Source organism: Rhodococcus sp. IEGM 1408 (assembly GCF_033142235.1).
Taxonomy (GTDB): domain Bacteria; phylum Actinomycetota; class Actinomycetes; order Mycobacteriales; family Mycobacteriaceae; genus Dietzia.
In genome coordinates, this window is sequence record NZ_JAWLRW010000014.1 from 1 (window position 1) to 56,651 (window position 56,651).

Genomic DNA, 56,651 nt, shown 5'->3' on the forward strand with positions numbered 1-56,651 from the left:
GGGGGGGGGGGGGGGGGGGGGGGGGGGGGGGGGGGGGGGGGGGGGGGGGGGGGGGGGGGGGGGGGGGGGGGGGGGGGGCGGGGGGGGGGGGGGGGGGGGGGGGGGGGGGGGGGGGGGGGGGGGGGGGGGGGGGGGGGGCGGGCGCCCCCCCCCCCCCCCCCCCCCCCGCTCCGCCGGCCTAGCCGGTGGCCTCCTCGTCCTGGTCTTCGTCGGTGAGGGCGTCGGCGATGAGGTGGACGGCTTCCTGGACTCGGACGGCGGTGGCCTTGACCGTGTCGGCCTGTCCCCCGCTCCAGCTGGCGACGTAGCCGACGCTGTAGTCGCTCGTGTCGAGGTCGTGCAGCCCGGCCACGACGTAGGCGACGGATTCGGCCTCGAGTTCGCGGGTGGCCTGGTCGGGCTCGGTGGTGAGCTTGCCGTCGTCGTCGGTGTGCAAGATCGCGTGCGCGGCCTCGTGGATGGCGGTTTTTGCGGCGTGGGCGTCGGACAGGTCGGCGTCGACGACGATGCGGCGGGTTCCGTCGACGGTGCAGTAGCCGTTGGACTCGCCGGGGATCTGCTCGCGGGTGACGGTCCAGCCCTGGCCGGTCATCCACTGGCTGATGCGCTCGTAGAGGGCGGCGTGGTCGTCGCCCTGGAGCTGGGCGACGGGGGCGGTGGGCTGTTCGACTCCCTCGATGGGGTCGGTCTGGGAGATGTCGAACACGCTGACCACGGGCGGTGGGCACTTGATGGCCTTGCGGGTGGTCTCTCCGGTGGCCTCGTCGGTCTCGGAGACGAGGCGGAACGGCTTGCCGAAGATCCGGATCCCCTTCTCACCTTTGCGGACCTGGCGGCCCTTGGCCTGCCACGCCTTGAATCCGGCGACCTGGGTGGCGTGCGGGCACTGCACCTGGATCAGCATCGTGTTGTTGAAGCTGTAGCGGTGGAACGATCCGAGGAAGTCCAGCCACATGAGCCACTGGCCGGACTGCATGAGGGCGTCGACGGCGGCGGACAGCTCGTCGTGCATCTGCTCGACCTTCTCGGCGCGGGCCGCGCGGGCGGCCTCTTTCTGCTGCGGGGTGTAGGTCTTGCGGGCCATGGCTGGCTCCTTTCGGGTGCGAGGTGAGCGGGTGGTCCCGGCTCTGCCTTCTATTGTACACGCATCATGCGTGCATGGTACGTCTATGGTGCGTTAATGTGCTCTCACCTGCTGCGGGTCCGCCGGGCCCGGCCCGCCGATTGGCGGGCCGGGGACTATGGCTAGAGGTGCAGCTGGTCGGTGCACCCGGTGCAGCGGCTGCCGCTCTGGCCGGAGGTGATGACCTCGGCGCAGTTGGTGCAGCGGCGGGCGGGGTGGACGAACGCGGCGCGGCCGTTCTCGTAGTGCCACAGCACTTCGGTGCCGTCGGGATTGGTCACGAGCCGGATTTCGGCCGCGATAGTGCGGCCCTCGTCCGGGACCTCGAGATCGAAGGTCTCGAGCAGGGTGCCTGGCTTGGTCATGGTGGTCCTTTCGGGTGCGGGGTGAGCGGGTGTTCCCGGCTCTGTCTTCTATTGTACACGCGTCATGCGTGTATGGTACGTCTATGGTGCGTTAATGTGCTCTCACCTGCGGGTTGTTCGCGCCACCGCCTCGGCTGTGCCATTCGCGCAGTGTCCCCCTTTCCCTGACACCTGCCGATTTTCGTGCGCAGCGAACGGGGTCAAGAGAGGGCACCCGGACTGCTGCGACGAATCCGCCCCGAAATAAGCGCAGCGCGGGGCGGATTGGTCGTGGCCGGCCGGGCGACGGCGAAGCCGGCGCCGACCTTGACCCCGGAAGTGGAGCACGCACAATCGCGGTGGCAGGGAAAGAGGGCCGCCCACCAGTGCCCACCCAGAGGCCGGGCCACCGTCGCTTGGACGGTAGCCCGGCATCGGGAGGGGTCTTACAGCTCGTCGGTGTCGACGTGGTCGCCGCAGGCGCGGCGCTCGACGGGGGACAGGGCGTAGCCCTGGTCCTCGATGAACCGGAGGTAGGCCACAGTGCGGCGGTCGATGTGTCGCCAGGAGCCCTTGTGGGTGTTGACCTCGTGGGCGATCAGGCACATGGCCAGGCTGGTCATGGTGGCTTTAGCGGTGGTCATCGCCTCGGTGTCCGGGACCGTCAGGTAGGTCTCGCGCTCGCCTCGCAGTCGGTCCGCGGAGAGCAGGTGCGGGCTGGTGGTAATGGTGGCGGCGACGAACGCGGCGCTGTTCTTCGGCGCGGCCTTGCGGGCGCAGAAGGTCTTGAGCCAGTCGCGGCGGACCTGCTCGGCGGCAAGCCACGCCTTGTTTGCGGCGATGACGTCGCGTCGTTCGGCCCGCTTCTGCTCGCGCTCTTCCTCAGTCGGTTCGCCCTGGGACGCGGTGCTCCACGGGGTTTTCCACCCTCGGGCGGCGAGGTCGTCGCAGTACCAGCGGGCCTGGACTACCAGCGCTTCGTGGACCTGGCTCCGGATGATCGCGTCCTCGGGCCGGTCCTCCTCGTCGTCCTCGTAGATCTCGTACGGGTCGACCGGCTCCCCGGTGGCCGTGAGGACGGTGGTGAAGTCGGCATCAAGCCGGACGGCGAGGTGGTCGCCAGGGTTGTCGGGGTCGATGGTGACCTTCTCACCGGTCTCGACGTCGACCAGCCTGTCGACCCACTCGCCCTTGGAGTCGTAGGCGGGCCAGCCCTCGAGGACGGGCACACCCTTGGCCTCCCACTGGGCGCGGGCCTCGGCCAGGGCGGCGGCGATCTGCCGCTGCTGACGCAGGCGAGCGGCCTGGTGCTCGAACTGGCCGGTGGCGGCGGCACGGACGAGGCTGTCGACGGCGCGGTCATCGTCGGCGAACTCGGCAACGACGGCGGCTTGGGTGATGGTCAGGTCGTAGCGGTCGAGAGTGTCGGTGTCGGGCATGGTGGTGGCCGCGTCGACGGTGGAGCGGTCGACGCGCAGGCGCTTGCTGATCTGGGCGGGGGAGATGCCAAAGGCGGCGAGCTGGGCGATGGTCTCGGCCTGCTCGCGGGTGGTGAGGTTCTGTCGCTGCTGGTTCTCGTCCCACTGGGCCGCGATCAGGTCAGTCTTGCCGTCGAGGTCGTCTGCCGGGGCAGAGGTGACGATGACGGGGACCTGGTCGAGTTCGGCAGCCACGGCGGCGAGGGTGCGGCGGTGGCCGTGCTTGACGACCAGGTCGTTGTTGTCGTCGCGGTAGGCGTTGATCGGCTCAAGGAGGCCGTGTTCGCGGACGCTGGCGACCAGGTCGTCGGAGGCTTTGGCGTCGCGGATGTTCGAGACGAGGGTCAGCTCGGAGGGGCTGACGTGGATGAGGTTCATCGTGGTGTCCACGGTGGTCCTTTCGGGTACGGGGTGAGTGGCCTTGTGGCTGCTCTGCTTCTAGCATACACGCGCCATGCGCGTATGGTACGTCTATGGTGCGTTAATGTGCTTTCACCTGCGGTTATGGCGCTGGGGCGTAGACGATGTGGGGGACTCCTTGGTGGGTGTAGTAGCCCTCGGTGTAGGTGCCGGTGTCGGAGGGTTCGTCGTGTCCGATCGCCCACACTTGGGCGGCGAGGTCTGCGGCGTCGAGCTCGCCGTCGGGTGAGTGGTGGGGGGTGACGATTCCGCTTCGGGGGCCGATGGTGACGCGGCGGGCGCGGTGGTCTCCGGCACGGGCGAGGTTGACGGTGTCGCGCATGAGTTCGCGCAGGTTGGTCGAGCGCAGTGGTTCGGCGGTGGTCATGCGGCCAGAGTGGCACGGTTCGTGGGCGTCGGCGGCTTCGGTGGACACCTGGGCGCGGGTGTTGCGGGGGAGGGGTGGGGTGTGAAATGCGCTGGAGGGGGTCGCCAGGCGGGCGACCCCCTCCAGCGGCCGGTTAGGGCATCAGGACGTCGAAGTGGGTGAGGCGGACGCCGTTCTTGCCGTTGCTGGTGAACCGTGCGGAGATCGCGCGGGCGCGGGGGCCGATGGTGAGGACTGCGGCGACGTAGTGCACGGCCATATGCGGCGTGACCTGAACGGTATCGACCCGGGGTTCGATGAGGGTTGCGCGGTCGGTGTCGTTGGTGCGGGCCTGGCGGGCGACTGCGGCGCGGTTGATCGCTGCGGCTCCTGCCTCGGTGGCGATCTGGTCGAGGTTGGTTACGCGGCTGCGCTGGCGGTTGTAGACGGCGACGGCGACGTTGATGGCGCGGTCGATCTCGCGGCGGACGCGAGCGTCGACGGTGACGGGGCGCTCGGCGGGTGCGCCGTGGTTGCGCTCGACCTGCTGGGCGATGTCCTGGTGGGCGGTGGCCTCGATCTGCTCGGTGAGCCAGTCACTGGCCACGAGCGGGGTGACGCCGTAGTGGCGCATCTCGGCGTAGGCGGCGGCGATCCCCTCGGCGCCGGGGACGGTGAACGTGGGCGACGTGAGCATGGTCGCTCCTTTCGGGTGCGGGGTGAGCGGGTGTTCCCGGCTCTGCCTTCTATTGTACACGCATCATGCGTGTATGGTACGTCTATGGCGCGTTAGTGTGCTTTCACCTGCGGGTTTTTCGCGCCACCGCCTCGGCTGTGCCGTTCGCGCAGTGTCCCCCTTTCCCTGACACCTGCCGATTTTCGTGTGTAGCGAACGGGGTCAAGAGAGGGCACCCGGACTGCTGCGACGAATCCGCCCCGAAATAAGCGCAGCGCGGGGCGGATTGGTCGTGGCCGGCCGGGCGACGGCGAAGCCGGCGCCGACCTTGACGCCGGCAGTGGAGCACGAAGAATCGCGGTGGCAGGGAAAGAGGGCCGCCCACCGGTTCGCCCCACCGCCGGGCAGTGCCGGCGTCCACGGCCAGGGATCTACGCCCCGGGAGTCACCGGGCGGTGTTGCACGCGGGAGCTGGCCCCAGTCGACCCGCGGCGGCCGGGCAGATAGTGCTCTTAGGTGGTGACGGGCAGTGCTTCGGATCGGATGCTGATGCCGATGTTGCGGGCTTTGGCGCCGCTGAGTTGGGGGTGGTTCCGGCCGTGGCTGTCGGTGTAGATGGTGGCGGCCAGGTCGTGTTCGTCGGCGTCGATGATGACGTCGTCGCCGATGGTGAGGCTGGTGTGGGCGTTCTCGGCGAGTTGTTTGCGTAGCTCGACGTCGTAGACGACCTCGCCGGTGAAGGTGCGGGCGGTGGGGTTGTAGGCGCGGTGTCGCACTTTGATGGTGAGCACGCTGCTGCCGGATTTGAGCTGGTTGAGGGTGCCGATTTCGATGACGTTGCCGTCGATGACCATGGCTGGTCCTTTCGAGTGTGGGGTGACTGTTCGTCTGCGACTCAGCTTAGCTGGGCCCGTACCTGGTGGTGATTGTCCTGATGTGTTCAGGCCGGTAGCCGCACCACTGGAGTTCTGGGGTGATGATGACTGGCAGGGCGGTCACCCAGTCCTGCTCGGTGAGTCCCTCGAGTGCGTCCGGGTCTTCGTCGATGTCCACGTACAAGAACGCAACACCGGCTTGATCCAGGAGCTTTTTGGTCCTTATGCACGGCGGACAGGACTCGCGTCCGTAGAGCGTGACGAGCAAGCCGGTCATGGCTGGGACAGCACCCCCGACGTAGTCGTAGTGCGGCACTCGGACAGTTCAGGAGAGGCCGTGTGCATGGGGCAAGAGTACGACCGCTCGGAGTCAGTGGACGCTGGTGACATCACAGTGGGGGAGCAGACCGAGGGGCGTGGCTAGGCCGGCGCTCTCGCGCTGGCGTCGCGGCGGTCGGGCCCACCGGAGGGGAGTGGCGACCGCGGGGGGCTGCTCGACGAGGAGGACGAGGATGGGTGCGGTGCCGCGGAGCAGGGTGTGGGCGAGGGCGCTGCCCGCGAGCCTCAGCGTGAGTGAGACGTGCGCGAAGAACGTGGAGCCCGCGGAGAGTCCGCGCTGTCTCTGCGTGGCTCTCGGCGTGCCAGCAGGCGCGCTCACCGCAGATGCGGGCGGCCAGCTCCTGGGCCCTCGTCAGCGCACCTGTACGACGGGACGCGGCGTCCAGGTCCAGAGTGGAGGCGGCGGACCAGAGCGTTCCGCGGCCGGTGCCCGCCCGGGTAGCGAGCCCGGCGTCCTCGAGCTGCCGGAGGAGGTGGAGGACCCCGTGGGTGGCGTCCCCGGGAGGGAGGCCCAGGAGAGCAGCGAGTTGGCGGGTGGGGGAGGCGGGGTGGCGTAGCAGGGTGAGGAGGGTTCGCCGGCTGGTGTGGCGGAGGAGTCCCCAGAGGGGGTGCTGCAAGGGCACCGCAGGGCTTGTGACGTCATGGTCGGTTTCCCCCCGGTAAGTGGTCGCGGGGACCGCGAGGTCATACCGGGCGGCTTCCCGCGGGGTGGTGGAGCTCCACGGGTGGCTCACGACAAGCAGCCCTCGCTTAACCAGGGCCGCGAGCCTGTCGGACGCTGCGCCGTCGGACAGGTGGAGTGCGAGCTGCAGATCTCGGCGAGCGATCGGCCGGCTCGCCAGTCCGTACCCGTCGCTGAACCGGTCGATGACCACGGCGGCAGCTGCCTGGAGGTCGGCATCACCCCACCAGCGGATCTCCTCGCGTGCTGCGTCGAGGGTGCGGCGGTCTGACTCGGGGATCTCAGGGCGGAATGCTCGCGCACGCCGAGCGATCGAAGCCCAGTGCTGCCGACAGGCGGACCAGTCAGAAGTCCGGTCGTCCCGGCGGGACACCTCGTCACGTTGACGAAACTTCCCGAAAGCAGCAGTGCGCTGGTACCACCACAGCGCGGCGGTCGCCGAGCGGATGCCGTGACGCCAAAGAACCCACGCGGCGTCCGTGGCGGCCGCTGACCGGTCGCGGCGGGTGTCGTCGTTGAGGATCGCCCAATCCTCGGGCGTGAACTGTGCGCGCCGGCGCCACGCTCGAGGTGCTTCGGTCACCAGGCGCGTGCCGTCGTCAACCGGCAACGGCAGGGGAATGGCTGAGGGAGCCGGCTGTCGACGACGCAGCCGCTGTGGCGCGGATCCCCGCGCGTCGCGAGGAAGCGATGCCTGGACAGCTCGGATTACCGTGCGAACGTCAGTCGCTTTCCCGGTCTCGAGGTCGACGAGCTGCGCGGGACGCCCCTCGGGTTTGAGGCTTACGCTGCCCGGCAGTCGAATGGCCTTGCCCTCACGGTGGTCGATCGCCGCGGCCGGCAGCCGATGGTGCTCACGGATGAGAGCGACACGTCGCAGGAGCTCGTCGCGGCCGTGCCTGGTCGCCGGAATACACCAGAGGTGGAGACAGTCGTCGCGCCCGGAGGCGACCGCGGCGACGACCACGGTCGCAGTATCCGCAGCCGCCTGACGAATCTCGGGGACTACTAGTTCGGCGCACTCGTCGATGTCGAGGGCGACCAGCTCTGGACGTGGCTGGGCGACGATGGCCCATGTTGCGGCTTCAGTGCCGAGGCGAGCGCGGCGCACGAGCTGGTCGGCGTTGCCGCTACCGACCTGGATCGCTTGGTTGTCGCCCTGGGTCGGAGCGAGAGCCCATGCGCGGACGGTTGAGTCCGCCAGGAGAGCTGCGAGCTCCGCGAGGGCCGCAGTATCGACGACGGTAATGGTGGTTGGAGGGTCTGGCTCAGTCGAGACGAGTTCCGGCGCGGCGGTGCTGGACACGTCCACAGGGTGTGAGCTACCCTCAGAACAGCTTCGCACGCAGTTCTGCCTTTCAGGTGGGGCACCAAAAACCGGTTCGAGCTGGTAACTCTTTCCGGTCACACTCTCAAGATCGCCCTTCGGTTGCCTCCGGGGGGCGATCGCTTTTGTGTGGGTGCGCTATGCAGTTGATCGTGTGCGCGTGTTCTGTGCGCTAAGCGATGTCTGCGAGCGGCGGCTCCTCTAATTGGTGGCGTGGGAACAGGGCATCAGCGGGGGTCTCTCGGATCTCGTCAGTCCGGCCGACGTGCGCGGCCAGGACATCTGCGACGTACTGGGATACCGATGTGCCAGCGTCGGCAGCCCGACGCTGAACCTCATCGTGGACGTCGCGCGCGAGACGCGTACCGACGAGTCGTCGATCACCCTTGTGTGGCTGTGCCATGACCGCATTCCTACCGGTATCTGTAACTGTTATGGCGGACGACACGCCGCTGATGGCCATGGCGACACTATAAACCGGTGTCGGCGTTTCTCGCATACCCTGCTTGGGTGCGAATCTTCATTGACACTGACTGCGGCGTTGACGACGCCCTGGCCCTGGCCGTGCTGGTGAGCCGTCCCGAGGTCGAGATCATCGGCGTGACCACGACTTCGGGGAACACCTCAGCCGTGCAAGCGGCGAGGAATGTTGCCGACGTGCTCGCGGTGATGCGACACCATATACCGGTGATTGCCGGTCCTGTGCCGGGTCCCACCTTCACGCCCCGCCTGGTGCACGGCCCTGATGGGCTGGGCGGCCACGGTTCGAGGCCGGATCGACCGGGCGATCCGCACGCCGCGTCCAAGGCGATCCTCGAGTTCTGCGAATCGGCGGGGTCGGAGGATGTCCTGCTCTGTCTAGGTCCGATGACCAATCTAGCTGCGGCAAAGCCGCAGTCGAGCCCGCGCATTGTTGCTGTCGGTGGCGCCGGCATCGTCGGAGAGTCGGACCCGGGACGAGATCCCAACTCGGAGGTAGACATTGCCGCGAGTACATGGGTCGTCGAGAATCTCGGCGTGGATTGGGTGACGATCAACGCTGGGGAGCACATATGGCTCAGAGAGTCGGAGTTCGGTTCGACCACGGCCAGCGGGCGCTTTCAGCGGTCGATTCACGAGGCCTACGGGTGGCATTGTGCGCAGAGGGCAGGGCGGCAAGTGTGGTCTCCGTCGGCTTACGACACGATTGCCGCTCTTGCTGCGGTGGGATCTGAGTTGGGGAAATGGGAGTGGGTGACCCCCACCTTCGTCGGCTCCTCAATGTGGGGAACGCCAGGGGGCGATCACCGGATGCTGACGGTTCCAGCCGATGAGTCCTGTGCTGGGGTCGTTCGGTCCGCCGTATCGAAAGCGCTGGCATGAACAGACGTGAGCTGTTCATGGCTCGTCGTCGAGCGCGGCGGGCACTGCGCGGCATTCGCTGCGCGCGGCCGTGGACTCGAGAGTCCTTGCTGGGGGAGATCTCTCGACAGCGGGGGAGACCCGTGACAGTCGAGCAGATGGAGGGAGCGCTGAGTACGGAGGCGTGCGGCCTGCTGGTCCAGTTCGACTCTGCGGACCACATCATTCTGGGTGCCGGCACACCGCAGTGGCACCAAGATGCCGTGACGGCCCACGAGATCGCCCACCTGCTCCTGGGACATCGGGGAGACCTCGCCACGCCGGACGCGGCCCACGGAATGGACGCGTACTTTCCGGATCTGGACTTGAGCGAGGTTCACCGCCTGCTTAAACGCGAGAACCACTCTTCGCTAGAGGAGTACGAAGCGGAGTTCCTCGGCACACTCATCCTTGCGCGTATGACCACCGGGATCGAGGTCGAGAGGCAGTTGCGCCAAGCCCAGGAAACGTCTGGTGGGCGGGAGCTATGGCGCGCCTTTGGGGTGGATAACCATGCGTAATTTGCTGCCAGCCTGGCTCGATTTCACGCTACTTGCGATCACCTGGGCGGCGATCTTGTGGCGGGTGTACGCGGCACGCAGCGGTGGAGCTCCCCGGCGGCTAACCGAATCACTGGCCGCGGGGGCTGTGGCCCTGACATTGAAGGTGGGCCCGATCTACGACGTCGTTGAGCCGCTCCTTGGGGCAGCGATCCTGCGCGCACTAATTCATGGAGCGTGCCTCGTGGCGGTGGCTGGCGTGATCTTGCTCTGGTTTGCCACGCAGGGCGACGTCAAACACCCACGGCTGGTGCCTGTCCTCTACGCCATTAGCGGCGGGCTGACGGTGCTACTGGTCATCACTGCCGCTGTAGCCCCACGCGCCGGTGACCAAATGGAGTCTGCTCCAAGCGGCTGGGCGTTGTGGTACTTCGCCATCTTCTGTCTTCCCACGTTGGTCGGATTGGTTCTGCTGGTCAAACAGCTCATCGGCTCCTGGGGACTAAGCCGGTCGCGGCTAGTCGGCGCGGTGGTGACGCTGGTCTACGCCTTCCTGGTCATCGACAACTTCACCGTGTTTGTGGCCGTGGGGTTCAGCGCTCTTCGAGATGATCACAGTCTCCTAGACGGCCGCGGTGTACCAAACGGGGTCGTCTTCGCAGTTCTTCTGACAATTGGTGCCGTCATTTCGGCACTGGTGGCCAACCGTGGAGCGGAAGATAGCTGGGCCGATCCGATGACGGCTATGTGGCTGGACCTGAGAACGGCGTGCCCTGAGGTGGCTCTCAGTGATCCGTGGAGTCTGCGCGGCAAGGAGCAGCGCCTCCGAGCCATCGTGGAGAGCGTCGACGCTCTTGCTCATCTGGCGCCCCTGGTGAACGACCGTCATATGCGCGCAGCTCGCAAAGTAAGCGCCGAACCTCCGGCACTGATCCTCGCACTCGCAATTCAGGACGCGGCGATGCAGCGCGACAGGCGAACAGACCACCTCGGTGACGAGGGTCTGCTTGCCGTCGACGCCGTCGGCCAGGCGGGGGAGCTGTCGGTGCAGTGGCAGCGAGCCAAGCAACTACGACACACGGCGGGACACGGCAGCGAGAAGGGCTTTTCGCGTGGTGTCGACCGGTTTGCCCCGCAGTCGGACTGACCTTGCACCTGCATTCACCAGGTGCCTGAGCAGCTCCAGCTGCTCATGAATTTTCTCGTCCCCATCGCTGAGGTAGCGACCGGGGACCTTGAAGAACGCAGCGACAGCCTCGCATTGGGCTTCGGTGAGCACTGACTTCCCCGCGAGCACGTCTCCCAACAGCTCGGGAGTAACGCCAACCGTCGGTGGCGTGTGCGCAGCAATTTCCTCGACGGTGCGCATCCCACCAGAGGGATCACGCCATACACACATGAGTTGCTGAAGTCGGTCCGCTTGCGTCATGCGTCCTCCCCGCGATCACGTTTGGCGTCCGGCATCGCCAGCCATCTACGCAGCGCAGCGCCTTCGTCGAGTTCGGAGTCCGCACGCTCGGCCAGCAGCGGAGCTACTGCGTCAACGACAATATCGCTACCAAGTCCGTGGGTATTCGCGGCCAGTAACTCCGTGATGAACTGACCATACAGCGGGGCCACTGCCTGGGCGAGGTCCTCGATAGCCTCGACCAGGTCGGAATCCTGGGCGCGGTCACTGGAAAGCTGCTGTAACCGGAATGTGGCGGCGGTGAGAGCAGCGACCTCGCCGTGGGAGATCGTGACCCCCGACGGTGCAAACTGCACTTCCGCCGTCTCTCGGGGAGTGGGAGTGCCTCCTTCAAGAGTGCTCGCTGCGCTACCGATCGTCCACTCCAGCGACCGGTCAAGAGCGTCGAGGATCTCGGGGGTTATCACCTCGGTGTCTCCGCGTTCGATTCTCACCATGATGGGCGCCCGCGGGCCGCCCCGGTCCCGGACTTGAATCAGGTTGAGCGAGAGCTCGGCGCGCCTCCTCCGTACCGCGTCGGCAAGTCGAGCTGTCATGTCCACAAGCCTAGGCCGGACACCTGTCAAGTTCTTTGTGGACAGGCCCAAAAGCAGTTAACCGCCCTGCCCGCCCTCACCTGCGGCAGCGATGACCTCATCCGGGGTGATTCCCAGAGCATCAGCGAGATGGGGAACACTATGCGCCGCCAAGGGGCTGTCTCCACGCTCAATCGCCCCATAATGCGAGGTGGAAAGGCCAGCGCGTCGCGCGGCTTCACCTTGAGTCAAGGCTCGGAGCACACGCCAGTCAGCGAGAGTTCTGCCGGTATCGGGAATGTCGACCAGGTCGGCAACGGTAACGGTGCTCGAGAGCGCCGCACTCAACAGTTCTGCCAACCGACCCAACATATCCGCCTGAGGGATCTTCCGACCCCGCTCCCAAGCACGGACTGAGCCCGAACTCACCCCCAGTGCATCACCCAGCGCAGCCTGCGAAAGGCCCGCGCTGCGACGCAAATCGACAAGAACCTCGGGGGAGAAGGCATGGGCTGAGGCCCTTCCCATGTGCACTCCTCCGTCGCCGTCCTGATGTTTCCCCACGACTTTACGGTTGCGTCCTATAGTGACGTTGACATGCGCCCCGGAGGGGTTAGGGTGTCACTATAAAACGGCGACAGGGGTAGACCATGCACCAATCTCGGACCGCGCTCAGGGGAGCGCTCGTCGGAACCACCGCAGCGATTGTCGCGTTCGGAGGCGCCACTCTCGCCCTGGCCGGCACGCAGGCAGGTATCACCGAGGCCCAGAAGCCAGCGAAGGCGACGACGGCTCAGGCCGCGGTCGTGGAGGGTCAGGCGTCGACCACTCGGGCCACGACTCGTGCGACGCCTGCTCCCGCAGCAGCGCGGGCGAAGCCAGTGGCGCAGCAAGCCGGCATCTCCGCGGCCGTCGAGGTCAAGAAGGCGAAGAAGGAAGACAAGCCCGACCCTCGTCGAGAGCAAGCATCGGAGGCTGCCGCTCCGGAGGCTCCCGCGGTCCAGCAGGCGGTCGCGCCCGTGCAGCAGGCCCCAGCTCCGGTGCGTCAGGCACCCGTGCAGCAGGCCCCAGCTCCGGTGCGTCAGGCACCCCTGCAGCAGGCCCCGGCTCCCGTGCAGCAAGCCCCGGCTCCGGTGCGTCAGGCACCCGCTCCAGCTCCGGCGCCTGCTCCGGCGCCGGTCCAGCAGGCCCCGGCACCCGCACCGGGCCTCACGATCGACCTGGGAGGCCGCGGCGCGGTGACGCCTCAGGCCCCCATCGCCCCCAAGCAGCTCCACATCGGCTGACGGTCGCCCGACCGCCAGTGCTCACTCACACATCGAAGGAGAACCACCATGGATCCGATCTCGCTTCTCATCGCCGGAATGATCGCTAACACCGCCATCCCGGCCGCGGCCGCGTCTGCGGCACCCGCCGTGGCCGGTGCCGCCGCGGCGGTCGCCACCGCGCCCGCATGGGCAGTTCCCGCAGGAATCGTCGGTACCGGTGTCGCCGCCGGCGGAGGGTCGGCAGCGCTCGGCCTGGGCGGCGCGGTGGCGAGCAACCCCCATGCTGCAACGGGCGTCGAGAACGCGTTCCACGACGGCATGAACAACGCCAAGGACGCAGCGGCCGGGTCGATCAACGGCCTGAACATCCCGGGCGTCCCGCCGATCCACTTCAACTGACCGCCACAGCCACCGAGGGCTTCGAGTGATCTAGGAGGGCAACGTGTCGAAAAAAAACAATGACGACGCGGACTCGCCGCTGCGGCCCGTCGATCCAGTAGGTGGGCCGGAGGACGAGGTGGGGGAGCCCGACTGGATGGCTGCACTCGGTGTGGAAGCGGCCGCTGGCGAGGTGAAGCTGCCGCCGACGCCGGATCCGCCGCGTGCACCGGACGAGACCGAACCAGACCAGCCCTGGATGGACCAGCTCGTGGGAGCTGAGCCGGCTCAGGTGTCGGACGAGGTAACGCCGCCACCGTCCGGTGAGGACCCGGCGGCAGTGGAACCAGGGACGGGGATAGCCCAACCACGTCGTAGGCGTGAATGGGCTATCCCCGCCGCGATGACGTGTTTGCTCGTCGTACTGGTCTGCGGCGGCGGGCTACTCCTGGTCAACAAGCTCTCCGACGGGATGGATCAACCAGCGGACCTGTCCGCCGACCTGGCGGAGATCGAGGGTCGCTCCGGTGACCTGGCAACAGAGGACGCCGGGACGATGCAGGATGCGGCTTTCCAGTGCGAGGGGTCGGAGTCAGGCGAGACGGTGACCGGCGACGGCGCGGGGGACACCCGATCGGTGGCCGGCGTCGTCCTGGCCTTCCAGCACGCCTACTACTCCGAGCGCGACGCGAAGAAAGCACTGAGTCTGACGTCCGACGACTCACCACTGGTGAACGTCGAAGCCCTCCAAGAAGGGATCGATTCGGTCCCGGAGGGCACTGAGCACTGTGTCTCGATCACGGCTGACGGTGCGAAAGCGCAGGTGAAGATCACTGAGGCGCGGCCGTCTGAGACCCCTGAAACCTTCGTCCAACAGGTCACCACCAGTCGTGACGGTGACCGAGTCGAGATCGTCAGTATTGCGGCGGAGGAAGAGTGATGGCGGCCCCGATCATGGCTCAGAGTCGACGGGATGTCCCCGCAGGAGCGGGACAGGTTCGGCCCACGATTCAACCCCCGGCGTCGCATGAGTGTGTCGCGGTGTGGGACAGGGCGGTGCCCGCGAGCGGATCACCGGGTCTCTGGCTGTTGGGCGCGCATGGCGGCGCCGGGGTCTCAACGCTCTGCCGGTGGCTCAGCCCCGCGGGGGACGCTCAGGGCCGGTGGCCGGGCGGTCATGGCAAACAGTCGCCGTTTGTGGTGCTCGTGGCCGAGGAGTCGGTGACAGCACTGACTAAGGCCCACGCCCTGGTGCGGCAGTACGCCACCGGAGGGGCCGGCACGCACGCGCGTCTGCTTGGCGTGGCCACGGTCGCGCGGGTGCCGGGCCGGCGGCCTCAGCAGGTCCGTCAGCGGCGAGACGTGCTGGCGGGGTTACTCGACCAGATCGACGGGGGCGCGTCGCAGATGTGGTCGGTCCCGTTCATTCCCGGTTTGACCACCGTGGCGCTCGATGAGCTGCCCGTCTGGTCCCTCGGGGAACCACCCACGACGAAGAAACGACCGTCACCGCGTGAAGCGGTGCCCGCGGCCGTCGCCGAACTCGGCACTGAACTTATCGACGCCGCGCGGACTCAGGTCGCGGCCTGGGGCAGAAGGTGAAAGAGCAGATGAACACGCCATTGCAACTTCTCTCGGCGCTGGTAGTGACGACCGTGGTCGTGTCAGCTGCCGGCCCTGCGGCCGCGCAGACCACCACCGCTCGGCCAGGCCCGGGAACCTCGACCACGACCACGACCACGACCACGACCAGCAGGGGGATTACACAGTGCCCTGCGGTGCACATGCTGTTGGCTCCCGGCACCTCCGAGACATCTCGGTTCGCCGAGCCGAACAGCGACACCCACGGCTTCTTGTCCCAGCATCTCGTGCGGCCCGTGATGGCCGCGGTGAACGGAGGCAATATCGGGGACCTGTCCTCCGGGTTTGCGGCACTGCTCGACTTGCCGCCCGGGGTGCAGTCGCTCGCGGGCACCGCGGGAGAGGCGATCGGCCGGTCCATGCAGGGACCGAACCGACAGGCTGCGCGAGTGTCGCGCACGTACGTGACCTACCCCGCGACGGTCGGGGGAGCGCAGCCGCCCGGAATGCGGCACCTACCCGAGAACTTCGGGGACACCACGCCGTATGCCGAGTCGATGAACACCGGTGTGGAAATGACGGAAGACCTGATGGCGACGGTCGCCGCGAGGTGTCCGGAGACGAAGGTGTTCCTTGCCGGATTCTCCCAGGGCGCAGAAGTGATCAGTAACGTTGCTCGGCGCACGGGCGCCGGGCAGAGCGTCATCGACCCAGATCAGGTGGCCGGCGTGGCGTTGTTCGCCGACCCGACCCGAGCGGGGGGCACGCCTCTGCACCCGGACGGTGCCTCGTCGGTGGGGCCCGTGCCGGGCACCGCCGGGGAGAACGTTCTGCGCGCCATTACGGGCCTGGAGACGCTGCCGACGGCGAACGCGGGAGGGCTGGGCACAGACAACACCGGCCACGTGGGCTTTGGTCAGCTCAGCGACCGCGTCGTCTCGTGGTGCCTGCCCGGGGACTACGTGTGTGGTCTGCCGGTCGAATCCAAGCTCGTGGCCGACATCGTGCCGCTACTCGAGACGATGTCGCTGGGCGACCCGGTCGCCGCACTCGAGCAGCTCGCGCGGATCCTCGACCGGGCGGTCAGCGTCGGAAACCTGTCCGAGATCGCTGACTTCAGCTTCGGCGGCACGGGCTTCTCACTTCGCCCCAGCGCAGCCAATCCCACGCCCGTGCTGAACAAGCGGGTCCAAGCAGCCACCGAGGAGACCACCAGCTCGCCGACGAGCCGGAGCGAAGCACCCTTGACGAGCACAGCTACGACCGTGGCCGATAGCGCCGTGCCTGAGGAGGCACCGGCTGCGCTTCCGGCTCCGGAGCCGATCGTCGAGGTCACACCAGCACCGGCAGGAGCCATCGGCCCGCCGGCCCCGATGCCTCCGGGTATTCCGGGGATCCCGGGGTTGCCGGGGCTGCCGCCCCTGCCGACGCCGGAGCAGTTCGTCGGAACGGTTGTGGAGGTGGCCGCCGGGATCGGCGGGATGGCGCTTGGGGCGGCCATCACCGTCGCCCGCAAGACCATCACGCCGGAGAATCTTGCCCAGATCGCCGTGGCAGGAGTGACCGGTGGCCCCCAGGCCGCGGGCGCTGTGGCAGTGGCCAGGCTGTCCGACTCGGCGATGTCCCTACTGGAGCCGGGGACCGCCTCGGGCTATGCACGACAGACGCTGCAGATCCTCAAGGACGCCGGGGTGCCGGTCCCGGAGCAGGTGGAGCTCGCGGTGAGCCTGGCGGCGTGGCTGTCGACCAACGAGCACAACGCCTACGGAGAACGTCCGGTCCTGCCGGATGGGCGCAGCCCAGCCACAGCGACCCGGGACTGGGTGCAAGCGATCGCCGCTGATGTCACCGCCGACAGCGCGGACCCGCTCGCTCCGGCACCCCGCCAGACCCAGGTCGGACTCAGCGCTTTGGACTCCGTCGAGTTCAACCGTGACGCCGCCCGAGCGGCCCTCAACAAGGTCGGCCACACCTCCGTTACGACGTCGTCGGTTGCGAGGCCGGCGAACACTACAGCGCCCACCTCGAGTGCGGCGCCCACCTCTACCACCCTTGAAGGGAACTGACTGACCATGAACATCCGAGTGCTCGCACAGGGCGATACGTCCTTCATCAACAACATCACGCCCTGGCTTCCTGACTTTCTCTCCAGTCGCCTCACCGACGTCGCCGGGGTGGCGCTGGCGATCGGCATCGTGATCGCCGTCATCGGCGGCGTCATGGTCTTCGCTGGGATCGCGTTCGCCCGCCAGGACGGGCGCGGCGATCAAGTCTCCGGGCGCCTGCTGTGGTGGGGCGGCGGAGTGGTCGGCCTGGGTGTGCTCATGCCGATCGTCGGCTGGCTGCTCGGATAGACGGCTAGCCGATGACAGCCCACACGCTCGCGCAGAGCCCACCCCCGGCCTCGCCGCAACCACTACCAACGGAAATCCAAGGGCTGCTGGCCAACTGGATCTCGATCGGGCTCGGCTTCGTAGCCGTGGCCAGCGTGGTGTTCATGGGCTGGGCACTGGTGGAGATCAGTCAGGCCAGGGAGGTGGGCCGCGAGCCCAAGCAGGGCGTGGAGCGGCTTCTCGTGATCGCTGTGGTCCTCATGTTCGCCTCGAGCATCGGCGCGGTTGTCTCGCTGATCTACACCCCGATCTGACGGGGAATGAAGGAGCAGAAAATGCGCAGTCGCACACTGGTTGCCGCAGCGGGGCTTGCGATGGCACTCGCCGCGTGCGGCACCGACGACGCGGGGACGGAAGGGACCGAAGACGGCCCGGATCTGACTGCCGCGCCCGAGGCGACCTGGTCGCAAATGGCCGGCATCGCCGTTCCCCGGGCTGAGCAGTGCCCGGACGAAACCGACCCGGTCGAACACGGCTACGCACACACCCCACAGTGCGCAGTCATCGCGGCCATGACCGGTCAAACGCTGCTGGCCACCACCGGTGACAACACGTGGCCGCAGATGGCGAGCACCATCTTGGCGCCGGGACCCGGTAAGGACCAGTGGGCTCAGGCACGGGCCCTGATGTCGGTCGAGGGCCGCGTGCGCAATCCCGCGAAGTTCGTCGGCTTCCAGTTCACCGACTACTCGCAGGACCGCGCCCAGGTCCTCCTGGCCGTGGAGTGGCCCGACGGCACGCTCACCGCCCAGCCGACGCAGCTCGCGTGGCAGACGGGCGATTGGAAGCTCGTCCTGCCGACGCAACAAACCGCCGTGGACGCCGTCGAACTCGACAACCTCGACGACTTCACCGAATTTCGCGCCGACTAGTAGGAGCTCAACATGGACTCACAGCGACGAGGACGACTCACCGCAGCACTGATCGTCGCGGCCGTGGTGGTCGTCGTGGCCCTGGTCGCCGCCCTCATCCTGGCGATTGCCACCGGCGACAGCGACGACGCGGGCAGCGCGGACGCTCCACCCACCACGAGTGCGCCAGAGCCCTCGGCCGGGATCGCTGCGCCGTCGGACGACGAGACCACTGACATTGACCTGGTCGGCCGCCAGGTCACAGTGGTGACGTCCGCCGGCGGGACGCCGCGCGAGCAGACCGGAGAGCCCGGCGCCTTCCCCGTAGGCCAGGAAATGGTGGGCCCTCCCGACGGACTCGAACTGCAGCGCGTGAGCAGCGGCACCACAGTCATGGTCTCGCGCTCGGACGGACCGACCGGGGTCGACGACGGGGTAATGACGGGCTACGCCCGCTCACCCGGCGGTGCAGCACTCCTAACAGCCAATTACATGGGTTTCGGGATGGAGCTAGGCGGGGTGTACGCCGACTTCATCGGACATTTCATGCCGACGATGGCCGGCGAAGACCCGGAGTTTCTTGAGGAGATCCGGGCCCGCGGCGACTCCGTCGACGGACGCGCCCTGGTAGCAGCGCAGGGATACAGTGCGCCGCGGTGGTTCAAGTTCGGGCAGTGCGACGAGAACTTCTGCACCGTCGAGGCCGCGTTGCCGTCAGTCTACGAAGCGGTCGGAGAGATCAACTCTCCCGACCCCAACGTCGGAATTCACGATCATCCGGTGATTCGGGTCTCGATGAAGTGGGTCGCCGACCAATGGGAAATCGTCTCGGGACGAAACATGACTCCGCTCACCGAGATCGACGGGTCGTGGTCCCGGTGGATGTGAGACCAGCACTGAAAGCCCTCGCCACCGTCGTAGTGGCGCTCTTCGTCGCGATCGCTGTCGCTACGCCGGCCCACGCCCAGGACACCGGACAGAACCAGTTTCAGGAGTTCAACGAGGAATGCCGAAGCGGCGACCGCGACGGCGACCTCGTCGACGGCGGACTTCTGGGCGGCACCGGCGCCCATGAGTGGCTCCGCGACTCTGCCCACACCGGTGGTCTTCGCGAGACTTTCACCGCTCCGGTGCGCGGGGCTCACGCTGCTGCTTGCATGGGTGTGGGCGCGGTGCAGCATCCGGGCGACGCGATCCAGGCCGCGGCGGATGCCGCGTGGGATGGAAAGCTCGCCGGGATCGTCCGGGAGATCAAGGACGGCAACCCGGCGGTGATCGGCTACACGCTGACGCTGTGGACGAAGTTCAAACTGAACCCGGACGCGCTCGAGCTGTCCTCGTCGGGAATCAACAATCTCGTGTGGCAGGGCGCGATCGCTGGGCTCGCGTTGAGCCTGGTGATCGGCCTGCTAAAGGTGGCCTCAACGCGGCGGCAGGGCTCCGGGGAGGCGATGGAGGACGCGGCCGCGGCCTACGGCCGGTACCTGCTGTACGGGGCTCTGGTTCCGGCACTGGCGATACCGGCGATCATGGCCTTCGACGGCTTCGCTGACGTGCTGGTGAACACCTATATCGCCGATGCCGGGGACTTCACGAAGATCACCGATGCGGTCACGATCGGCGAGGACATGAACCCAATTTTGGTGCTGGTGTTCGTGCTCATCTCGCTGATCGGGTCGCTGGCGATGTGTCTGGCGATGGTCATGCGGATCATTTTGCTTCCCATCCTGATCGGGCTGATGCCGATCTTCGCGGCATGGGCGATCGGGCGAGCGGGACGGTTCACCGTCGAGAACGCGATGGGTGTCCTGGTCGCGTTCGCGTTGCTGAAAGTCGCGGCCGCGTTCGTCTACATGTCTGCGGTGTGGGCGGCGATGAACCTCGATGGGTCCGAGGAGAACAAGCTGGTCTCTCTGGTGCTGTTCGGGGCGGCCGGCTTGTGCGCCCCTGCACTGCTGGCGATCATCCTGCCTCAGATGAAGGGCCAGGCCGGTGGCTCGGCTGGCGCCCTGGGAGGGGCGGCCCTCGGGGCGACCGGTGCGGTCGTGGGCGGCACGGTCGCCGCGGCGGCCACGGGCGGTGCCGGCGCCCTGGCGGCCGGCGGCGCGGCCGCGGGCGCGGCTAGCTCGGGCGGGTCCGCGTTGGGCCTGACTGATGGGGGCAGTGGGGGTTCCGGGGGCGGCGCTTCTGGTGGGCGTGGCCCGTCCGGTGGGGGCGATCCGTCCGGTGGTGGTCCGTCGACTGGTGGCGGATCGCGTGGTGGACCAGCCGCTGGTGGATCCGGGGGAGGCGGCGCTGGAGCTCTTGGTTCCGGTCCCTCGACCGGCGGTGGTCAGCAGGTGGCCGCGGCAGGCCAGACAGGTGCGCGGATCGCGCGCAACGCCGCCGGCATGGCCGGGTCTGCCTTGCGAGCGGGCGGCGGGATCCTCGACGACTCGGTAGGCGCTCCGGTCAATCCGGGGTCGGCCTACCGGTAGGGGGAGCTGATGAGCGAGACGATGGCGCCGCAGACCGAGACGACCACCTACACCCTGGGCCGCAAGCGGGAGCGCAACTTCATTGGCCGCATCCCGGTCCGTACGGCCGTGGTGGGGTTTGTCGGCCTCATGGCGTTCGTGGTGTCGATGTTGGCCCAGCAGGTGCGGTTCGCCCTGGTAGCCGCTCTGCTGGCTGTGCTGGTGGGTGCCCTGGTGCATTTTCACCGAGACGGACGGTCTTTCGTCACGTCGGGGCGGCTGGTGGCCGCGCACGTGTGGCGCCGCATGACTGGGGAGAACCTGTACCTCTCGGGCCCGGAATCGCGGGTGCCGGGCGGGCAACGTCGGGCGCCGGGTCTGCTGGCGGGCACCGAGCTGCTCGAGGATGTCGACGCGAACGGCTACCGGTTCGGGGTGATCGTCAACCCTGCGGCCCAGCAGGTCACGGTGAAGCTGACCGGGCAGCTGTCCGGAGATGTGCTGCGTAGCGTCGCGGAGGCTGAGGCGACGACCGCGCAGTGGGGGACGTGCGAGGCGCAGTGGGCGCACAATCGGAATCTGTTGGCGGTGGTGGCCCGGCACACCACCAGGCCGTCGACGGGGATGCTGGCCTTGCGTGAGGTCGAGACCCTCGATTCGCCGGAGGCACCTGCGGTCGCGCGGGAGATCCAGTTCGAGCGAGCCAGGATGCTGCAATCGGGTGGCCAGGATTATGAGTTCGAGCTGGCTTTCACGCTGAAGGTGTCGGTGTCACATTCCCGGGACCGCCGATTTCTCGACCAGCTCCGTTACGAGATCGGTGCGTTCTATCGCGGCCCACTGCCATGGGCGGGGATCAAGGCGCGACCCATGACGGCGGACGAAATCGTGGCCTCGACGCACAAGGCGTTCAATCCCGCGGCCGAGGAAGACTTCGAGGAGCTGCACATCAAAGGCGTGCCGCACCATCTGCCGTGGTCGGATGCGGGGCCGGCGGTGGCCAAGGCCACCGCGCGCGGGTATTTCCACGACGGCACCTGGTCGCGGACCTGGGAGATGGTCTCCGCGCCGCCGGCCACGTTCGAGAACAAGCACTTGCGACCCTTGCTGGAGCAGCACTCGAGGATCACGCGCAAGACCGTCTGTCTGGTCTACCGGCCGTTCCCCCCGGGAGTGGCGCATTCGCTGGTCGAGGCCGAGCACCGGGACGCAATGGTCGGGGTCAACGACGGCAAGACGATCAAGTCCGTTGACGCCGAGCTGCGGTTGGAGGGCACGACGGCTTCACGTAAGGCGCTGGCCAAGGGAGCTGGGTACGGGCGGCGGTCGATGTACGTGTCGGTGACGTGGTTGCCGGGCGAGGACGACCGGGCGATCGACGGTGATGTGGAGGCGCTGGCCAACCAGTTGAACATCCGGGTGCGCGAGATGCGGCTCATGCAGGACTCGGCGTTCTCGTTCTGCCTCGGTGCTGGAGCCCTGCCGTTCGGAAGGAAGGACTGAGCGGATGTTGAACCTCAAGAACCTATTTGGATCGACTCCCGATACCCGCCCCCGCCCCCTGCGCGGACTGGAGGTCAGTGAGACCGTCGATGCCCGCGGCTTCCCCCAGGCGCTCGTCACCGACGCCAGCCGCCACCAGATTGCCGTGGCGAGCCTGGTGGATGATGCCGGGATCGTGGAGCAGGAGAGGGTCAGTGCGTGGACCCGTCAGGTGGCGGGCCTGGACCGGCTTCTGGCCGGTTTCGCCTGTGACAGCACGACCTCAGCGCCACCGCTGCTGGGTGGAGTGTTCTCGGCCGCCGACAAGACCGAGCGAAGCGACCTCACGGAGTTGGCCTCGATCGTGGCGGTCGACGCACCGACCCTGTACGACGCGGCCGCTCTCGCCGGCCTGCCGGCCCGGCCTGCACGCGAGAGCGAGATCGCCGGGCGCTGCGGTCACGTCCTGGACGCGGCGCTGCGGTCAATCGAGGATCTATCCGAGCTGACCTGGGACGAGTCGTCGCGCAGTGTTCGCGTGGGAAGTGTGGAGTGCGTCAGCTTCACACTGTCGTGCTCGGATCCGGCCAGCGGAGCAGAGGCCAGCGCGGACGTGTCCGACGTGCTGGCCGAGTGGGACGCCGCCGGCCACATCTGGCGTACCCGCTGGATGCGCCCCTTCGTCGACCCCCTGTCGGTCAGTGAGGTCGAGGCCGCCGACGGTGGACGGGTGTGGTCGACAGTGACCGTGGCCGGCGGACACGAGATCGCCCAACTGTTCTTGCAGGCGCTGCGGCCGCGTACCCGCCTGCGGGTGCGGCATGAGTCCGGGCGCCAAGGGGTGATGTTGGCCGCCAACCTGGGACTGGGTGTGGCGGGGTTCCAGCACGCGACGATCGAGACGGAGCTGCCGCTATGAGCATGTGGAGAGCAGAGGAGGCCACCGCCGACTACGGCGAGCTGTTCCGGGCGATTCTCGACGGGCAAGAGAAGTACCCGCTGCCGTGGACCCGCCGAGGGCGGGCCCTAGGCAGATGGCAGAAGGCCAACCCGGATGAGGTCGGGCGGATCAAACACGAGTCGCTGGCCCGGCATGGTGTGGCCCCGGTGGTCGGAGAGGATGCGTGGCCACGAGCCGGGGCGCGCGGCTTTCGCGCCCCCTTCGCCGCCGGGATCGGGTCGGGTCTGGTGCGATCGGTCACTGCTCCGAACGAGTTCATGATGGCCACCAACTACGCCGCCGGGTGGAACCCCAACTCGGTCGGCTCGCCGTCTCCGATGATCGGCCCGCCGATCGGGCGGAACCTGCTCGACGGCAAGGACCTCGGCTTCGACTGTCTGAGCTGGCTAGAGCAGAACCTGCTGTCGACGCCGTCCGCGTTCTTGATGTCGGTGCCCGGGCTGGGCAAATCCTCGCTGGTGCGGCAGATCCTGCTCGGACACTCGGCCCAGGGGCATGTACCGATCATCCCCAACGACCTCAAGGGGGAGTACGTCCCCCTCGCGCTGGCGGTCGACGGGCAGGTGATCCGGATCGGGCACGGCCTGGACCGGATCAACCCCCTCGACGCGGGCGCTCTGGGTTCGGTGGTGCCGGTCCTCCAGGAGGCGATCGCCACCCACACCGGGGACACCGACGCCGATCGGGAGAGGCTGCGCATGTTGGAGCAGCAGCTCCATCGAGCCAAGAAGGAGGTGGCCGCCGGTCAGCGCCGCATGATCGAGACGCTGGTCTCGCTCGCCCGGCAGGGTCGAATGGCCGACTACGAGTCCGCGGCCGTGGCCGTGGCACTGGACGACTTGTACGCCGAGGACGGCCCGGACGGGCGCAGTCGCTGGGTACATCCGCCGGAGCTGACAGACCTGATCGCCATGCTGCAGGCAGGGTCCCGGCAGCTGCACCAGGTCACCGTCTCGGCGTCGGACGAGGAGTACCACGCCACCGTCCGGCCGCTGCTGCGCAGCCTGTATGCGATGCAGCACGGTGTGACCGGGGAGATCTTCTCAGGGCAGACCACCACGCCCATCGACGTCAACTCCGCCGCGGTGGTGATCGACGTGTCCGCCCTGGACGACAACGACGAAACCGTGAAAGCCGCGGTGATCATGGCGTGCTGGTCGGCGGCAGCGGGCGCGGTGACGGCGTCGAAGATTCTCGCCGATGCTGGCCTGCGCAAGCGGAAGCTGTTCGCCTACACCCTCGACGAGCTGTGGGGCACCCTGGCCGCCGCGCCGGGGCTGACCAAGCATGTGGACGGTCTCATGCGTCTGCTGCGAACAATGGGCTGCGCGGTGTACCTGGTCACCCACGGGTCCAAGGATCTGGAGACCCTGCCGACCGAAGCGGATCGCAACCGCGCGATGGGGTTCATCGACCGGGCCGGGGCTGTGATCTGTGGTGGACTGCCGGCCGACGAACTGCGCCTACTTGGCGGAAAACTCCCCTTCACAGCGCGGGAAATCGCCGAGATCACCTCATGGTCACAAGGGGCCTCACCAGACCGGGAACGCTCTGCGGATGCCCCTGTGCCGCCCGGCCGCGGGTGTTTCATGATCAAAGCCAGCAAGAGCACCGCGCCCGGCATCCCGTTCCGCACCGACATCTCGCCACTAGAGACGAAATGGCGACTACACGACACCAACGCCGCGTTCGAGGACGAGTGGAAGCGCAAGTCCGCGCGAGCCGGGGGACTGGTCAATGCCTAGTCCCGCCGGGGGCTACAGCCCCGAGTTCAAGGAAAATGTCGTCGACCGGTTCGTGGGCTACTTCAGCGCCTCGTCCACCCTGTCGTCTGCGGCCGCGAGCGCGGCGCGCGACTTCGGTGTGGCGACCTCCACGGTGCTCAGCTGGGCCGAGGACCAGCAGCGGATGCCGCGTCCGACCTGGGGGGAGATTCGGCGCCTGCGCGCCGCGAACGCGCACCTGTCCGCTCGGCTGCGGGAACTGGAAGACCGGTGACCCTCAAGGGGCCGGTGCTGGCGCTGGTGATCGTCCTCGCGGTCGCGTTCGGGTTGACCATCGTCGTCTCCTCCTTCATCGAGGACGACGACCGGTGCGCACCGACCGGAGGGTCCAGCTCAGCGGCCGGCGGAGTCCCCGACGGGGACTACTCCAAGCCCATGAAAGACGGCACCTACCAGGTCTCCTCGGGCTATCGCTCAGCCGATCGCCCCGACCACCGGGGCATCGATTACGCAGCACCCGTGAACACTCCCATCTACGCCTTCGCCGACGGCGTGGTCACCGAATCGGGCCCCGCCTCGGGATTCGGCAACTGGATCGTCATTGACCACGAGGGAAACGGTGGGGACGGCATGTTCTCCACCGTCTACGGGCACATGCCAGCGGACGACCTCAGGGTCAAGGCCGGCGACGCAGTCAAGGCCGGCCAGCATATCGCCGGGGTCGGCAACGAGGGCCAATCCACGGGCGCCCATCTGCATTTCGAGATCTGGGCAGGAGGCCGCTACGGCGGCCAAGACGTCGATCCGGTGCCGTGGATCGACAAGGCGACCAATCCGGGCGAGGCCGGCCAGAGGCCCGCTCCCGCACCGACACCGAGAGAACCCACGGACCGGGGTACGCGCGGGGGAGAGCTTCCCCCGTCGGACGTCGTGTCCGAGCAGAACTTGCAGGTCGACTCGGTCCGCGTGGCCCGGGCCGTCGCCCAGAAGTTCCCCGAAGTGCAGACGATCGGGGGGTGGCGCCCCAGCGACCCGTTCCCCGACCACCCGTCAGGCAGAGCCGTCGACGTGATGATCCCGGACTACGCCAGCGGTGCGGGTAAGAAGCTCGGCGACGAGATCGCCGACTACCTGTTCCGCAACAAAGAAGCGTTCAACATCGAGTACTTGATCTGGCGGCAGCAGTACATTCCCGCCGAAGGCCAGCCGAGCCAGATGGAAGATCGGGGCACCCCGACCGAGAACCACTTCGATCACGTGCACGTGACCGTGGCCGGAGGGGGAATGCCCACCCCGGGCCAGAAGTACGGTCCCGCCCCGGAGGGAGGTGGTCCCGGTGTCGGCGCCTCCACCGGTGAGTGCGTTCCGGACGGTGTCGGCGACCACGGGCGCGCGCTGAACGACGGTGAGATCCCGGAGGAGCTGCGCAAGTGGATTCGTCTCGGCGGGCAGGTGTGTCGCGAAGTGGATTCGCCGCTGCTGGCGGGGTTGCTCTACCACGAGTCGGCAGGGTTCCAAGCTCGGGCTGTCTCGCCAGTGGGAGCGCAGGGATATGCGCAGGCGATGCCTGCTACCTGGGCCTCTCGAGGGGCGAAGGTCGACGAGAACGGCCAGGTGGCCGGTCCGCCGGGCTCTGGCTCGCCCTCCGATCCCGCAGACGCCACGATGTTCGCGGCCCGCTACCTGTGCGAGATCGCCGAAGGCCAGCGCGAGGGCATCGCCTCAGGTCAGCTCTCCGGGGATCCGCAGACGCTGATGCTGGCTGGGTACAACGCCGGCCCGGGCGCCGTCCAGCAGTACGGCGGGGTTCCGCCGTACGCGGAGACACAGAAGTACGTCGTCATCGTGCCCGCAGAAGCCGCCAAATTCGCCACGACAGCAGGGTAAGGAGCAGTGGCCATGGAAGCAGAACAACGACGCCTCTTGATCATCGCGGGCGTGATCGCCGCAGGCGTGGTGGCGGCGTGTGTGGTGGTGACGCTGGTGGTGGTGATGCTGCGGGCCGGAGGCGACGAACTCGGCACCGACGCCCATCACGTGCACGCAGAACCGACAGAGACCGCGGAAGGAGCCGCGCGGGCCGCGATGCGGCAGATCTTCACGTGGCGGCCGGCCGAGCAGGCGGGCCCCTGGGACGCACTGCACGCGGCCGCGGACACGCTCACTGGGCCACTGGCCGAGGCGGCGGCCGAGCGCCCGGCCTCAGAGCCACTGCCTAGACAGTGGGCGGCGTGGGCGGCCTCCGGTGACGTCGTCGTGGGAGCTGTGGAGCTCGCCAGCGATCCGGTTGACCCTCACGCCCCCCGGGCCGAGGTGCGTCTGATCCTGCGGCAGGTGGTTCAACACACCGACGGCGACACGACCCCGCTTCCGGAGATGGCAGCGCAGGTGGTCGTGGTCCGTGAGGGACACGCCTGGAAAGCCGCGCAGTACCGACTAGAGATGACGAGATAGGGGCACATCATGGCTGGCAACGACAATCCGAGGAACACCCGAGTCTCGCAGTTCCCCCCCGAGCACGTCGTGCTGCTGATCATGCTCGCCGGGTTCGTGGCGATCAACGTCTCGGTGTGGGCGGCGCATCGTGCGGCGGTCAAACTCGGCGGCGCCGAGCCACCGAGCCCCTTTCCACTACTCGGCGCTATCGAGGTCCTGGCGCGTGACTCGGTGACCTGGTCCCCAGCGGCGACAGCCCTGCTGGTGACCCTATGGCTGGTCGTCGTGGTGATCGCCGCCGGGATCTTCATCGCTCGCCGGCGATGGCGACTGCGGCGCACCGGGGGCACGCAGTCCCGCATCGCCCACGCGACCCGACAGATGGCCTCGACCAGCGACATCGCGACACTGTCCCCGCGTGCGCGTAAACGGGAGCACCAGAACAACAACCTGCCTGACTGCGGCTGGTACGGCTCCTACCTGGGCCGGGAGTGGAGCACCGGGCAGGTCCTCATGTCGGGCACCGAGGACAACGTGTTGAACCTGTGGGCTCCCCGCGAGGGCAAGACCACCAGCAAGGCCATCCCGGAGATCTGGAACGCCCCCGGCCTGGTGGTGGCCACGAGCTGCAAGCGCGACCTGATCGACGAGACGATCCAGCTGCGCGAACACGTCGGCGAGGTGTGGGTGTTCGACCCGCAGAATCTGGCCCCCGGCGCTGGTGAGGGCCGCGGGTTCTTCTTCGACCCGCTCGACTTCGTCCGGGCGGCACGATACTGGGACGGCTCGGCGTTACGCCTGGCCGAGATCTTCGAGGGCGCCACCACTGCCCGGTCGGCGGTCTCTGGTGATGCCGGCGAGAATGCGTTCTTCTACCAGCAGGCCCGAGACTTGCTCACCGCGCTGTTCCTGGCCGCGGCTCTGGGCAACAAACCGATCACCGACGTCTACAGGTGGGTGTCCGCGCCGGGCGCCGGCGAACCACTGAGGCTGCTCGCCGGCAGCACCTACGAGGCGCAGCACGACGACCTGAACGCGAAGTACTCGCTGACCCCACGCACCCGTGACGGGGTGTTCTCGGCTGCGAAAAACTGCATCGCGTGCCTGGGGCTGGCCGAGGTTCGGGAATGGCTGACCCCGCACGGCCACCGCCGGCGTTTGGATGTGACCGCCCTGGCCCACGACGATCGGGCCACGCTGTACATGCTCACCGAAGAAGACAACCCCGTGGCCCGTCCCATTTCCACGGTGCTGGCCATTCTGGTCAGCGAGGCGTTGAAGAAGCGGGCCTCGCAGTTCGAGCGGGACCGGCTCCCGGTCCCGGTGCTGATGGTGCTTGATGAGATCGCCAACGTCGTGCGATGGCCGAACCTGCCTGAAGCGCTATCGACCTACGGCTCCCGTGGGATCCTGTTCGACATTTTCCTCCAGACCTACGCGCAAGGGGAGGAGATGTGGGGCCCAGTCGGTATGCGCAAGCTCTACGCCTTGGTGGCCATCAAAGTCATCGGGCCAGGACAGACCGAGCCAGAGTTCGCGCAGATGGTCTCCACTCAGGTCGGCACCTACCGCGAGGTCGAGCGGTCGGTGTCGTACTCCAATGGCAGCGGTTCGAGTTCGCAACAGGTCGGCGGCGACAAGCCGATCTTGTCCGTCGACGAGATCCAGAACCTGCAGAAATGGCAAATGATCGTGATCGCCAAAGGCCGACGGCCGATGCTCGCGCGGATGATTCCGGCCACCCAGCAGGACTTCTCACCCGCCACGCGTGAGCTGCTCGATCGCCTGGAGAGAGGACAGACCGGTGTCACTGTGGACTGATCTCGTGCGGGCCGCGACGCCCAAACCGTTGCAGAACCAGATGCAGTCCCTGGCCGTCGACGCCTTGACCGGCTACGCCGAGCATCCGGGCCTGGGGTTGGCGCTGCGCCGAGCGGCACACCGCGCCGCCAAGCGGTACTCCGTCGAGGATCTGGGGATCCCGTCGAACCCGCGACATCCCACTGTGTACGACTTCTTCGACGACTATCTACGCCCCGCCTACCAGGTCCAAGATCGCTCACAAGCCAACGCCTGGTGCGGCAAATGGTGGGCGCATCAGAGCGTGGTGTTCCGTGTCCGGGCGATGTGGCGCAGCTACGAGTACCTGGCGGTGACCGATCCCATGCGGGCCGACGAGATCTTCCTACGCACCGTTGGCGATCACCACATGCGGATCCTCCTCGGACCCGAATCGCCGATGGCCTCGTGCCGAAGCCACCACGAACCCTCCGAACTCCTGCGCTCAGAACCGATGGAGAAGACACAATGAACAGCCAGAGTCGCGAGCAGCACATGTCGATGCTTGCCCGAGCCAGCCGCATAGCCGGACGTCAGGGCGGTTTCCGCGAACGCACCCACTACCTGACGGCCGCCGAGCTGCGCACGGTTCCCGTCACCCGGTTACTGAGGGAGACGGCCTGGGCCGATCGCCCCGACGCCTCCGAGCAGTGGAGAGATGAACGTCGCCAGATTGTCGCTGACGAGTTCGCCCGCCGGGGCTTCGAGACGGCGGCCGCCGACGTCTGGCATCGGTGGGAGCCCGCCGACTACGACGCCCGCGCCCTCCTGGAGGAACAGCGCCGGCTCCAGGCCGAGCGCGAGGCCGCCCAGACGCAGGACAGACAAGCCGATCGCGGGCAGGAGATGACGGTGCTGTGGGCGGTGTCAGCGCTGGTGACAGCCGGTGCGGTGACTGAGCTTGTCGACGGTGATGAGGTCATGGAGCGAGTGAGCACAGCGTTGTCGCAGGCGTGGGACGGCCTTGAGAGCGACCCCGCCATCGGTGGCGAGCTGGACATGTCCACAGGGGCGGACCTGTCCGCCAGCCTGAGCGCCGTCTCTGCGTCGGCCACCGCGGAGACCGCCATGGCGCCCGATGTGGCCACGGCCTCTCCTGAGATTGACCCCGACATCGAGATGTAGGAGACCACCATGACCGAGCCGACACCGCCCGCGACCGAGCTGCGGGCTCGACTGGGATCTGCACTCTCCGCCACAGGGTCCCCACTGATGCTGGAGCCGTATCGCGCCACCTGGCTGCCCGAGGACGAGCTCGCGTTCTCCGACTCGCGCTTCACAGGTAGTCACGCGCTGATCCCAGGAAGTCGAGCAACGCTCCTGGCCTCCCGACTCGAGAACCTACTCGCCACCGAATCGATCAGCGAGGTCATCACCCGTATCGAGAACCTGTCGGCGGCGTACGAGATCGCCGACGCCGTCGAGCGAGAGACAAGCGGAACAAGCCCGCACGCCCGCGCTGCCCGCGCCGGTTTCGCCGACAAGGCGCTCGCACACGCAGTGGTCAGCCTGTACTCAGGCGACGATGCGATGACGGTGGACGTACCGGTGGGGCACGTCAACCTCTATAACGAAGACGAGATCGGGGCCAGCGCAATGCACGCTCTGCAGGACGAGGTAGACCGGGTCACCGGCACCACGTTCCTCGAACGAGTGGAGCTTCCGCAGCCCGTGGGGAAGATGATCCACGAGGGGACGTTGTCGCCCTCGAACGCGGCCGAGAGACCCAGTCCGTTCGAGGCCGAGAGCTCCAGCTCGATCGAGGGTGAGAGATCCAGCCCGTTTCGGCTCGGGAACCTGTTCACACGTCGCTCCGCTGAGAACAACCGCTCCGTGGTCGACCCGGTCACCAGCCCAGGGCGCGACGCAGCGGCCGAGAGCTGGTTCGAACTGTGAGCTGAGGCTATACCTCTGGCCCCTGTGACGGCTCCTTGCCGGGCACAGGGGCTTCGTGGTGTGTCGGCCCGTCCGGCTCCGGCTCGCTCGAACCCGGTTGCGAGCCGAACGGGTCGACGTCGAACGGGTTGGCATCGAAGGGGCCCTGGCGCTGGGCCGCGCGGTGGGAGGCCGCGAAGGGGTCCAGCTCTGCGTCGACCGAGTCGAGATCCTCCTCCGGTGGGGTGTGGGTGAGCTTGGTGTGTTCGGTCAGGGTGGCGGCTGCGTAGTCGGCCAGCTCGGTGTCCATTCCGGGGTGCCGAGAGGGCAGGGGCGCCAGGGGCCCGAGGTCGGTGTCGGTGTCGACCTCGTAGCCCGATAGCCAGCCGGTCGCCGAGGCGAGCGGGTCGTCCGGGGCCTCGACCTCGTGGTGCCACTGCGCGATCGCGGCGGCGACGTCGACGCCGCGGGCCAACGCGCTATCAACCGCCGAGCGCAGAGGCGCCGCTTCGGCCGCAGGCACCTCACCGACGGTCATGGAGCCCACCAGGTGGGTGGTGTAGTCGCGCACGAGCAGATCGCGTGCGGCGGCGTAGCCGGCAGCCATGCGGTCTGGGTCGTCGGCGGCGGCTAGCGCGTCGCGGAGTTGTTCGGTGGCGGTGGTGTGTCCGTCGTCGCGAGCCAAGGCAGCTTCGAGCACGCCCCGGGCGGTAGTGAGTCGGTCGTCAACCTCCGGAGCCAGGTGTGGCTTCTCAGTCTCCACATCGAGCGGAGAGTCGGTGACGGCGTAGGCGTGGTTCTCGGCCCGGCCGCGAGACAGGGCGACGTACAGGCCGCGGCGGTTGGTCGCCTCGTCGACGACGGTGCGGGAGACGTCGACGGTGATGCCCTGCGCGCGGTGGATAGTGCTCGCGTATCCCAGCTCGGTACAGCCGGCGACATAGTCGGCATCGAGGGTGACCCGGCCCCGGTGGCCCAGGTGCCGCACGGTCAGTGAACCGTCTGCGCCGACCTTCTCCACGCGCCAGCGGTCACCGTTCTGCACGCGGGAGCCGGGCCTGGTTCCGCCCTTGGTGCGTAGCTCTCCGTTGTTGGTGCGGGTGACGACGATGTCGCCGCGGCCGGCGGTCAGATCGTCGGCCAGGTCGACCAGACCGCGCGTAGTCGCGGCTCCAGTGTCACGGTGACGATTCTGGATCTGGGTGTTGAGCTCACGCACCGTGGCGGTGGTGGAGGCCAGGACGATCCCGTCGCGACCGGCGTCAGTGTCGGCGAAGTGAGCGGCCACCGCGGCGGCGATCATCTCCTCACGGTCGCCACCGTGGACCCAGCCTTTGTCGGCGTGGAATTGCAGGGCGCCGGCGTCGCCGGAGCGGATGCCGACGGAGGCGTGGGCCTGCGCGGTGTCGTCGCCGAACCGGACGACGTCGGTCAGTTCGGGGGCGTTGGTCTCGGAGGCCACCAGGCGCATGAGTCCGCCGGACTCGACGGCGTCGAGCTGCGCGGGATCTCCAACCATGCGCACCACCGCGCCGCGATCGCGGGCGATCTCCACGAGCGCCGCGACGTCCTTGGTGGAGGCCATGGCGGCCTCATCGAGTAGCAGCATCGCACCCGGCTCGATGGTGAGCGGCAGTGTGCGGGCGGCGAAGCCCATGGACTCCAGTTTTCCGCGCCAGCGGTAGGTCATCGAGGCCAGCGTGCGGGCCTCGGCGCCGATCTCCTCACCGAGGGTTTCGGCGGCGACCGCGGACGGCGCCAGGGCGATGACCTGCCGGCCGGAAGCTTGCCAGGCGGCGGTGACGGCCTTCATGGAGGTGGTCTTGCCGGTGCCGGCAGGGCCGACGCCGGCGGCGACGAGTTGCCCGGACAGGCAGAAGTGTTCGGCCAGCGCGCGCTGTCCGGGGTTGAGGACGCGGCCACTCGCGGACTCTTGCTCGGCGATCACTGCCCGCAGTTGCTCGCCGGTGGTGAACACCGCCACGGGGGTCTGTGCGGCACCGGTGACCAGTTGCTCGGAGTCGAGCATTGCGGTTGAGGTGTGGAGCTGCTCGCCGTGGCGCTCGAGGACACTGAGCCCGTCGGAGTCGCGCCGTAATGCGGTGGGCGCATCCAACGTCTCGGGCGTCGACAGGGCCACCGAGTCACGTCTCAGGGCGTGGTCCACCACCGCGGCCACGGCCTCGTCGCGATCGGAGGGTGAGGTGAACGCGACGTTGGTCAGCTGGGTCTCGACCACGGCACGCACGTGCGCGTGGGTCCACGTCGCGCGGGCATCGGACACGGCCTCGATGACGCGGGCGGACTCGACCTCGACGGCATCCATCTGCCGCACCGAGGGGTTCATCTCGCCTGCCTGACTGTCCGGTGTTTCGGGGTTCAGGGCACGGGAGACCATAGCGTCGACGGCGGCTTCTGATCCGAGGTGACGGGCGGCCAATCGGCGCCAGGCCCGTTGGTGGTCGGCCAGCGACCGGGACTCCTGCTTGCCTTCCCGGGTGTCCAGTGTGGCTTGCTGCAGAAGCGCGTACTGGACCGCCTGAGTCGGTGCCCGGCCGTGGGTGGCCCGGTACTCGGCGAGGAGCTCGTCGCGGCGAGCCTCGACCATCTGACGGCGTGAGGAGAACGCCCGGCACAGCGTCTGATCAATGCCGGCGACCTCCCAGACGGGCTGCCTGTCGCGTGTGGGATAGCGGGCCTCGAACGCCACGCCCATCTCCCGGCGAAGGCGATCAACGATCGCCGCGTTGTAGCGCTGGGACGCGGCCACGGCGTGCTTGTGTAGCGCCGCTCCATCGAGGGCGGACCACTTGCCGTCGACGCCCAACACCTTGTTCGACACCGCGCAGTGGGTGTGGAGGTTCGGGTCGCCGGCGCGGGTGTCGTAGTGGTCGAACTGGGCCACGATCAGACCGTGGGTGTCGATCTGCCGCTCGCTGCGATCACCGCGGCGGGTGAAGGCGGCCTCGCGCTCGATCCACGCCAGGGAGTCGTTGACGCACTCGCGGTGGATGCGTTCGATCTCCCGCCGAGTGTCGGTGTCTGCCAGGGCCCATAGGGTGCTGACGGACTTCTGCGGAGTGAACACCAGATCCATTCCGGCGACCGGCTGACGCACATTGCTGCGCTGCGCGGCGGCCCAGGACAGCAGCTCCCGCTCCGTGGGTGGCTGGTGCCCGAACTTGGCGCGGTAGTGCTTGCCTGCCAGCGTCCGCCAGAGGTCCGAGGTGGTGGCCTTGTCGATCGTTTGGCCCTCCTCGGCCAGCTCCCGGAGCGTGGACTTGTACTCCTCCACGAGTGGGATCTCGTTCTTGAACTCCGGGAACTTCCGACCGAGCGCGGTCTCTTTGAGATCGGCGCCAGCCTCGAGCATCTGGTCGGTGTTGGGGTGCCGGCCCTCGCCGAACAGCGCCTTCATCTGCTCCTCGGACACAGTGCCGGACACCGGGCTGATCTCAGAGAGCGCTTCCAATCCAGCGCCGTGCCAGCGGCCGGGAGGGGTGCCGTTGGCGGTGTAGTAGTCGGTCAGCTCCTGGCCACGTTCGCGCAGCCGGTCAGCAGTAGCTACCTGACGTGTCAGGTAGCTGTAGCCGTCCCCGGCGTGCAGCACGTGGAGGGTCATCACGACGCCCACTCTAACCCCACGTCAGCGCCCGGTCACGGACGAAGTCTGAAAATCAGCAAGAGGTGTGTGGATCTTCGTTTGCGGAGGAGGGAGCGAAGCGTAAGACGACCACGGAGCGAAGCTGAGTGCGACAAACGTAATCGGCGACTGCGTCAGGAGCGGAGTAGCGAATCGAGGCGGTTGCGTGACTGCGGGCTGCGATCGTGGATCTGTTCAGTGACGGACCCCGGCGATAGAGTCGCTTTGGAACTGTCACCGACAAAGGGGGAGCGACACCCATGGCCAGGACGTCAGACCGGACAAGCGCCCGCAACCGAGCACGACAAGCGCTCGCCGAAAAGCAAAAGCAGCGCCGGGAGCGCGACGAGCGGATGGAAGCAGCGGCCACCCGCTACTTCGCCGCTGCCGACGCCATCGAGAAGGCACAGCGTGATGCGGGCGAGGCGATTAAGGCGCTCGTCGACGAGGGGGAGGCCCGCGCCGAGATAGCTGACCTTCTCGGCATCAGCACCCGCGACATTAAGATCGCGCTCGACACCCTCAATGCCAGTGACGACGACCAGACCTCGGACGACGGTGCGTCCGCTCCAGACACCCAATCGGGCAGCGAAACCACAGATGACAGCAGCGACGTGGCGTGAACACTTTCGGCGACGTCCCGCTCCCGGGGCTGGAGTTCGCATTCCAGCCCCGACCGGCCATCGTCATCTCCAGACGCGCCTACAGCTCACAGATCGCACCCACTGAGGCAACGATTGAGCGGTTCTGGAACCGAGTGATCAAAGCACCCAGCAACGGCTGTTGGATATTTACCGGGGCCGTCTCGGGAGGAGATGGCTACGGACGCATCACCTGGCGATCCGGCGGCCTCTCGCGCACCATGAGCGCCCACCGCTTCGCACTACTCCTGGCCTACGGCGACGACACCACCGGCACTGTCGGTGAGCACCGTTGCAACGAACCCCTCTGCGTACGCGTCGACGACGCGCACGTGATTCCCTCCACCCAGACCGCCAACCTGCGCTACGCCGTGGCCTGCGGACGCGCCGGCGCCCACCGCGCCACCGGAGACGGACGCACCCGCGCCGAACGCTCCATCGCCGTCCGCGCCGCAGTACTATCCGGCTGGGACCCCATCACCTACGCCCACGCAGCCGGACACACCGGACACGCACACACCCCACGACTGTTCTAGACGCTCTAACCTCGAACAAGTACAGCCCCGCCTGAATCGGCGGGGCTGTTGTCGTATCGGAACGGGTTGGGATGTGTCAGCGCCCGGCCGCTGCACGTTAGTTCCACGAACCCTGCGGACGACAGACATGTCGTGGATCAGCTACCTTTCCTGCCGACCCGGGGTCGTGATTGCGAGCGTGCTTCCTCGGCTCTCGCCTTCGTGCAGTCCTGACACTCGGGGACATCAGCTCGATCCATTTCGAACTTGGCGCCGTCGTCCTCGAAGCTCTGCAAGCCTACGAGCGCGGCGAAGTTGTCCCGGGTGGAAGTAGTGATGGCTCGGTTAAGCGAAAGGCTGGACACATCGAAGCGAGCAGCGTTCGTTATGACGTTTGCGATGAGATAGGCATCATCGAACGAGACGTGGCGGCCTTGGAACGTCGCGACCGCGAATGAGACCTGTCCTCCAGTGAAGTGGACCATTGCGAAGGTTGCCACCCGCATGTCGACGTCGGCCCCGTTGAAGCTAGTCCTTTTCCCGGTGAAGTGTGCTCCGTCAAAAGTGAGCTGATCACCTGTGAACCGGGTTCTGTCGAAACTAACGAAGGGGCCAGTGAAGAACGCCCCTCCGAAGGACACCCAGCTCGCTTCCAGTTGCGCGGCGTTGAAAGAGATCGAGCGTGCGCCTACACGGACCGCGTCGAAGCTCACGGAGTCTGCCGAGAAGCGAGCGCCGTCGAAGCTGGCAGTACTCCCGGTGAAGGACGTTCTGTTGAAGACGACCTGATTCGAGTCAAAATGGGCGTTCCTGAACGAAACTCGCGTCGCGGGAAAGTCTGTCCCGATAAACGACGCCAGCTGCCCGCTAAAATTCGTTCCGTCGAACGAGACGACGTCTCCGGCGCACACGCGGTCTTGGAGGACGAAGTCGTAGAGGTAGCAGCCGTCGAAGACGAGATCAAAATCCGACCAGGGCCCTGGTTGTGGCCTGCCATCGAGGACTCGGACCAGTCTTGAACTGATGATCTTCTGGACCACCTGCTTGAAGGCAATCTGCTGAACACTGTCCAACGATTCGTCTTGGGTGTGGATCGGGTCGCGGAGCTGCGAGATAAGGACGTCGATACACACCTGCTGCTCGGCCCGCGCGTCATCGGAACCTGTCCCATAGTGCGCTTCCCAGTCGTCGGCTAACGCGGCAAGCGCATACGATGCTCCCTCACGCGACCGAAGGTCATTCGCCGAGAGAAGCTTGATCAGCTCGTGAAACCGGTCGCGGAGCGTTCGCTCCGTAGCTTCGCGCCTCTGCTCAGTTACTCGCTGGCTGTCGGTGGCTCGATCCTTTTCCCATCGCTCGTGTTCCACTTCACGGGTGGCGCGCGAGTTCGCGACGCCCCACCAAGCCGTTGTAATCGCCACGACAGCCGCTATGAGTGCAGCGATCGGGGTGGCTAGATACTCCGCGCGGAAGCCAGCCCACCAGGGCAGGCCCTCCGACCAGCTGTGCTGGACAGTCGCCCACCCGCTTAGGGACAGCAGTGCTGCGATCGCACCCCCGCCTACCCGCACCATGGCACTTCCTCGCTTGGGCCTGCTCTTGTCGTCTCTCACCCGTCTCCCTCCACGACCCACGTTTTCAACGGCTCCTGATGCGTAATGCCGAGGTGGTCTTCAACTTGCTCGGCTCCATTGGTCGTACCAACCCGGAGACCACTGCACGGGCGTCAGGGTCTTTTCCGATTGGGCAAGCCGGTGTCGCTTCTGACGCCTTCATCGGGTCCTCTTGTCTCGCTCGGGTCGTCCGACTCTCGCTTGGCCTCGCGATGGTTATCGCGGAGTGAGTCCAGGACTTCACGCAGAGTGTCCGAGGTCGCCTCAGCGCGGACCCGGGCCCGGTCGGCCTGCTCGGCCTCGGCGCGCGCGTCCTGCGCGTCCCGGCGTGCCGCGTCAAGCTGCCCACGCAGCTGCGCCAGCTCCGCGCGCAACCCTTCGACCTCGCCGACGGCGCGATCGCGGGCCGCGGCGGCCTCATCCCTCTCCGTGGCGGCCTGCTCGGCGGCGACAAGGGCGTCAGCTTCGCCAGTGCGAGCGGCATCCAGGGCCACGGCGGTCGCCTCGTCCGCCTGTTCCGCAGCCCGCTTCCACGCCGCGGCCCACACCGACTGCACCATCGCAGACATCGCCTCCGACAGATCCGGAGCCTGGGGCGCATCCCCGGCAGCGCCGGTGGCGTGTTCACGCATCCACGCGGCCACCTCGCCGATGCGCACCCCCGCTTCGCGCTGCACACTGCGCACGGTGACCTTGTCCCCTCGCGCGACGAGCACTCCATAGGCTCGAGCGATCTTCTCCGACGTCGACATAGCAATCTCCCACAGTGCGGTAACAGGTAACGGGTAACGTATTTCGTTACCTACGTTACCCGACCGGCGTCCGGCGCGATAGTGCTCGTCCGGATATCGCGGCGAGCGGGGACGGAGCGGTTGGGTCGTCGGCGCCCAGGGCCCGGCCGACGAACCGGGCGACCCTGCCCAGGGGGCGGTGCGCTGGTTATCCGGCGGTCAGGTTGTAGGTGTCCAAGACGGCGGCCAGGGCGGTGTTGCCTGGGGGCGGGGTCACGGCCTCGCCTGGATCCGCACTGAGCGCGTCTTGCGCCTCGTGGCGAAGCCACACTGCCCAGCAGGACCATTCGGTTCCGTGCTTGGAGTAGTAGTGGATTCCCCAGGACGGCACGTTGCCGGCGAGCGGAGCCGCGGCCAGGGCCCCGGCCAGCTCGGTGGTCAGGTAGCGATCGGCGCTGCGTGTCTGCGCCACGGTGATCTCGGTGACCCCTCGTTCCCACAGCGAAAGGGGAATGTGGGCGCCCAGGTACGTGATGGTGCGCGCGTGCTCGATCTCGATGAACCACCCGGCCGGCGGCATTGTCACGGTGTACATGCGGTGGGCGTATAGCCAGCTGATGTCGATCACGCCGGGTGGCCGTGCGCCCAGCTCGGCCCACTCCTGGGCGATCAAGGCGTAGAGATCGTCCTCGCCTGGATCATCGAGGTAGTCACTCGCCCGGTAAGGGCCGCGGATCTTCAGCGCACCCAGCAGCTCCCCGTACGCCCCCTCGGGACTACTGGCGCAGTAGATGGTCTGCTCGCCGGGCAGATCGAAACGGTTCCACCCGGAACGGTCCTCACTGCTGCTCAGGCCTCGGGCCGGCGGGTTGAGTACTCCGTACGAGGGTTTGGCGAGCCGATAGACGAGCTGCCGGGCGGACGGAATGAGCGCCAGGCCCGTGTGCGCGCACACCGTGATTGCAGGCCTCACAGACGAGATCCTCCACCGGCAGCGACACTCACCCGGCTCACCCTATGCGCCGATGGGTGACCCGCCAGACAGTCCCGCGCGGGGCGAGTGGAGATCAGTTGTCGGTGCCGTCGACGAACGCGGCGGCAGCGCTCATCACCGGCTTGAACTTGCCGTCGGCAAGCGCCATGAACGGCGGCTGTTCCTCCAGGCGAGGGTTCGCCCCGATGAACCAGGCGCGGGCGATGTCCGCCCCCTCGGCCGTAGCCACGGCCACCCATGCCCGGTGCGCAACCTGCAGCCGCTGAAGCGCGCCGTCCCGGGGCACCGGACCGCCGTCGCTTGCCCACTTGTACGGCAGCTTCTTGTCCCTGACACCCGCCAGTACCGCCACCACAGTGGCCCCGAGATGCTGCACAAGCTGACGCGCGAGCTCCGCGCTCGACAGACGCATCGTCTCCGTGTGCGCCAAGATCGTCGAATCCACCACAGCCACCTGCACGCACGTCCCCTCTTGCCTCTTTCGCTGAGCACCGCCACTTCAGGCGGGGCGCGGCTAGCGCAGAATGCTCGAACCCCCTCAATGCTACTCAAATACCACCACACTGCAACAGCGGCGGCCAGCTGCCCCCTCGACGCAGCCCTGCTCCACCAACCTCACCTCCACGACCCCTGCATCGCTTCCGGCGCCCTCCCAGTGCACGTAAGCCTGTCCTGCCTGCACTTACTCAGCTCTTGGCGGGACATCGAAGACAAGTTGATCGACAATGTCTCAATGGATGCTTCAGCAACTGTCGCGGCGATCGCCGCAGCCATCGCCCTAGCGGCGTTGTACTTCACGCGGCGACAGGTTAAGACCGCCGAGGAACAGACCTCGATCCAACGGATGATGCACGAAGAAGCCGCTCAACCATATGTGTGGGCAGATATTCGTCCGCATGCTCAGCACGCCGATTTCATGATGCTGATCGTGAAGAACGATGGCCCGACAGTGGCTTCCAACGTGTCAGTCACGATTGATCCTCCGTTTCCACAGCAGTGGGCAAGAGAAGGCGAGGAAGACAGGTTCACCAGCCGCCGGCGGTTCGCAGCGCTGCCGCCGGGCCGTGTAATGCAATGGAACCTTGGTATCCCGCAGCAGCTCCTGCCATCCCCAGAAATCCCGGCTAACGGCGATGGCCAGTTCAGGATCACTATCTGCTTCGACGGCCCAAAGGGCCCGGCCGATACCTTGAGCTACATCGTGGACCTCAGTGAGTACCGAAGGGCTGCCAAGACCACGCCTGGTACACCGATGACTATTGCCAAATCAATCAAGGATTCTTCGGAGGCGTTGACCAAGGCTATCGATCGTGTCTCGAAACAACTGCCACAAAGCTGACCTGGCACCCAGTGACCTTCGCAGGCCCATCCGGTGGATCAAGGTGGAGGTGGCGAAGCAACGAGTTCTTCGTGTCAGATCGCAGCTGTACCGTTGACTCGCCACTTGCGGACGCTCTGGCCACACGGTGATGAGAGGGGCTGGCATTGGTGGATGGCGGCTCTACCGCAGCTTTTGGATTCAGCTTTCAGTATCTGGCGACCGCTGTATACACGCTTAATCTGATGTGGACCGAGGAACTCGATCCACGCGAGCTAACGCTGGTCGTCGAGCCGACCGCGGCGATCGGGTCCGACGGATCTGAAGATGACGTCGTGGATTTCGCCGTGCTTGCCAATGATGTTGTGCACAGGCGCGTTCAGGTTAAGGCGTCCCGGCAGCCCGAGGTGAGGATGCTCGCGCCGGCGGAGGCGGGCCGGGTATTCGCGCGTCTCGAGTCTCTCGCCAGCCCTGGCGAATCAGTCTTACTGACAAATCGCCAGCTTGCGGCGAGTTTGTCGACACAGTGCAGCTCCCCGGTCCCCAATCAGCTTGGGTCGAAGGTGATCTGGATGAGCGGGACCAGCGCCGGCACAAGGGCAGATTCGCAGCTCGTGATCACCAAAGATGTTGCCGCCCTGGAGGGCTACTACGAGGAACTGATACGCACCATCCGGCGCGACAACAGTCAAAGTCAGGGGATCGTCTCAAGCCGGCTGGTCGGTGTGATGCTGCGACACCGAATATTTGAAGCAGCTGCTGGTCATCAATCGAACCGCATTACAGGGAAGCAGTTGCTGGCCACACTGGCGATGCCTGATTCGCGGATTGCTCATGCCATCGGTGGGTTCGACTGGGGTAATCCGGCGTCCCGGATCCCGAATGTGAAATCGCCGGTGCCGCGACTCGACATCCTTAATCGCGTGGGTGCACGATGCGAGATCGCAGATCGCACACCCCCGATCGTCGTGCTGACCGGACACACCGGTATCGGGAAGTCCATTATCGCGACCGACTACTGCCATCTCAACCACAATCGCTACGAGCAGGTGCTGTGGTTGGATGCCCGCGACGACGGCATACTTCTCGCGCAGGTCCGCGAGTACGCTGCCCGACTGACCGGCACCCCCGATGATGCGATTTTCGATCCGGTGAATCTTTTGGCGACAGCACTCGGTGCACACCGAGGCCAGTGGCTAGTTGTGTTCGACGCAGCGCCGGGACGACGAGAAATCGAACGCTTTGTGCCGACAGTAGGACACGGCGCGGTGTTGGTCACGACGACCAACAGCACCGGTTGGTGGCCGACGGCGCACGCCCAAGAAATCGGCCCATTCGATTCCGCCGAAGCGCTGATGTGCTTTGCCAGCTACGCGGGAATCGATGACTCCGAGATCCCCGCGGTTGCGGGCACGATTCAGGCGATCGTCGATCGACTCGGATCGATACCCCTGGCGATCAGCATGGCAGGACTGTACTTTCGCAATGCCGCCGGAGCACTCGCCGACCTCGTTCCTTCCTATTTCTCCACTCTGGACGCCCTCGACGACACTCTTGCCATCCCACCCGGCTTCAACCGCACCGCGTTCGCGGCAGTGACCACGGCAGTCGATCAGATCGGCGCCGGCAGCAACTCCCCGTACACACGCAACGCCCGGATACTGATGCACACCGCATCTTTCCTCGCACCGGAGATGATCCCACTCAATCTGATGATCCCCGCCACGACCGATCCGCACACGATTGACATGGCAAATCTTCCGGTTCCGACCGCCGCTGACGCGCACCAGAGACGTGCGATCGTGAGTCTGCTGCAAACTCAGACGATCGCCCACCGCGTGCTGCAATCCGGACAGGTAGGAAGGGAAGACCTCAGCGCCGACTGTATCCAGATCCATCCGTTGATCAACGAGATTCTGCGCACGCGGTATGTGGCGTCGGCGCCACCAGGTGCGGTACAGGTCGCGGTGACGATCCTCCTCGGCCACCTGATCCCGTGGCTGGGGCTGATGAGAACCTCGGGCTCGTTCCTAGCCCTCGAGCAACTCAGAGTTCACGCCGAAACACTTATTACGTTTCTTGAGGCGCACGAACCCCTAACCAGTATGTCGCCGAATCACAACAGGGTCTACCTGACAGCGAAGGCCGGGGTGATGGCCGAGCTGGCCAATTGTTACGGCAATACCGCCCGGCTCCAGGAATCGGTCAAAATACAGCAACGACTTGTCGTTCACTATCTCAAGCACTTTCCACATGAGGAATGGGCCAAAGTCTTGGCTATGATCCACGCGGGAAACATGCTGACGGACATGTCACGAGCTTCCGTCGCGCCGCAACTGATCTTTCAGATCGCTGGCCGCGTGCTCGGAATGATGAAAGACCTCGAATCCCGCGAAAAGCCGTCTACAAAAGCGGCGGTCTACAAAGTTGCCCACATGTCTGTGCAGATGGTGACGCGAGAGGAACAGTATCGCGACGACCCCATGCTCGCCCAGATCGGGGTAGAAATGGAGGCCATCGCCGAACGAGATCCTAGCAAGGAAGTAAGTCCAGAATGGCTGATGCGCCAGCTAACTCCGCGTATAGAGAACGGTGATTACGAGTCAGTACTGATCGCTCTACAGCAATTGCGCGCAGTCGATAGCTCACTCAACGATGCCCTCGCCTTCGACGCCCTCGAGGTCATCGCCCTGCTGCACATCGGCGATCTCGACGTCGCCTTCGCGCACCTCGACCGGCTGACGAACACTGAGGTCATTCAAAATCACTTGGTTCTCGATCTCAGGAGTGGGCTGGAGAAAGTTCTGCAAGCACTACATCGACTCAGCGAACACTACAGCGCGGATCAACGATTCCAGATCTATTCCGACGATGTCCGGACGCTGATCCAATCACTCGATGCCGCCATCGAAGCCGTACAGCCGACCCGGCCCTCGTAGAAGCGGCGTTTCCAGGCACGCAATCGCCGACCGAATCCCGCTACGCACTGCGAATCCGGAAGGGTCGGATTATCGTGCCCATAAGCAGCCCAGCGCGGTCAGATCGCTCGAAAAAACCGCTCTTACCAGAAAGTATGTTAACGCCGATAAGTTACGTTATGACAAGTAGACGATGCCGAGTTGTGAATCTCGCGAACTCGACCGCTCCCCGAACTGCTCGCACGTTCGTCCGGTCTCGCACTGGCAACTCGGCACCTCAGAACTCGGCACTTCATCAGCAGGCGCGGTGGGCGCGACTGGTGGAGCTGCTCGGTCTGAGGCTGTGCGCGATTCCGTTGCCCCCTGTGTGGGCGTGGTCGGAGACATTCCGAAAGCCGACCTTCTTGCCCCACACGGGCATATCGCCGTCTGGCGGGTTCGCCTGCGACAGATAGGCAACGGCGTGCCACAGGATCTCGTTTTCTTGCCCCTAAGAGTGGAGTCCACTGTGGCCGTCACGCGGCAACTATTCTCGACTGCGGCTGCTCGCGGCATCGTCCGGCCTCGAAGCCAGCGACTTACCATGACCAAGGTCATTGCGGCGTTCCTTGCGGTGCCAATGTCTCGGTGACGCGAACACTCAGTTCCGGCTTGTCGTCGCCTTCGGTGTGAGTGAACGTCCCAAGATGGGACCACATCGAGTCCACGAGCGGCTGGAGGAACAAACGGCCCAGCTGAGTGACGATGACGTCGACCACCTGAACAGCATCGGCGCGGACCCTAGACGCCGCACCAGACTGCCGCATAGCTATCACTTCCCGGTGTGTCAGCTCGGTGAGCCGTTCGAGTAACTCACCTCGCTGACCGCCGGGATCTAGCAACGCGCGGCGCAGGTAGTTCACCACCTCGGGACGCCTGACCAGCATGTCGGCAACCGCCTCGTTGCGGATCCGGGCGATGTCGGCGCCTGGGACGTCCACGGGCGCCGAGGCAAGTGCGGTAGCGAAATGCTCTACGACCAGTCGCTCGACCGCCCCGCGCAGGCCGTCCTTCGTGCCGTAGTGATGGACCACGAGACCCACCGTCACCCCGGCCGCGGTCGCCACGGTTCGCAACGAAGTGCCGTCCTCGCCGTTGGCGGCGTAGAGATCCAGTGCGGCGTTGCGGATGCGCGCCTTGGCAGTGAGATCCTGGCCCGCGGCGCCTGGTGCGGAACGATTCACGCGGTTCCCCTTCAGTTGCGGTCGAGCCTACGGACCCCAAACTAGACTATACGTCGGTACCGCATACTGTATGTTCGTACAGTACATGGTGTCCCGGCTCAGTCGGCCTTGTCGACCTGACTATCGTGCCGTCGGCAGCCAGTTGCTCAGGCCACCCGCATCGGGCCTCAGGGCCCCTTGGACGTCCCGGTCGAGGTTGGGTCACGGGTCGGACGTGCGGGTGTCGGCGATATCTCCGTCGCCATGAGCAGAGGTGTCACACCCAGCACAACTTCATCGACAGGAAGGTCTGGACATGGACACATTTCGCGACAAGGCCGGCGGGCCGATAGGTACCGATATCGACACCTGGGTGCGCTCGTTTACGCGCATGGAATCCGGTTCCTCCGAGCTTCCTCCCCACCACCCCAACTGCCTTGGCTGTGGACCAGAGAACCCGAATGGTCACTTCCTCTCGGTACGGCGTGACGGAGACGGCGTCGTCGCACACCACCAGTTCGACCAGCGCCACGTCGGGGCACCCGGCATTGCACACGGCGGCGCGGTAGCGACCGTGATTGACGACCTCTTCGGCTTCTTGCTCTATTCGGTCGGCGAGCTCGCCGTGACGCGCCGTCTCGAGCTCGAGTATCTTGCGCCAGCACTACTCGACACCCCGTACATCCTGCGCGCTGCAGTTCGGTCTCGCGATGGCCGGAAATTGGACCTCACGTCCACGATGGAGGATGCAGAGGGCCGCACTGTTATTACTGCCACTGCCCTGTTCATCGTGGTCGAGGTTGAACACTTTTTGCAGTCACAGAGAAACTCGAGGGCTTAGGCCAAACTCACCGCCGCGAGCACCAGGCCCGAATACGTCGAGGATGTCGGCGGAGCCTGAAGATATTGAACGCCACGCCCAAAGAACGGGCGAAGCGGAAGGCACCGTGCATCGCCAGTTGCCCTGTACGAGTCAACCAAGAGGCAGCGCTACCTACGACGGAACCCCGTCGGCGGGTGGCCGGTCCAGTGCTTGAAAGCGTGTGAAAAGCTGGCGAGGTCGCTGTAACCGAGGTCCGTGGCGATCTCGCTCGCGGACACAGATCCGTCCAGTAAACGAAGAATCGCGTACTCACGAATGACCGACTGGCGCAGTCCGCGATAGGTCATCCCTTCCTCAGAGAGGCGCCGCTTAAGTGTGCTCGTAGAGATGGAGAGTTCGTCTGCAATCCACTGACTTCCACAATCTGCGGGACGCTTCTCTATCAGACGTCTCACCTTGTCCGAATACGAGGCGATTTTACTCCGCTCGTCGAGCCTTCGCTGCAAGTCACCGCTAGCGAGTCGATACGCCACGGGGTCAGAGAACCGGCAGACGTGATTGACCGCGTCAACGGGAAAATGCAGAATGGACAGTGAAGCGTCAAATACCAGGCGACCAGCTAACCAATCCTGATCCACGGGCAGACCTTCCGGAGCGGGCCAACCCAGTGAGAGTGTGATGTCTGGTGCATCGCCAACGAGTATATTCAGCAGCCTCAGCAGGACCGCACCACAGTAGGTGACCACTAGGGAGTCTAGGACTCGATCGCCCGTCTGCCCATTGAGCGCGACAGACACTCCGTGTCCACCTGCGTAGAACTGCGCACTCAGGGCTGGGGTTATTAGCGGCAGGTAGGCAAGCAATTCCAATATCTCGCCTGCGGAACCTGCGCTTACTAGTGGGACGCTTAATGGTCCGAAGGACGTCAGATGAGCATGCTGGGCGAACGCCAAACCGAGGGTCGTTGCTTGGTCGACGTCGAGGTCGGGCAAGGCTTCCCTGATCCACCGCAGGGGAACTTGGGCGTTGATGGCAAGAAGTGACTCGACGTCGCTTCGCTCACGATCCATGATCTCGCGAAACCGTGCAACGGCGTCTTGCTCCAGAACTGGGCTCTCAAGTAACTGCGCGAACACGAGCGGTGGCACGCCCTCGCGATCAAGATTCATCGCCCCCGCCTTCTGAGCCAAATTAACAAGCTTCTGCCCTCAATCAACCTAGCCGCAGTCGTCGTTGTTAGCAATGCTGTGAGCAGCTATTACCCGAACAACCATGCAGGAGCCAGCGATGACAGTCGTAACCTTCGTCTCACATGAGGGAGAGAAGCACGTGGTGCCCTTAGAGGAGGGGCAGTCACTCATGCGGATCGCCGTCAACAACGCGGTGCCCGGGATTGACGCTGACTGCGGAGGCGAAGCCGCGTGCGGCACGTGTCATGTCATCGTTGATCCGCAGTGGTCCGAACAGGTCGGCCTCTCGGGAGCAAGTGAAGAGGAAATGCTCGCAATGAACCCGGAAAGGCTGCCGACCTCTCGACTGTCGTGCCAGATGACCGCGTCCGCGGATTGGGACGGCCTGGTCGTCCAGGTGCCAGAGTTCCAGATGTAACGACGAAGGGATCAAGAGTCGTGTCAAGCAATCATGTAGAAGTCGGGGACAGAATCCGGTCGGCCATCCCGATGGATCTTCAGATCCGGGGCGCCCATCTGTACGACAGGACTCGGCGCTGGGTGACAAGGACGAATGGGAAGAAGCTCTTCGTAGAGAGTCCCATTCCTCCCGTCGAGGATGTCGAGCTCGCCGACATCGACCTCAGTAATCCCTTTCTCTATCGCCAAGGCCGCTGGCAGTCCTACTATGAGCGCCTGCGAAACGAGGCTCCGGTCCACTTTCAGCCCAACAGTGCGTTCGGGCCGTTCTGGTCAGTGACCCGACATGAAGACATCATCGCGGTCGATAAGAACCATGAGGTCTTCTCCGCCGAGCCGATGATAGTGATCGGGGCCCCGCCTCGTTTTCTCGATATTGAGATGTTCATCGCGATGGACCCACCGCGCCACGACGTGCAGCGAGCAGCTGTGCAGGGGGTGGTGGCGCCGAAGAACCTGCGCGAGATGGAGACGCTCATTCGGTCTCGGGTTCGCGAGGTACTAGACGACTTGCCGGTGAATCAGCCGTTCGATTGGGTCCAGGCTGTCTCGATCGAACTGACAGCTCGAATGCTCGCGACGCTCTTGGACTTCCCATACGAGGAACGTCACAAACTCGTGTACTGGTCAGATATTGCAACTTCGTTCGAGGAAGCGAACGGTGGTCCTGCGGACCTCGACGAGACGTTCGACGGAATGCGCGAGATGGCGAGCGGTCTGAGTTCTCTGTGGTACGACAAGAAGGCTCGGTTAGCAGAGGGGGAGGAACCCGGTTTCGACCTGGTCACCATGCTGCAGAGCAACGAGAACACCAAGGATCTGATCGACCGCCCGATGGAATTCATGGGCAACTTTGTGCTGTTGATCGTCGGAGGGAACGACACGACCCGGAACTCGATGAGTGGTGGCGTTCTGGCGCTGAACCGGTTCCCAGACCAGTTCGAAAAGCTCAAGTCCAACCCTGACCTGATCCCCAACATGGTCTCCGAGATAATCCGGTGGCAAACGCCGCTGGCCTACATGCGCCGAATCGCCAAGACTGACACTATCTTGAACGGTCAGTTCATCCGTAAGGGTGACAAGGTCGTGATGTGGTACGCCTCAGGCAACCGCGACGAGCGTGTGTTCGAGCGGCCCGATGACTTCATCATCGACCGGGCCAACGTCCGCAACCACATCTCCTTCGGGTTCGGCGTACACCGGTGCATGGGCAACCGACTGGCCGAAATGCAGCTGCGGATCCTCTGGGAAGAGCTGCTCCCCCGCTTCGAGAACATCGAGGTCGTCGGCGAACCCGAGTACGTGCAGTCCAACTTCGTGCGGGGTATCAGCAAGATGATGGTGCGCCTCACCCCGAAATCCGGAACATGACATCGCAGCGAGCCCTCATCATCGGTGCCAGCCATGCCGGAGCCCAACTCGCGGCGAGCCTACGGCAGGACGGGTGGAGCGGTGAGATCGTCCTCATCGGCGAGGAGCCCACGGTGCCCTACCAGCGCCCGCCACTGTCGAAGGCGTATCTCGCCGGGAAAACCACCCTCGACGAGATCACCATCCGCAGTTCGGACTTCTACTCCAAGCAGCGAATCCAGCTTCTCAACGCGCACGTGGAGGCGATCGACCGCTCGGCTGGGCACATCGTTATGAGCACCGGCGACACACTGACATACGACAAGCTCGCGCTGTGCACGGGAGCCCGCCCTCGTCAGCTCCGCGTTCCTGGGGCCGAGCTCGCCGGGGTCCATTACCTTCGTACCGCCGCAGACGTCGAGTTGATCCGCACGTCCGCCGCCCCCGGGCGGCGGGTGGTGATCGTCGGGGGCGGCTACATCGGACTTGAGACGGCCGCCTCGCTACGGGCACTGGACCTGGACGTCACCGTGCTCGAGGCGACCACTCGCGTCCTCGAGCGGGTCACTGCTCCCGACGTCTCGACGTTCTTCGAGCGGATCCACCGAGAGGAGGGCATCGATATCCGGACGTGCGCCAAAGTCGCAGCATTAGTCGGAGACGACTGCGTCCGCGAGGTCCTCCTGTCCACTGGCGAGTCGATCCCGGCTGATCTGGTCATCGTGGGCATCGGTGTTGAACCGAGAACAGAACTCGCCGACGCTGCGGGTCTCGTGGTCGACAACGGCATCGTGATCGACGACCATGCCCGGACCGAGGACCCCGACATCGTGGCCGCCGGAGATTGCACAAGCCATGACATCGCCCGTTACGGCTGCCGTATACGCATGGAGTCCGTGTCGAGTGCGGGGGAGCAGGCCAAGGTCGCCGCCTCGACCGTCTGCGGAAAATCTAGGAAGATCGAGGCGCTTCCCTGGTTCTGGTCAGATCAATACGATCTCAAGCTGCAGATCGCCGGTCTCAACACCGGTTACGACGAAGTCGTCCTCAGCGGTGACCCCACCCGGGACCGCGACTTCAGCTGCTTCTACCTCCGTGGTGGCGAGCTCCTTGCTGCAGACTGCATCAACCGCCCCCGCGATTTCATGTTCAGCAAGCGAGCCATCACCCAGCAGCTTCCCGTCGATAGGGCCGAGCTGATGCTCGGCGGACTTGCCCGCAGTTGATCGATCGTGGGTGTTGGATACGACGAGCAGCGACCGTGTTTCGGAAAGGAACATCAATTGACGACCGTGATTCGCCACCCTCGTCGAGCGGGGTGGGACCCGGAGTGTGAAGCGATTCGGCACCACATGCTGCGCACCTACACCTGCCCAGCGTTGAGACCGTCGTAGAGACACTGAGGTGAGACACCCGGTCAGTGTGGATTGAGGCTGGGGCCTCGTCGCGCCGGCGGCGGATCCGCAGGGCCCGTGGTCCGACCGGGCGAAGCGCCGGTCCTTTACCGCGGACTTCACACGTCGGATCGTTGCTGAATATGATGCGGCCCCCGCCGGCGCGAAGGGCGCCGTCCTGCGCCGGGGGCGTCTCTATGATTCGCACGTCAAGGAATAGCGGGCCGCGATCGCCGCCGGCACCCTGGGCGGGGTGAAGAAGGCTGGCCGCAGCCCGCGCAGTCCCGAGCAGGCCCGCATCGCCGAGCTGGAACGCAAGCTCGGCAAGGCTGAGGCCGAGTCGGCGCGTAAGGACGAGGTCCTCGCCGAGATCCAGTCCCACCCTGCGCACGTCCTCGATCCGCTGTTCGATCATGTGACCGAGCGCGGCGGTGATGAGGTCCTCCCGGGTCGGGAAGTGGTGCTGTGCGGCGCCCCGGGAGACGCCGGCGGCGGCGGCCACCGCACCCACGGTGGTCGCCGCCCAGCCCTGTGTCGCCAGGAGATCGATGGAGGCACCGAGCAGTCGTTCCCGCGTGAGGCGGCTACGGTCCTGCTTGGGGGTCCGTTGCTCGGGCTCCGTCATACATCCTCCTGTTACCAGTCCTGCTCGTCGTAGATGATCACACCGCGGATGTTCTTGCCGTCGCGCATGTCCTGGTACCCCTGGTTGATCTCCTCGAGCCGGTACGTCTTGGTGACGAGCTCGTCCAGTTTGAGGTTCCCGGCGCGGTACTGGTGCAGCAGGTGCGGGATCTGCTTGCGCGGGCCGGTGCCACCGAAGATGGCGCCCTGCAGTGTCTTCTGCTGCATCGCCAGGTCCATGATTGACACCTGGGCGTCGACGGCCATCATGTCCCCCAGGCCCACCACGACACACCGGCGGCCCTTGCCCGTGAGGAGCAGACCGGGGAGCAGGTCTTTGCCCTCGACCACGCCCATCGTGAGGATGACCAGATCGGCCATCCGACCCCAGCTGATCTCTCCGACCAGTGCCATCGCCTCGTCCATGGAGCTGCAGGTGTGGGTGGCCCCGAACTCCTTGGCCTTCTCGCGCTTGAACTCGACCGGGTCGACGGCGACGATAGCGCGCGCACCCGCCGCCGCTGCACCCTGGACCGAGTTGATGCCGATCCCACCGACTCCCACGACCACCACGATGTCGCCCTCCTTGGCGCCGCCGATCTCCGTGGCCGAGCCCCAACCGGTGCACACCCCGCAGCCGAGAAGTGCGGCTTTGTCCAGCGGGATGTCCTTCTCGATCTTGATGACGGACGACTGGTGCACGGTGACGTGCGGGGCGAACGTCCCCAGGAGGCACATGGTGGCCACGTCCTCACCGTCGGCGGTGTGCACCCTGAAGCCGCCGTCGCTGATCGCACGCCCGGTGAGCAGTCCCGCGCCGTTGTCGCAGAGGTTCTGCAGGCCCTCTGAACACGGCGGGCAGGTACCGCAGGCGGGGATGAACGCCAGGACGACGTGGTCTCCCTCCTCTAGGCCGATCACACCCTCGCCGACCTTGGTGACGACCCCGGCACCCTCGTGACCGCCCATGATCGGGTAGGACTCGAACTGCAGGTCGCCGGTGAGCAGGTGCTCGTCCGAATGGCAGAGGCCCGATGCGGCCAACTTGACCTGGACCTCTCCCGCCTTGGGATCGTCGATGTCGACGTCGACGATCTCCCAGCCGTCCTGCTTGGGCTCACGGATGATGGCGGCCTTGGTACGCATGGCTTTACCTCTCGTTGCGGGTTTCTGTGATGTGTGTCGAGTCATATATCTGTGACAATCGCATACGCTACGCGTCGGGCGTCGCCCAGGAGGGCAATCGGCGTTCGAGAAATGCGCTCATCCCCTCGGCCACCTCGGGCGTCGTGAACAGCCGCGCGGTGACCCCGGCGAGGTCGTCTCCACGGGCGTCGAGCTCGGCAATCATCGGCGCGGCCAGCAGCGCCTTGTTCTCCGCCAGTCCCTGCGGCGAGCAGGGCCGGAAGGAGTCGACGAGCTCGTCGACGGCGGCGTCGAGGTCCTCCACCGCGTCCGAGAGCAGGCCGATCCGCCGGGCGTGCGCGGAGTCGAACTTCTCGCCGGTCAGCAGCACGCATGCGAGATCCCGTGAGTTCACGCGTGCCGCCAACGGTACGGAGATCATGACGGCCGCCAGGCCGAGGCGGACCTCGGTGAGCGCGAAGGTGGACGACGGTCCGGCGACGGCGAGGTCGCAGGCCGCCACCAGACCCATCCCACCGGCGCGGACGTGACCGTCGACGGCCGCGATCACCGGCTTGGGATGCGCGATGATCGCCCGGAGCAGGCCCAGGAACATCCGGGCCAGCGTCCACTACGGCACCGCCACCGACGTCCAGGCACGACGCCAAGCCGTCCTCGACGCCGCCTACCACGCCCACCCGCAACGGTTCAGCCGACGACCGCAACCGCCGAAACTTCCAGAGAAGGCCACCATCAACGACCCCGCCAGACGAGCCAAAACTGGTTACGTTCCAACACCCTGAAATGTCTCATTTGATTTGACTTACTCAGTAGCGTCCGACTAACTTGTGGGCACCGTCAGGTTTGGACAAACTACGTGATCTGACTCACTCGCAGAGATGACAGCATCCCGGAAGGAATGTCCATGGACGAGGGAATCGGCAGCTGGGTCACGACGAGGGCATTCCTCTCCGGGGACCGGATCGCTCTCGTCGACGGTGAGCGGCGTCTGACCTACTCCGCCCTAGACAGCAGCACCAATCGACTGGCCCGGGCACTGAGCGCCCTCGGCGTCCGACGGGGCGATCGGGTGGCAGGGCTCCTGCTCAACAGCACCGCGTTCATAGAGACGATGCTGGCCACGGCCAAGCTGGGCGCGGTGTTCGTGCCCATGAACGTGCGTCTTGCGCCGGCCGAGATCACCTATCTCTTGGCGGACTCGGGCGCAGACGTGTTCGTGTATTCGGCGCCCCTGGCTCCGGGGGCACGCGCGGCTGTGGCCGGCGAGGGAGTACGCGTCCGATCCCGCCTGGTCGTCGGCGGCGAACCCGAGGACGGCGAGCTGCGCTATGAGCACGTGTTGGCCAACGGTGAGGCCCGTCCAGTCAGCGCCGACGTCGATCGGAGCAACGTGTCGTGCTTGATGTACACGTCCGGAACCACAGGGCGACCCAAGGGCGCGATGCTGACCCACGACAATCACCTGTGGAACGTCGTGAACAGCTTGTCCTTCGGGCGCGGCTTGCGTGAGACCGACGTCACGGTGACCGTGGCGCCGATGTTCCACATCGGGGGCCTCGGGATCCACACCCTGCCGCTGCTGTACGTCGGCGGGACCAACGTACTGCTTCCCTCGTTCGACCCGGCGCAGACCCTGAAGGCGATGTCCCGAGAGAGGGCCACCGTGCAGTTCATGGTCCCGGCCATGTGGGCAGCGCTCATGTCGGAGCCTGGCTTCGACGACTTCGACCTGTCCTCGCTGGAGCTCGCCGTCTCCGGTGGAGCGCCCTGCCCTCTGCCGGTCATTGATTTCTATCAGGGTAAGGGGCTGCCCTTCCAGGAGGGTTTCGGAATGACCGAGACCGCTCCGATCGTGTCCGTCTTGGACGCCGATCACGTCAAGGAGAAGGCCGGATCCATCGGCCGCGCGGTGTTCCACGTTGAGGCGCGCATCGTTGATGACGCCGACAAGGACGCGCGCACCAACGAGGTCGGAGAGCTCGTCCTCCGGGGACCCAATGTGTTCGCGGGCTACTGGGGTCTCCCGGAAGCCACGGCCGAGGCCTTCCGCGGCGGCTGGTTCCACACCGGTGACCTGGGCCGCATAGACGCCGAGGGGTTCATCACGCTCGTCGACCGCAAAAAGGACATGATCATCACTGGCGGCGAGAACGTCTACCCGATCGAGGTCGAGCAAGTGCTCTACCGGCACCCGGCCGTTCGTGAAGTGGCCGTCGTCGGCGTCCCCGACGTCCGCTGGGGCGAGACCCCGGTGGCCACCGTGGCGCTCCAGGACGGCGCCGAGCCGACCGGCGAGGAACTCATCGCATACACCCGGGAGCGGCTTGCCCACTTCAAGTGCCCCACCAGGATCGAGTTCGTAGCCGAGCTGCCCCGCACAGCGACCGGCAAGGTGCTCAAGACGGTGCTACGGCAGCAGCACGGCGGCAACGAACACGCCGTGCGCCGCTGAAGCCCAGTTCAGACTGCTCCCGACGCCCGGCGCAGGTCACTATTCGAGTGAGAGGAACCGGACGGCGACCTCGGAGATCTTCCGCGCTGTCGCGGTTCGGTCCCACTTGGGGAGCGCAAGATGACTGACCGTCAGGCGCACCAGGGTGTCGGCCGCGTCGATGACATCGCCCGGGGGGAGACCCGGATAACTCTCCGCGACCCATCCGGCCAGGGTGTCGGAGGCGAGGTCGAGAAGCGGTGCGGATGTCGTGAGCAGCGGGAGCATCCCCGTGGACGCCTGACCTCCCGCATCAAGGTCACGGTTGGAGATGAGCACCGCCTTGAGCAGGGGGCTGCGCCCGGCCTCGTTCAAGGTGTAGTCGACGGCGGCTGCGATGCCTCGCTTCGCATCGCCGATGTGCGCCTCCAGCGCGCCCCGGATGCCCTCGAGGAAGCGCGAGGCCTCCCGGAGTACGACGGCTTCTCCGAGGCCGGCCTTGTCACCGAACTCCTTGTACAGAGCCGCCCGCGACACCCCGGCACGATCAGCCACCTGCCCCATGCGCACCCGGTCCCAGCCGCGGTCGACAGTCAGGTCGTGGGCAGCCTCGAGGACAGCCAGGCGCATGTGCTCCTTGAATCGTTCGCGCATTGACGGTGCCCGCATGACAGAAAGGTTAGCGATTCCTGTCTCGCGATCGACTCGCGTCACTGACTTGGACACGGCCACACGCTACCTAGCGTGCTCGTCGGCCAGTTGGTCGACCATCGCTGCGAGGGTGTCCTGAAGTCTTTGCACACCCGCAGCGGCTGCCGTCGCCGTCGGCAATTCTCGGAGGTCCTCGAGCGGGACCGGGTCCCCGACCAGCAGGGTGACCCGACGACGGCGGCCCAGCACCACCCTTCCTTCGTAGGCTGGCGCGATGGCCTGCACACCCCATTGGGCGACGGGGATCAATGGGACTGACGTCTCGAGCGCGATGCGAACAGCACCCGACCTGAGCGACATCAGACGTGCATCCGGTCGGTTCGTGATCGATCCCTCCGGGTAGACGACGACGAGGGCGCCGCGATCCACTGCTTCGATCGCGGCGCGGATCCCGGCTCGCCCGTCGGAGCGGTCGACCTGGACGTGGCCGGCCGACCGAAACCACCAGCCCACTGCTCTGCTCTGAAACAGGCTTGATTTTGCCATGAACCAGGGGGTCCGGCCCTGGGCGAGGACCATCTCCGCGAGGAAGAGCGGGTCGGCTTGGGAGACATGGTTGGCCGCCAGTACTGCGCCCCCCGACCCGGGAAGGCGCTCTGTACCGCGCCAGTCCGCTCTCCTGACGAGCAGCAGAAGGGGTTTGCAGACGACCAACGCGAGCCACCATGCAGGGCCGCGGGCGTCCGCGGGTGCGCGTCGCACGCCTGCGGACTGATGCGAGTCACGGGCGCCCGGAACGAAAGGCAGAAGTCTCATCGCGGGCCCTGCCGTCGACCTCCAAACCATCCTTGTTCACCTCGGGGGTCAGACGTTCGGTGGTGACCACGACCAGTGGTCGGTCTGCTTGCTCACACCGCCACCTCCGGTGTCAGGGCAGTCGTGTCGACGGCGACTTGGCCGAGAATGCCGTTGGTGGTCATGGAGTCCCCGGGGCGGTTGACGCTGTCAGCGGCGACCGGCTCGCCCTGCCTGAGGTAGTAGCAGGTGCGGTTTCGGTCAGAGGTGGGGTCACCGCTCAGGACGATGTCGTCATAACCGTTGTTGAGTCCCGCGATCCGCAGCTTGTGGTCGTACTGGTCCGACCGGGACCATGGGAGCGCCGACACCTTCTTGTCCCTTCCGCAGATCGTCCTTGTTCCTTCCACAGGTCTTCGAGAAGGAGGTCGCTGGTAGGGCAACATCGGCTCGTCACCGGCCCACGATGTCACCGGACCAACCCTCCCGGCGGAGGCGGGTGGCCGACTGCGCGCCGGCATGGCTGGCGCCGACCACCACCGCGCGCCCCGAACTCATCCGGTTCCCTTGGGGGTGAGCTCGACCATCAGCTTGCTGATGCCGCGAACGAAGTTGGACTGCACGTACTCCGGCTCACCGACGACATCGATCCTCTCGAAGCGTGGGAGCAGCTCCTCCCAGAGGATCCGCAACTGCAGCTCGGCCAATCGGTTGCCCATGCACCGATGGACGCCGAACCCGAAAGCGATGTGGTTGCGGGCGTTGGGCCGGTCGATGATCAACTCGTCCGGCCGCTCGAACACGGACTCGTCCCGGTTGCCCGAGGCGTACCACATGACCACCTTGTCACCCTTACGGATGAACTGACCGTTCAAGATGGTGTCAGCTTTGGCGATCCGCCGCATGTAGGCAAGAGGGGTCTGCCACCGGATAATCTCGGAGACCATGTTGGGGATCAGGCCGGGGTCGGACTTGAGCTTCTCGAACTGGTCCGGGAACCGGTTCAGCGCCAGAACGCCGCCGCTCATCGAGTTGCGGGTCGTGTCGTTGCCCCCGACGATCAACAGGATCAGGTTGCCGGCGAACTCCATCGGACGGTCGATCAGGTCCTTGGTGGCCTCGTCGCTCTGCAACATGGTGATCAGGTCGAAACCCGGCTCTTCTCCCTCCGCCAGGCGGGCGGCCTTGTCATGCCACAGTGCGCTGAGTCCACGCGCCATGTCGACCATGCCCTTGAACAGCTCGTCGTTGTCGGAGGGCCCTCCATTGGCCTGCTCCATGGAGGTGGCCAGGTCCGACCACTCGACAAGCTTGTGGCGCTGCTCGTAGGGGAAGTCCAGCAAGGTCGCCAGCATGCGCGCGGTGAGCTCGATCGACACCGTCCTCACCCAGTCGAAAGGCTCGTTGACGGGCAGGTTGTCCAGGACGTCCCTGACGCGCTCCCGGATGAGGCCCTCCATCTCGCGCAGGTTCTTGGGAGCCACCACGCCTTGGAC

The 56,651-nt window shown here is 66.1% G+C and carries 56 protein-coding genes and 1 pseudogene (1 of these 57 running past the window's edge); 34 read left to right on the forward strand and 23 right to left on the reverse strand.

The window, feature by feature from the left end; genetic code table 11:
- Nucleotides 1-178: 178 nt before the first annotated feature.
- From R4P08_RS16725 to R4P08_RS16755, 7 genes are all read right to left on the reverse strand, one after another.
- Nucleotides 179-1,084 (reverse strand): ArdC-like ssDNA-binding domain-containing protein, encoded by a 906-nt coding sequence (locus R4P08_RS16725; RefSeq protein ID WP_317815058.1) that lies wholly within the window; start codon nucleotides 1,082-1,084, stop codon nucleotides 179-181.
- A 161-nt stretch (nucleotides 1,085-1,245) separates the two neighbouring features.
- Nucleotides 1,246-1,488 carry a hypothetical protein gene (locus tag R4P08_RS16730; RefSeq protein WP_069388970.1) on the reverse strand — a complete coding sequence of 81 codons (243 nt, stop codon included), beginning with the start codon at nucleotides 1,486-1,488 and terminating at the stop codon, nucleotides 1,246-1,248.
- A 425-nt stretch (nucleotides 1,489-1,913) separates the two neighbouring features.
- Complete coding sequence (locus R4P08_RS16735) at nucleotides 1,914-3,335, reverse strand: ParB/RepB/Spo0J family partition protein (RefSeq protein WP_182641457.1); 1,422 nt, start codon at nucleotides 3,333-3,335, stop codon at nucleotides 1,914-1,916.
- A gap of 112 nt (nucleotides 3,336-3,447) precedes the next feature.
- Nucleotides 3,448-3,732, reverse strand: coding sequence for a hypothetical protein (locus R4P08_RS16740; protein ID WP_017838461.1), 285 nt, complete (start codon nucleotides 3,730-3,732; stop codon nucleotides 3,448-3,450).
- Between the two features lie 133 nt (nucleotides 3,733-3,865).
- Nucleotides 3,866-4,408 carry a hypothetical protein gene (locus R4P08_RS16745; RefSeq protein WP_069388972.1) on the reverse strand — a complete coding sequence of 181 codons (543 nt, stop codon included), beginning with the start codon at nucleotides 4,406-4,408 and terminating at the stop codon, nucleotides 3,866-3,868.
- Nucleotides 4,409-4,899: 491 nt separating this feature from the next.
- Nucleotides 4,900-5,241 carry a hypothetical protein gene (locus R4P08_RS16750; RefSeq protein WP_017838631.1) on the reverse strand — a complete coding sequence of 114 codons (342 nt, stop codon included), beginning with the start codon at nucleotides 5,239-5,241 and terminating at the stop codon, nucleotides 4,900-4,902.
- A 46-nt stretch (nucleotides 5,242-5,287) separates the two neighbouring features.
- A complete protein-coding gene (locus tag R4P08_RS16755; RefSeq protein WP_083249576.1) occupies nucleotides 5,288-5,539 on the reverse strand; it encodes a glutaredoxin family protein in 252 nt (83 codons plus the stop codon).
- Nucleotides 5,540-5,888: 349 nt separating this feature from the next.
- On the opposite strand from R4P08_RS16755, the gene R4P08_RS16760 reads away from it, so the two are divergent.
- The 5 genes from R4P08_RS16760 (at nucleotide 5,889) to R4P08_RS16780 (ending at nucleotide 10,637) form a co-directional block, all read left to right on the forward strand.
- Nucleotides 5,889-6,158 (forward strand): hypothetical protein, encoded by a 270-nt coding sequence (locus R4P08_RS16760; RefSeq protein WP_206682665.1) that lies wholly within the window; start codon nucleotides 5,889-5,891, stop codon nucleotides 6,156-6,158.
- A gap of 168 nt (nucleotides 6,159-6,326) precedes the next feature.
- Nucleotides 6,327-6,554: a hypothetical protein gene (locus tag R4P08_RS16765; RefSeq protein WP_069388974.1), complete on the forward strand. Its 228-nt coding sequence runs from the start codon at nucleotides 6,327-6,329 to the stop codon at nucleotides 6,552-6,554.
- A 1,566-nt stretch (nucleotides 6,555-8,120) separates the two neighbouring features.
- On the forward strand, nucleotides 8,121-8,972 hold the full coding sequence (locus R4P08_RS16770) for a nucleoside hydrolase (protein WP_172815703.1): 852 nt from the start codon (nucleotides 8,121-8,123) through the stop codon (nucleotides 8,970-8,972).
- Between the two features lie 122 nt (nucleotides 8,973-9,094).
- On the forward strand, nucleotides 9,095-9,511 hold the full coding sequence (locus R4P08_RS16775; RefSeq protein ID WP_067715278.1) for a hypothetical protein: 417 nt from the start codon (nucleotides 9,095-9,097) through the stop codon (nucleotides 9,509-9,511).
- Entirely contained in the window at nucleotides 9,504-10,637 is a 1,134-nt protein-coding gene (locus tag R4P08_RS16780; protein ID WP_156776070.1) for a hypothetical protein, read from the forward strand. The genes R4P08_RS16775 and R4P08_RS16780 overlap by 8 nt, the downstream gene beginning before the upstream one ends.
- Nucleotides 10,638-10,915: 278 nt before the next feature.
- Here the strand turns inward: R4P08_RS16780 and R4P08_RS16785 are convergent, their stop codons facing one another.
- Entirely contained in the window at nucleotides 10,916-11,494 is a 579-nt protein-coding gene (locus R4P08_RS16785) for a hypothetical protein (protein WP_146193813.1), read from the reverse strand.
- A gap of 57 nt (nucleotides 11,495-11,551) precedes the next feature.
- Nucleotides 11,552-12,001 carry a helix-turn-helix domain-containing protein gene (locus R4P08_RS18570; protein WP_081615145.1) on the reverse strand — a complete coding sequence of 150 codons (450 nt, stop codon included), beginning with the start codon at nucleotides 11,999-12,001 and terminating at the stop codon, nucleotides 11,552-11,554.
- 122 nt (nucleotides 12,002-12,123) lie between these two features.
- Between R4P08_RS18570 and R4P08_RS16790 the strand changes: the two genes are divergently transcribed.
- From R4P08_RS16790 to R4P08_RS16885, 20 genes are all read left to right on the forward strand, one after another.
- Nucleotides 12,124-12,759: a hypothetical protein gene (locus R4P08_RS16790; RefSeq protein WP_259842448.1), complete on the forward strand. Its 636-nt coding sequence runs from the start codon at nucleotides 12,124-12,126 to the stop codon at nucleotides 12,757-12,759.
- A gap of 48 nt (nucleotides 12,760-12,807) precedes the next feature.
- Nucleotides 12,808-13,140, forward strand: a complete 333-nt coding sequence (locus R4P08_RS16795; RefSeq protein WP_259852554.1) for a hypothetical protein — start codon at nucleotides 12,808-12,810, stop codon at nucleotides 13,138-13,140.
- A 382-nt stretch (nucleotides 13,141-13,522) separates the two neighbouring features.
- Nucleotides 13,523-14,059: a hypothetical protein gene (locus R4P08_RS16800; protein ID WP_069388979.1), complete on the forward strand. Its 537-nt coding sequence runs from the start codon at nucleotides 13,523-13,525 to the stop codon at nucleotides 14,057-14,059.
- A gap of 281 nt (nucleotides 14,060-14,340) precedes the next feature.
- Nucleotides 14,341-14,721, forward strand: coding sequence for a hypothetical protein (locus tag R4P08_RS16805; RefSeq protein ID WP_258305962.1), 381 nt, complete (start codon nucleotides 14,341-14,343; stop codon nucleotides 14,719-14,721).
- Between the two features lie 251 nt (nucleotides 14,722-14,972).
- Nucleotides 14,973-16,766: a cutinase family protein gene (locus R4P08_RS16810; RefSeq protein ID WP_182609981.1), complete on the forward strand. Its 1,794-nt coding sequence runs from the start codon at nucleotides 14,973-14,975 to the stop codon at nucleotides 16,764-16,766.
- Between the two features lie 6 nt (nucleotides 16,767-16,772).
- Entirely contained in the window at nucleotides 16,773-17,054 is a 282-nt protein-coding gene (locus R4P08_RS16815; protein ID WP_069388982.1) for a hypothetical protein, read from the forward strand.
- A gap of 11 nt (nucleotides 17,055-17,065) precedes the next feature.
- On the forward strand, nucleotides 17,066-17,347 hold the full coding sequence (locus R4P08_RS16820; protein WP_069388983.1) for a hypothetical protein: 282 nt from the start codon (nucleotides 17,066-17,068) through the stop codon (nucleotides 17,345-17,347).
- Between the two features lie 21 nt (nucleotides 17,348-17,368).
- Nucleotides 17,369-17,965: a hypothetical protein gene (locus R4P08_RS16825; protein WP_083249585.1), complete on the forward strand. Its 597-nt coding sequence runs from the start codon at nucleotides 17,369-17,371 to the stop codon at nucleotides 17,963-17,965.
- Nucleotides 17,966-17,977: 12 nt separating this feature from the next.
- On the forward strand, nucleotides 17,978-18,832 hold the full coding sequence (locus R4P08_RS16830; RefSeq protein WP_069388985.1) for a hypothetical protein: 855 nt from the start codon (nucleotides 17,978-17,980) through the stop codon (nucleotides 18,830-18,832).
- The gene (locus R4P08_RS16835) at nucleotides 18,829-20,421 is read left to right on the forward strand and encodes a hypothetical protein (RefSeq protein ID WP_317815062.1); all 1,593 of its coding nucleotides are present in this window, start codon (nucleotides 18,829-18,831) and stop codon (nucleotides 20,419-20,421) included. The genes R4P08_RS16830 and R4P08_RS16835 overlap by 4 nt, the downstream gene beginning before the upstream one ends.
- A gap of 9 nt (nucleotides 20,422-20,430) precedes the next feature.
- The gene (locus tag R4P08_RS16840; RefSeq protein ID WP_083249524.1) at nucleotides 20,431-21,903 is read left to right on the forward strand and encodes an SCO6880 family protein; all 1,473 of its coding nucleotides are present in this window, start codon (nucleotides 20,431-20,433) and stop codon (nucleotides 21,901-21,903) included.
- Nucleotides 21,904-21,907: 4 nt separating this feature from the next.
- Nucleotides 21,908-22,801, forward strand: a complete 894-nt coding sequence (locus tag R4P08_RS16845) for a hypothetical protein (RefSeq protein WP_069388793.1) — start codon at nucleotides 21,908-21,910, stop codon at nucleotides 22,799-22,801.
- Complete coding sequence (locus R4P08_RS16850; protein ID WP_256821440.1) at nucleotides 22,798-24,588, forward strand: ATP/GTP-binding protein; 1,791 nt, start codon at nucleotides 22,798-22,800, stop codon at nucleotides 24,586-24,588. The genes R4P08_RS16845 and R4P08_RS16850 overlap by 4 nt, the downstream gene beginning before the upstream one ends.
- Complete coding sequence (locus R4P08_RS16855) at nucleotides 24,581-24,841, forward strand: hypothetical protein (protein ID WP_182641760.1); 261 nt, start codon at nucleotides 24,581-24,583, stop codon at nucleotides 24,839-24,841. Before R4P08_RS16850 ends, R4P08_RS16855 begins: the two co-directional genes overlap by 8 nt.
- On the forward strand, nucleotides 24,838-26,454 hold the full coding sequence (locus R4P08_RS16860) for a peptidoglycan DD-metalloendopeptidase family protein (protein WP_069388796.1): 1,617 nt from the start codon (nucleotides 24,838-24,840) through the stop codon (nucleotides 26,452-26,454). Before R4P08_RS16855 ends, R4P08_RS16860 begins: the two co-directional genes overlap by 4 nt.
- Before the next feature lie 12 nt (nucleotides 26,455-26,466).
- A complete protein-coding gene (locus tag R4P08_RS16865) occupies nucleotides 26,467-27,021 on the forward strand; it encodes a hypothetical protein (RefSeq protein WP_156776030.1) in 555 nt (184 codons plus the stop codon).
- Between the two features lie 9 nt (nucleotides 27,022-27,030).
- Nucleotides 27,031-28,824, forward strand: coding sequence for a type IV secretory system conjugative DNA transfer family protein (locus tag R4P08_RS16870; protein WP_069388797.1), 1,794 nt, complete (start codon nucleotides 27,031-27,033; stop codon nucleotides 28,822-28,824).
- Nucleotides 28,808-29,314, forward strand: coding sequence for a DUF4913 domain-containing protein (locus R4P08_RS16875; RefSeq protein ID WP_069388798.1), 507 nt, complete (start codon nucleotides 28,808-28,810; stop codon nucleotides 29,312-29,314). The genes R4P08_RS16870 and R4P08_RS16875 overlap by 17 nt, the downstream gene beginning before the upstream one ends.
- Nucleotides 29,311-29,967: a hypothetical protein gene (locus R4P08_RS16880; RefSeq protein WP_069388799.1), complete on the forward strand. Its 657-nt coding sequence runs from the start codon at nucleotides 29,311-29,313 to the stop codon at nucleotides 29,965-29,967. Before R4P08_RS16875 ends, R4P08_RS16880 begins: the two co-directional genes overlap by 4 nt.
- 9 nt (nucleotides 29,968-29,976) lie before the next feature.
- Nucleotides 29,977-30,738: a hypothetical protein gene (locus R4P08_RS16885; protein WP_069388800.1), complete on the forward strand. Its 762-nt coding sequence runs from the start codon at nucleotides 29,977-29,979 to the stop codon at nucleotides 30,736-30,738.
- Nucleotides 30,739-30,745: 7 nt separating this feature from the next.
- Here R4P08_RS16885 and mobF read toward each other — a convergent pair whose 3' ends face one another.
- Complete coding sequence (mobF, locus tag R4P08_RS16890; RefSeq protein ID WP_317815068.1) at nucleotides 30,746-34,339, reverse strand: MobF family relaxase; 3,594 nt, start codon at nucleotides 34,337-34,339, stop codon at nucleotides 30,746-30,748.
- A gap of 281 nt (nucleotides 34,340-34,620) precedes the next feature.
- On the opposite strand from mobF, the gene R4P08_RS16895 reads away from it, so the two are divergent.
- Entirely contained in the window at nucleotides 34,621-34,983 is a 363-nt protein-coding gene (locus R4P08_RS16895) for a hypothetical protein (RefSeq protein WP_317815063.1), read from the forward strand.
- A gap of 239 nt (nucleotides 34,984-35,222) precedes the next feature.
- Nucleotides 35,223-35,537, forward strand: a complete 315-nt coding sequence (locus tag R4P08_RS16900) for a hypothetical protein (protein ID WP_259894704.1) — start codon at nucleotides 35,223-35,225, stop codon at nucleotides 35,535-35,537.
- A gap of 137 nt (nucleotides 35,538-35,674) precedes the next feature.
- Here the strand turns inward: R4P08_RS16900 and R4P08_RS16905 are convergent, their stop codons facing one another.
- From R4P08_RS16905 to R4P08_RS16920, 4 genes are all read right to left on the reverse strand, one after another.
- Nucleotides 35,675-37,129 (reverse strand): hypothetical protein, encoded by a 1,455-nt coding sequence (locus R4P08_RS16905; protein WP_317815064.1) that lies wholly within the window; start codon nucleotides 37,127-37,129, stop codon nucleotides 35,675-35,677.
- Nucleotides 37,130-37,242: 113 nt separating this feature from the next.
- Complete coding sequence (locus tag R4P08_RS16910; protein WP_259894708.1) at nucleotides 37,243-37,881, reverse strand: hypothetical protein; 639 nt, start codon at nucleotides 37,879-37,881, stop codon at nucleotides 37,243-37,245.
- A gap of 187 nt (nucleotides 37,882-38,068) precedes the next feature.
- Nucleotides 38,069-38,833, reverse strand: coding sequence for an RES domain-containing protein (locus tag R4P08_RS16915; RefSeq protein WP_259894711.1), 765 nt, complete (start codon nucleotides 38,831-38,833; stop codon nucleotides 38,069-38,071).
- Between the two features lie 94 nt (nucleotides 38,834-38,927).
- On the reverse strand, nucleotides 38,928-39,299 hold the full coding sequence (locus R4P08_RS16920; protein ID WP_317815065.1) for a hypothetical protein: 372 nt from the start codon (nucleotides 39,297-39,299) through the stop codon (nucleotides 38,928-38,930).
- A gap of 288 nt (nucleotides 39,300-39,587) precedes the next feature.
- Here R4P08_RS16920 and R4P08_RS16925 point away from each other — a divergent pair, with 288 nt between their 5' ends.
- Both R4P08_RS16925 and R4P08_RS16930 read left to right on the forward strand, forming a co-directional pair.
- Nucleotides 39,588-40,193, forward strand: a complete 606-nt coding sequence (locus tag R4P08_RS16925; RefSeq protein ID WP_317815066.1) for a hypothetical protein — start codon at nucleotides 39,588-39,590, stop codon at nucleotides 40,191-40,193.
- A gap of 224 nt (nucleotides 40,194-40,417) precedes the next feature.
- Entirely contained in the window at nucleotides 40,418-43,111 is a 2,694-nt protein-coding gene (locus R4P08_RS16930) for a hypothetical protein (RefSeq protein ID WP_259894717.1), read from the forward strand.
- 572 nt (nucleotides 43,112-43,683) lie between these two features.
- Here R4P08_RS16930 and R4P08_RS16935 read toward each other — a convergent pair.
- Nucleotides 43,684-44,313: a TetR/AcrR family transcriptional regulator gene (locus tag R4P08_RS16935; protein ID WP_107749266.1), complete on the reverse strand. Its 630-nt coding sequence runs from the start codon at nucleotides 44,311-44,313 to the stop codon at nucleotides 43,684-43,686.
- A gap of 295 nt (nucleotides 44,314-44,608) precedes the next feature.
- Here R4P08_RS16935 and R4P08_RS16940 point away from each other — a divergent pair, with 295 nt between their 5' ends.
- Nucleotides 44,609-45,133, forward strand: a complete 525-nt coding sequence (locus R4P08_RS16940) for a PaaI family thioesterase (RefSeq protein WP_008379464.1) — start codon at nucleotides 44,609-44,611, stop codon at nucleotides 45,131-45,133.
- 149 nt (nucleotides 45,134-45,282) lie between these two features.
- Here R4P08_RS16940 and R4P08_RS16945 read toward each other — a convergent pair whose 3' ends face one another.
- Complete coding sequence (locus R4P08_RS16945) at nucleotides 45,283-46,284, reverse strand: AraC family transcriptional regulator (RefSeq protein WP_107749265.1); 1,002 nt, start codon at nucleotides 46,282-46,284, stop codon at nucleotides 45,283-45,285.
- 118 nt (nucleotides 46,285-46,402) lie between these two features.
- Here R4P08_RS16945 and R4P08_RS16950 point away from each other — a divergent pair, with 118 nt between their 5' ends.
- From R4P08_RS16950 to R4P08_RS16960, 3 genes are all read left to right on the forward strand, one after another.
- Nucleotides 46,403-46,723: a 2Fe-2S iron-sulfur cluster-binding protein gene (locus R4P08_RS16950; RefSeq protein WP_067718080.1), complete on the forward strand. Its 321-nt coding sequence runs from the start codon at nucleotides 46,403-46,405 to the stop codon at nucleotides 46,721-46,723.
- A gap of 71 nt (nucleotides 46,724-46,794) precedes the next feature.
- Nucleotides 46,795-48,135, forward strand: coding sequence for a cytochrome P450 (locus R4P08_RS16955; protein ID WP_067718083.1), 1,341 nt, complete (start codon nucleotides 46,795-46,797; stop codon nucleotides 48,133-48,135).
- The gene (locus tag R4P08_RS16960) at nucleotides 48,132-49,340 is read left to right on the forward strand and encodes an NAD(P)/FAD-dependent oxidoreductase (protein ID WP_317815067.1); all 1,209 of its coding nucleotides are present in this window, start codon (nucleotides 48,132-48,134) and stop codon (nucleotides 49,338-49,340) included. The genes R4P08_RS16955 and R4P08_RS16960 overlap by 4 nt, the downstream gene beginning before the upstream one ends.
- 535 nt (nucleotides 49,341-49,875) lie before the next feature.
- On the opposite strand, the pseudogene R4P08_RS16965 reads toward R4P08_RS16960, so the two are convergent.
- The 3 genes and pseudogenes from R4P08_RS16965 to R4P08_RS16975 all read right to left on the reverse strand — a co-directional run.
- Nucleotides 49,876-50,133 (reverse strand): annotated as a pseudogene (locus tag R4P08_RS16965) (TetR family transcriptional regulator); the annotation flags it as partial.
- 11 nt (nucleotides 50,134-50,144) lie between these two features.
- The gene (locus R4P08_RS16970; protein WP_095719419.1) at nucleotides 50,145-51,278 is read right to left on the reverse strand and encodes an NDMA-dependent alcohol dehydrogenase; all 1,134 of its coding nucleotides are present in this window, start codon (nucleotides 51,276-51,278) and stop codon (nucleotides 50,145-50,147) included.
- Between the two features lie 67 nt (nucleotides 51,279-51,345).
- Entirely contained in the window at nucleotides 51,346-51,873 is a 528-nt protein-coding gene (locus tag R4P08_RS16975; RefSeq protein WP_228549152.1) for an enoyl-CoA hydratase-related protein, read from the reverse strand.
- Nucleotides 51,874-52,182: 309 nt separating this feature from the next.
- On the opposite strand from R4P08_RS16975, the gene R4P08_RS16980 reads away from it, so the two are divergent.
- Complete coding sequence (locus R4P08_RS16980) at nucleotides 52,183-53,730, forward strand: acyl-CoA synthetase (RefSeq protein WP_069389786.1); 1,548 nt, start codon at nucleotides 52,183-52,185, stop codon at nucleotides 53,728-53,730.
- A gap of 39 nt (nucleotides 53,731-53,769) precedes the next feature.
- Here R4P08_RS16980 and R4P08_RS16985 read toward each other — a convergent pair whose 3' ends face one another.
- The 4 genes from R4P08_RS16985 to R4P08_RS17000 all read right to left on the reverse strand — a co-directional run.
- Entirely contained in the window at nucleotides 53,770-54,339 is a 570-nt protein-coding gene (locus R4P08_RS16985; protein ID WP_069389790.1) for a TetR/AcrR family transcriptional regulator, read from the reverse strand.
- Nucleotides 54,340-54,444: 105 nt separating this feature from the next.
- Nucleotides 54,445-55,122, reverse strand: coding sequence for a lysophospholipid acyltransferase family protein (locus tag R4P08_RS16990; protein ID WP_245847704.1), 678 nt, complete (start codon nucleotides 55,120-55,122; stop codon nucleotides 54,445-54,447).
- Between the two features lie 146 nt (nucleotides 55,123-55,268).
- The gene (locus R4P08_RS16995) at nucleotides 55,269-55,526 is read right to left on the reverse strand and encodes an oxidoreductase C-terminal domain-containing protein (RefSeq protein WP_007628308.1); all 258 of its coding nucleotides are present in this window, start codon (nucleotides 55,524-55,526) and stop codon (nucleotides 55,269-55,271) included.
- 183 nt (nucleotides 55,527-55,709) lie between these two features.
- Nucleotides 55,710-56,651, reverse strand: partial view of a cytochrome P450 gene (locus R4P08_RS17000; protein ID WP_069389785.1) — the 3' portion only. 447 nt of this gene lie beyond the right edge of the window; the window shows 942 of its 1,389 coding nt (coding positions 448-1,389); its start codon lies off the right edge, out of view — the gene reads right to left on this strand; the stop codon is at nucleotides 55,710-55,712.

Bases quoted from the DNA above. Each gene is read 5' to 3' on its own strand.
- R4P08_RS16945 (WP_107749265.1), bottom strand. From the start codon at position 46,284: ATGAATCTTGATCGCGAGGGCGTGCCACCGCTCGTGTTCGCGCAGTTA.
- R4P08_RS16950 (WP_067718080.1), top strand. From the start codon at position 46,403: ATGACAGTCGTAACCTTCGTCTCACATGAGGGAGAGAAGCACGTGGTG.
- R4P08_RS16830 (WP_069388985.1), top strand. From the start codon at position 17,978: ATGGACTCACAGCGACGAGGACGACTCACCGCAGCACTGATCGTCGCG.
- R4P08_RS16940 (WP_008379464.1), top strand. From the start codon at position 44,609: ATGGACACATTTCGCGACAAGGCCGGCGGGCCGATAGGTACCGATATC.
- R4P08_RS16985 (WP_069389790.1), bottom strand. From the start codon at position 54,339: ATGCGCCTGGCTGTCCTCGAGGCTGCCCACGACCTGACTGTCGACCGC.
- R4P08_RS16910 (WP_259894708.1), bottom strand. From the start codon at position 37,881: ATGTCGACGTCGGAGAAGATCGCTCGAGCCTATGGAGTGCTCGTCGCG.
- R4P08_RS16855 (WP_182641760.1), top strand. From the start codon at position 24,581: ATGCCTAGTCCCGCCGGGGGCTACAGCCCCGAGTTCAAGGAAAATGTC.
- R4P08_RS16755 (WP_083249576.1), bottom strand. From the start codon at position 5,539: ATGACCGGCTTGCTCGTCACGCTCTACGGACGCGAGTCCTGTCCGCCG.
- R4P08_RS16865 (WP_156776030.1), top strand. From the start codon at position 26,467: ATGGAAGCAGAACAACGACGCCTCTTGATCATCGCGGGCGTGATCGCC.
- R4P08_RS16850 (WP_256821440.1), top strand. From the start codon at position 22,798: ATGAGCATGTGGAGAGCAGAGGAGGCCACCGCCGACTACGGCGAGCTG.
- R4P08_RS16845 (WP_069388793.1), top strand. From the start codon at position 21,908: ATGTTGAACCTCAAGAACCTATTTGGATCGACTCCCGATACCCGCCCC.
- R4P08_RS16780 (WP_156776070.1), top strand. From the start codon at position 9,504: ATGCGTAATTTGCTGCCAGCCTGGCTCGATTTCACGCTACTTGCGATC.
- R4P08_RS16885 (WP_069388800.1), top strand. From the start codon at position 29,977: ATGACCGAGCCGACACCGCCCGCGACCGAGCTGCGGGCTCGACTGGGA.
- R4P08_RS16840 (WP_083249524.1), top strand. From the start codon at position 20,431: ATGAGCGAGACGATGGCGCCGCAGACCGAGACGACCACCTACACCCTG.
- R4P08_RS16870 (WP_069388797.1), top strand. From the start codon at position 27,031: ATGGCTGGCAACGACAATCCGAGGAACACCCGAGTCTCGCAGTTCCCC.
- R4P08_RS16960 (WP_317815067.1), top strand. From the start codon at position 48,132: ATGACATCGCAGCGAGCCCTCATCATCGGTGCCAGCCATGCCGGAGCC.
- R4P08_RS16725 (WP_317815058.1), bottom strand. From the start codon at position 1,084: ATGGCCCGCAAGACCTACACCCCGCAGCAGAAAGAGGCCGCCCGCGCG.
- mobF (WP_317815068.1), bottom strand. From the start codon at position 34,339: ATGACCCTCCACGTGCTGCACGCCGGGGACGGCTACAGCTACCTGACA.
- R4P08_RS16785 (WP_146193813.1), bottom strand. From the start codon at position 11,494: ATGACAGCTCGACTTGCCGACGCGGTACGGAGGAGGCGCGCCGAGCTC.
- R4P08_RS16955 (WP_067718083.1), top strand. From the start codon at position 46,795: ATGGATCTTCAGATCCGGGGCGCCCATCTGTACGACAGGACTCGGCGC.
- R4P08_RS16795 (WP_259852554.1), top strand. From the start codon at position 12,808: ATGGATCCGATCTCGCTTCTCATCGCCGGAATGATCGCTAACACCGCC.
- R4P08_RS16975 (WP_228549152.1), bottom strand. From the start codon at position 51,873: ATGTTCCTGGGCCTGCTCCGGGCGATCATCGCGCATCCCAAGCCGGTG.
- R4P08_RS16745 (WP_069388972.1), bottom strand. From the start codon at position 4,408: ATGCTCACGTCGCCCACGTTCACCGTCCCCGGCGCCGAGGGGATCGCC.
- R4P08_RS16900 (WP_259894704.1), top strand. From the start codon at position 35,223: ATGAGCGCCCACCGCTTCGCACTACTCCTGGCCTACGGCGACGACACC.
- R4P08_RS16930 (WP_259894717.1), top strand. From the start codon at position 40,418: ATGTGGACCGAGGAACTCGATCCACGCGAGCTAACGCTGGTCGTCGAG.
- R4P08_RS16980 (WP_069389786.1), top strand. From the start codon at position 52,183: ATGGACGAGGGAATCGGCAGCTGGGTCACGACGAGGGCATTCCTCTCC.
- R4P08_RS16790 (WP_259842448.1), top strand. From the start codon at position 12,124: ATGCACCAATCTCGGACCGCGCTCAGGGGAGCGCTCGTCGGAACCACC.
- R4P08_RS16925 (WP_317815066.1), top strand. From the start codon at position 39,588: ATGGATGCTTCAGCAACTGTCGCGGCGATCGCCGCAGCCATCGCCCTA.
- R4P08_RS16800 (WP_069388979.1), top strand. From the start codon at position 13,523: ATGACGTGTTTGCTCGTCGTACTGGTCTGCGGCGGCGGGCTACTCCTG.
- R4P08_RS16825 (WP_083249585.1), top strand. From the start codon at position 17,369: ATGCGCAGTCGCACACTGGTTGCCGCAGCGGGGCTTGCGATGGCACTC.
- R4P08_RS16880 (WP_069388799.1), top strand. From the start codon at position 29,311: ATGAACAGCCAGAGTCGCGAGCAGCACATGTCGATGCTTGCCCGAGCC.
- R4P08_RS16895 (WP_317815063.1), top strand. From the start codon at position 34,621: ATGGCCAGGACGTCAGACCGGACAAGCGCCCGCAACCGAGCACGACAA.
- R4P08_RS18570 (WP_081615145.1), bottom strand. From the start codon at position 12,001: ATGGGAAGGGCCTCAGCCCATGCCTTCTCCCCCGAGGTTCTTGTCGAT.
- R4P08_RS16740 (WP_017838461.1), bottom strand. From the start codon at position 3,732: ATGACCACCGCCGAACCACTGCGCTCGACCAACCTGCGCGAACTCATG.
- R4P08_RS16730 (WP_069388970.1), bottom strand. From the start codon at position 1,488: ATGACCAAGCCAGGCACCCTGCTCGAGACCTTCGATCTCGAGGTCCCG.
- R4P08_RS16750 (WP_017838631.1), bottom strand. From the start codon at position 5,241: ATGGTCATCGACGGCAACGTCATCGAAATCGGCACCCTCAACCAGCTC.
- R4P08_RS16820 (WP_069388983.1), top strand. From the start codon at position 17,066: ATGACAGCCCACACGCTCGCGCAGAGCCCACCCCCGGCCTCGCCGCAA.
- R4P08_RS16970 (WP_095719419.1), bottom strand. From the start codon at position 51,278: ATGCGTACCAAGGCCGCCATCATCCGTGAGCCCAAGCAGGACGGCTGG.
- R4P08_RS16815 (WP_069388982.1), top strand. From the start codon at position 16,773: ATGAACATCCGAGTGCTCGCACAGGGCGATACGTCCTTCATCAACAAC.